The 55,376-nt window shown below is 71.3% G+C and carries 55 protein-coding genes (1 of these 55 running past the window's edge); 31 read left to right on the forward strand and 24 right to left on the reverse strand.

Going from position 1 to position 55,376, the window contains the following annotated elements; translation table 11 throughout:
- Positions 1-490: 490 nt before the first annotated feature.
- Positions 491-2,992: an ATP-dependent Clp protease ATP-binding subunit gene (locus tag ACWEJ6_RS23705; protein WP_387671502.1), complete on the forward strand. Its 2,502-nt coding sequence runs from the start codon at positions 491-493 to the stop codon at positions 2,990-2,992.
- 1,218 nt (positions 2,993-4,210) lie between these two features.
- Entirely contained in the window at positions 4,211-5,149 is a 939-nt protein-coding gene (locus ACWEJ6_RS23710; RefSeq protein WP_357702269.1) for a sugar phosphate isomerase/epimerase family protein, read from the forward strand.
- A 94-nt stretch (positions 5,150-5,243) separates the two neighbouring features.
- Here the strand turns inward: ACWEJ6_RS23710 and ACWEJ6_RS23715 are convergent, their stop codons facing one another.
- Complete coding sequence (locus ACWEJ6_RS23715; protein WP_452426187.1) at positions 5,244-5,714, reverse strand: MarR family winged helix-turn-helix transcriptional regulator; 471 nt, start codon at positions 5,712-5,714, stop codon at positions 5,244-5,246.
- Positions 5,715-5,827: 113 nt separating this feature from the next.
- On the opposite strand from ACWEJ6_RS23715, the gene ACWEJ6_RS23720 reads away from it, so the two are divergent.
- Both ACWEJ6_RS23720 and ACWEJ6_RS23725 read left to right on the forward strand, forming a co-directional pair.
- Positions 5,828-6,151, forward strand: a complete 324-nt coding sequence (locus tag ACWEJ6_RS23720) for a cupin domain-containing protein (RefSeq protein ID WP_452426189.1) — start codon at positions 5,828-5,830, stop codon at positions 6,149-6,151.
- A 61-nt stretch (positions 6,152-6,212) separates the two neighbouring features.
- Positions 6,213-6,629 carry a cupin domain-containing protein gene (locus ACWEJ6_RS23725; protein ID WP_358291599.1) on the forward strand — a complete coding sequence of 139 codons (417 nt, stop codon included), beginning with the start codon at positions 6,213-6,215 and terminating at the stop codon, positions 6,627-6,629.
- Between the two features lie 7 nt (positions 6,630-6,636).
- Here ACWEJ6_RS23725 and ACWEJ6_RS23730 read toward each other — a convergent pair whose 3' ends face one another.
- Complete coding sequence (locus ACWEJ6_RS23730) at positions 6,637-7,512, reverse strand: A/G-specific adenine glycosylase (protein WP_452426191.1); 876 nt, start codon at positions 7,510-7,512, stop codon at positions 6,637-6,639.
- 78 nt (positions 7,513-7,590) lie between these two features.
- On the opposite strand from ACWEJ6_RS23730, the gene ACWEJ6_RS23735 reads away from it, so the two are divergent.
- Positions 7,591-8,262: a hypothetical protein gene (locus tag ACWEJ6_RS23735; RefSeq protein WP_387671494.1), complete on the forward strand. Its 672-nt coding sequence runs from the start codon at positions 7,591-7,593 to the stop codon at positions 8,260-8,262.
- 10 nt (positions 8,263-8,272) lie between these two features.
- Here ACWEJ6_RS23735 and disA read toward each other — a convergent pair whose 3' ends face one another.
- The 5 genes from disA to ACWEJ6_RS23760 form a co-directional block, all read right to left on the reverse strand.
- Entirely contained in the window at positions 8,273-9,349 is a 1,077-nt protein-coding gene (gene disA, locus ACWEJ6_RS23740) for a DNA integrity scanning diadenylate cyclase DisA (RefSeq protein WP_352358608.1), read from the reverse strand.
- A gap of 40 nt (positions 9,350-9,389) precedes the next feature.
- Positions 9,390-10,796 carry a DNA repair protein RadA gene (radA, locus tag ACWEJ6_RS23745; RefSeq protein WP_358291604.1) on the reverse strand — a complete coding sequence of 469 codons (1,407 nt, stop codon included), beginning with the start codon at positions 10,794-10,796 and terminating at the stop codon, positions 9,390-9,392.
- A gap of 37 nt (positions 10,797-10,833) precedes the next feature.
- Positions 10,834-11,142 (reverse strand): thioredoxin, encoded by a 309-nt coding sequence (gene trxA / locus ACWEJ6_RS23750; RefSeq protein WP_387671491.1) that lies wholly within the window; start codon positions 11,140-11,142, stop codon positions 10,834-10,836.
- Positions 11,139-11,513 (reverse strand): MerR family transcriptional regulator, encoded by a 375-nt coding sequence (locus ACWEJ6_RS23755; protein ID WP_352358614.1) that lies wholly within the window; start codon positions 11,511-11,513, stop codon positions 11,139-11,141. The genes trxA and ACWEJ6_RS23755 overlap by 4 nt, the downstream gene beginning before the upstream one ends.
- Positions 11,514-11,579: 66 nt before the next feature.
- Positions 11,580-12,278 carry a class I SAM-dependent methyltransferase gene (locus ACWEJ6_RS23760; protein WP_452426195.1) on the reverse strand — a complete coding sequence of 233 codons (699 nt, stop codon included), beginning with the start codon at positions 12,276-12,278 and terminating at the stop codon, positions 11,580-11,582.
- 115 nt (positions 12,279-12,393) lie between these two features.
- Between ACWEJ6_RS23760 and ACWEJ6_RS23765 the strand changes: the two genes are divergently transcribed.
- The 7 genes from ACWEJ6_RS23765 to ACWEJ6_RS23795 all read left to right on the forward strand — a co-directional run bounded on the left by ACWEJ6_RS23765 (position 12,394) and on the right by ACWEJ6_RS23795 (position 19,132).
- On the forward strand, positions 12,394-13,203 hold the full coding sequence (locus tag ACWEJ6_RS23765; RefSeq protein WP_358291607.1) for a sugar phosphate isomerase/epimerase family protein: 810 nt from the start codon (positions 12,394-12,396) through the stop codon (positions 13,201-13,203).
- Positions 13,200-13,988 (forward strand): class I SAM-dependent methyltransferase, encoded by a 789-nt coding sequence (locus ACWEJ6_RS23770; RefSeq protein ID WP_387671488.1) that lies wholly within the window; start codon positions 13,200-13,202, stop codon positions 13,986-13,988. Before ACWEJ6_RS23765 ends, ACWEJ6_RS23770 begins: the two co-directional genes overlap by 4 nt.
- 16 nt (positions 13,989-14,004) lie before the next feature.
- Complete coding sequence (locus ACWEJ6_RS23775; RefSeq protein ID WP_387671486.1) at positions 14,005-14,589, forward strand: TetR/AcrR family transcriptional regulator; 585 nt, start codon at positions 14,005-14,007, stop codon at positions 14,587-14,589.
- A gap of 126 nt (positions 14,590-14,715) precedes the next feature.
- Positions 14,716-16,815 carry a (Fe-S)-binding protein gene (locus tag ACWEJ6_RS23780; protein ID WP_452426198.1) on the forward strand — a complete coding sequence of 700 codons (2,100 nt, stop codon included), beginning with the start codon at positions 14,716-14,718 and terminating at the stop codon, positions 16,813-16,815.
- Positions 16,816-16,962: 147 nt separating this feature from the next.
- Positions 16,963-17,757: a hypothetical protein gene (locus tag ACWEJ6_RS23785; RefSeq protein ID WP_452426200.1), complete on the forward strand. Its 795-nt coding sequence runs from the start codon at positions 16,963-16,965 to the stop codon at positions 17,755-17,757.
- A complete protein-coding gene (locus ACWEJ6_RS23790; protein WP_357975264.1) occupies positions 17,754-18,821 on the forward strand; it encodes a glycosyltransferase in 1,068 nt (355 codons plus the stop codon). Before ACWEJ6_RS23785 ends, ACWEJ6_RS23790 begins: the two co-directional genes overlap by 4 nt.
- A 29-nt stretch (positions 18,822-18,850) precedes the next feature.
- Positions 18,851-19,132 (forward strand): metal-sensitive transcriptional regulator, encoded by a 282-nt coding sequence (locus ACWEJ6_RS23795; RefSeq protein ID WP_352327377.1) that lies wholly within the window; start codon positions 18,851-18,853, stop codon positions 19,130-19,132.
- Between the two features lie 119 nt (positions 19,133-19,251).
- Here the strand turns inward: ACWEJ6_RS23795 and ACWEJ6_RS23800 are convergent, their stop codons facing one another.
- Both ACWEJ6_RS23800 and ACWEJ6_RS23805 read right to left on the reverse strand, forming a co-directional pair.
- Positions 19,252-19,413, reverse strand: a complete 162-nt coding sequence (locus ACWEJ6_RS23800) for a hypothetical protein (RefSeq protein ID WP_020540796.1) — start codon at positions 19,411-19,413, stop codon at positions 19,252-19,254.
- A gap of 213 nt (positions 19,414-19,626) precedes the next feature.
- On the reverse strand, positions 19,627-20,955 hold the full coding sequence (locus ACWEJ6_RS23805; protein ID WP_387672189.1) for a hypothetical protein: 1,329 nt from the start codon (positions 20,953-20,955) through the stop codon (positions 19,627-19,629).
- A gap of 74 nt (positions 20,956-21,029) precedes the next feature.
- Here ACWEJ6_RS23805 and ACWEJ6_RS23810 point away from each other — a divergent pair, with 74 nt between their 5' ends.
- The gene (locus ACWEJ6_RS23810) at positions 21,030-21,908 is read left to right on the forward strand and encodes a hypothetical protein (RefSeq protein WP_452426202.1); all 879 of its coding nucleotides are present in this window, start codon (positions 21,030-21,032) and stop codon (positions 21,906-21,908) included.
- On the opposite strand, the gene ACWEJ6_RS23815 is transcribed toward ACWEJ6_RS23810, so the two are convergent.
- Positions 21,880-22,401, reverse strand: a complete 522-nt coding sequence (locus tag ACWEJ6_RS23815; RefSeq protein ID WP_352358632.1) for a gamma carbonic anhydrase family protein — start codon at positions 22,399-22,401, stop codon at positions 21,880-21,882. The two genes, ACWEJ6_RS23810 and ACWEJ6_RS23815, sit on opposite strands and share 29 nt — an antisense overlap.
- 147 nt (positions 22,402-22,548) lie before the next feature.
- Between ACWEJ6_RS23815 and ACWEJ6_RS23820 the strand changes: the two genes are divergently transcribed.
- Positions 22,549-23,610 carry a hypothetical protein gene (locus tag ACWEJ6_RS23820; RefSeq protein WP_452426204.1) on the forward strand — a complete coding sequence of 354 codons (1,062 nt, stop codon included), beginning with the start codon at positions 22,549-22,551 and terminating at the stop codon, positions 23,608-23,610.
- A 157-nt stretch (positions 23,611-23,767) separates the two neighbouring features.
- Here the strand turns inward: ACWEJ6_RS23820 and ACWEJ6_RS23825 are convergent, their stop codons facing one another.
- From ACWEJ6_RS23825 to ACWEJ6_RS23835, 3 genes are all read right to left on the reverse strand, one after another.
- Positions 23,768-24,010, reverse strand: a complete 243-nt coding sequence (locus ACWEJ6_RS23825) for a hypothetical protein (protein WP_352322973.1) — start codon at positions 24,008-24,010, stop codon at positions 23,768-23,770.
- 138 nt (positions 24,011-24,148) lie between these two features.
- Positions 24,149-24,901 (reverse strand): GntR family transcriptional regulator, encoded by a 753-nt coding sequence (locus tag ACWEJ6_RS23830; protein WP_358291615.1) that lies wholly within the window; start codon positions 24,899-24,901, stop codon positions 24,149-24,151.
- A gap of 153 nt (positions 24,902-25,054) precedes the next feature.
- Complete coding sequence (locus tag ACWEJ6_RS23835; protein ID WP_452426207.1) at positions 25,055-25,537, reverse strand: VanZ family protein; 483 nt, start codon at positions 25,535-25,537, stop codon at positions 25,055-25,057.
- A 258-nt stretch (positions 25,538-25,795) separates the two neighbouring features.
- On the opposite strand from ACWEJ6_RS23835, the gene ACWEJ6_RS23840 reads away from it, so the two are divergent.
- The 8 genes from ACWEJ6_RS23840 (at position 25,796) to ACWEJ6_RS23875 (ending at position 33,429) form a co-directional block, all read left to right on the forward strand.
- On the forward strand, positions 25,796-27,205 hold the full coding sequence (locus ACWEJ6_RS23840; RefSeq protein ID WP_452426209.1) for an aldehyde dehydrogenase family protein: 1,410 nt from the start codon (positions 25,796-25,798) through the stop codon (positions 27,203-27,205).
- Positions 27,198-27,995 (forward strand): 2-keto-4-pentenoate hydratase, encoded by a 798-nt coding sequence (locus tag ACWEJ6_RS23845; RefSeq protein WP_387671474.1) that lies wholly within the window; start codon positions 27,198-27,200, stop codon positions 27,993-27,995. Before ACWEJ6_RS23840 ends, ACWEJ6_RS23845 begins: the two co-directional genes overlap by 8 nt.
- A complete protein-coding gene (locus ACWEJ6_RS23850; protein ID WP_452426212.1) occupies positions 27,992-28,417 on the forward strand; it encodes a RidA family protein in 426 nt (141 codons plus the stop codon). Before ACWEJ6_RS23845 ends, ACWEJ6_RS23850 begins: the two co-directional genes overlap by 4 nt.
- Positions 28,414-28,929 carry a 3-hydroxyanthranilate 3,4-dioxygenase gene (locus tag ACWEJ6_RS23855; protein ID WP_352358647.1) on the forward strand — a complete coding sequence of 172 codons (516 nt, stop codon included), beginning with the start codon at positions 28,414-28,416 and terminating at the stop codon, positions 28,927-28,929. Before ACWEJ6_RS23850 ends, ACWEJ6_RS23855 begins: the two co-directional genes overlap by 4 nt.
- 65 nt (positions 28,930-28,994) lie before the next feature.
- The gene (locus ACWEJ6_RS23860; protein WP_452426214.1) at positions 28,995-30,089 is read left to right on the forward strand and encodes an ABC transporter substrate-binding protein; all 1,095 of its coding nucleotides are present in this window, start codon (positions 28,995-28,997) and stop codon (positions 30,087-30,089) included.
- Positions 30,090-30,101: 12 nt separating this feature from the next.
- Positions 30,102-31,298 (forward strand): kynureninase, encoded by a 1,197-nt coding sequence (gene kynU, locus ACWEJ6_RS23865; RefSeq protein ID WP_452426216.1) that lies wholly within the window; start codon positions 30,102-30,104, stop codon positions 31,296-31,298.
- A 122-nt stretch (positions 31,299-31,420) separates the two neighbouring features.
- Entirely contained in the window at positions 31,421-32,608 is a 1,188-nt protein-coding gene (locus ACWEJ6_RS23870; protein WP_452426218.1) for a serine hydrolase domain-containing protein, read from the forward strand.
- Positions 32,609-32,820: 212 nt separating this feature from the next.
- Positions 32,821-33,429: a LysE family translocator gene (locus tag ACWEJ6_RS23875; protein WP_352322983.1), complete on the forward strand. Its 609-nt coding sequence runs from the start codon at positions 32,821-32,823 to the stop codon at positions 33,427-33,429.
- Here the strand turns inward: ACWEJ6_RS23875 and ACWEJ6_RS23880 are convergent.
- Positions 33,409-33,783 (reverse strand): MmcQ/YjbR family DNA-binding protein, encoded by a 375-nt coding sequence (locus tag ACWEJ6_RS23880; protein ID WP_352322984.1) that lies wholly within the window; start codon positions 33,781-33,783, stop codon positions 33,409-33,411. The genes ACWEJ6_RS23875 and ACWEJ6_RS23880 overlap by 21 nt on opposite strands.
- 32 nt (positions 33,784-33,815) lie before the next feature.
- Complete coding sequence (locus ACWEJ6_RS23885) at positions 33,816-34,862, reverse strand: DUF2293 domain-containing protein (protein ID WP_452426221.1); 1,047 nt, start codon at positions 34,860-34,862, stop codon at positions 33,816-33,818.
- A gap of 107 nt (positions 34,863-34,969) precedes the next feature.
- Between ACWEJ6_RS23885 and ACWEJ6_RS23890 the strand changes: the two genes are divergently transcribed.
- Positions 34,970-35,773 (forward strand): FKBP-type peptidyl-prolyl cis-trans isomerase, encoded by an 804-nt coding sequence (locus tag ACWEJ6_RS23890; protein ID WP_452426223.1) that lies wholly within the window; start codon positions 34,970-34,972, stop codon positions 35,771-35,773.
- Positions 35,774-35,779: 6 nt separating this feature from the next.
- Here ACWEJ6_RS23890 and ACWEJ6_RS23895 read toward each other — a convergent pair whose 3' ends face one another.
- Complete coding sequence (locus tag ACWEJ6_RS23895) at positions 35,780-36,688, reverse strand: M23 family metallopeptidase (protein WP_397155489.1); 909 nt, start codon at positions 36,686-36,688, stop codon at positions 35,780-35,782.
- Between the two features lie 115 nt (positions 36,689-36,803).
- Here ACWEJ6_RS23895 and ACWEJ6_RS23900 point away from each other — a divergent pair, with 115 nt between their 5' ends.
- Complete coding sequence (locus ACWEJ6_RS23900) at positions 36,804-39,485, forward strand: BTAD domain-containing putative transcriptional regulator (RefSeq protein ID WP_452426225.1); 2,682 nt, start codon at positions 36,804-36,806, stop codon at positions 39,483-39,485.
- Positions 39,486-39,493: 8 nt separating this feature from the next.
- Here ACWEJ6_RS23900 and mads6 read toward each other — a convergent pair whose 3' ends face one another.
- Positions 39,494-40,840 carry a methylation-associated defense system protein kinase MAD6 gene (gene mads6, locus ACWEJ6_RS23905; protein WP_387671456.1) on the reverse strand — a complete coding sequence of 449 codons (1,347 nt, stop codon included), beginning with the start codon at positions 40,838-40,840 and terminating at the stop codon, positions 39,494-39,496.
- Positions 40,841-40,901: 61 nt separating this feature from the next.
- Here mads6 and ACWEJ6_RS23910 point away from each other — a divergent pair, with 61 nt between their 5' ends.
- The 3 genes from ACWEJ6_RS23910 to ACWEJ6_RS23920 all read left to right on the forward strand — a co-directional run bounded on the left by ACWEJ6_RS23910 (position 40,902) and on the right by ACWEJ6_RS23920 (position 42,821).
- Complete coding sequence (locus tag ACWEJ6_RS23910; protein ID WP_452426228.1) at positions 40,902-41,519, forward strand: DJ-1/PfpI family protein; 618 nt, start codon at positions 40,902-40,904, stop codon at positions 41,517-41,519.
- 92 nt (positions 41,520-41,611) lie between these two features.
- The gene (locus tag ACWEJ6_RS23915) at positions 41,612-42,049 is read left to right on the forward strand and encodes a MarR family winged helix-turn-helix transcriptional regulator (RefSeq protein ID WP_387671453.1); all 438 of its coding nucleotides are present in this window, start codon (positions 41,612-41,614) and stop codon (positions 42,047-42,049) included.
- 505 nt (positions 42,050-42,554) lie between these two features.
- The gene (locus ACWEJ6_RS23920; protein ID WP_352322992.1) at positions 42,555-42,821 is read left to right on the forward strand and encodes a hypothetical protein; all 267 of its coding nucleotides are present in this window, start codon (positions 42,555-42,557) and stop codon (positions 42,819-42,821) included.
- A 307-nt stretch (positions 42,822-43,128) separates the two neighbouring features.
- Here ACWEJ6_RS23920 and ACWEJ6_RS23925 read toward each other — a convergent pair whose 3' ends face one another.
- Positions 43,129-43,617, reverse strand: coding sequence for a C40 family peptidase (locus ACWEJ6_RS23925; RefSeq protein WP_452426230.1), 489 nt, complete (start codon positions 43,615-43,617; stop codon positions 43,129-43,131).
- A 398-nt stretch (positions 43,618-44,015) separates the two neighbouring features.
- Between ACWEJ6_RS23925 and ACWEJ6_RS23930 the strand changes: the two genes are divergently transcribed.
- Both ACWEJ6_RS23930 and ACWEJ6_RS23935 read left to right on the forward strand, forming a co-directional pair.
- On the forward strand, positions 44,016-44,282 hold the full coding sequence (locus ACWEJ6_RS23930; RefSeq protein WP_352322994.1) for a hypothetical protein: 267 nt from the start codon (positions 44,016-44,018) through the stop codon (positions 44,280-44,282).
- A 413-nt stretch (positions 44,283-44,695) separates the two neighbouring features.
- Positions 44,696-45,043, forward strand: coding sequence for an STAS domain-containing protein (locus tag ACWEJ6_RS23935; RefSeq protein WP_358291638.1), 348 nt, complete (start codon positions 44,696-44,698; stop codon positions 45,041-45,043).
- Here the strand turns inward: ACWEJ6_RS23935 and ACWEJ6_RS23940 are convergent.
- Genes ACWEJ6_RS23940 through ACWEJ6_RS23960 form a run of 5 tightly spaced genes read right to left on the reverse strand, consistent with a single transcriptional unit; the run spans position 45,010 to position 52,052 of the window.
- Entirely contained in the window at positions 45,010-47,205 is a 2,196-nt protein-coding gene (locus tag ACWEJ6_RS23940; RefSeq protein ID WP_452426233.1) for a terpene synthase family protein, read from the reverse strand. The two genes, ACWEJ6_RS23935 and ACWEJ6_RS23940, sit on opposite strands and share 34 nt — an antisense overlap.
- On the reverse strand, positions 47,205-48,575 hold the full coding sequence (locus ACWEJ6_RS23945; RefSeq protein ID WP_387671447.1) for a family 2B encapsulin nanocompartment shell protein: 1,371 nt from the start codon (positions 48,573-48,575) through the stop codon (positions 47,205-47,207). Before ACWEJ6_RS23945 ends, ACWEJ6_RS23940 begins: the two co-directional genes overlap by 1 nt.
- Before the next feature lie 43 nt (positions 48,576-48,618).
- Positions 48,619-50,028 carry a family 2B encapsulin nanocompartment shell protein gene (locus ACWEJ6_RS23950; protein WP_452426235.1) on the reverse strand — a complete coding sequence of 470 codons (1,410 nt, stop codon included), beginning with the start codon at positions 50,026-50,028 and terminating at the stop codon, positions 48,619-48,621.
- Positions 50,029-50,055: 27 nt separating this feature from the next.
- Positions 50,056-50,997 carry a 4-hydroxy-3-methylbut-2-enyl diphosphate reductase gene (locus ACWEJ6_RS23955; protein WP_358291646.1) on the reverse strand — a complete coding sequence of 314 codons (942 nt, stop codon included), beginning with the start codon at positions 50,995-50,997 and terminating at the stop codon, positions 50,056-50,058.
- 11 nt (positions 50,998-51,008) lie between these two features.
- A complete protein-coding gene (locus tag ACWEJ6_RS23960) occupies positions 51,009-52,052 on the reverse strand; it encodes a polyprenyl synthetase family protein (protein ID WP_452426237.1) in 1,044 nt (347 codons plus the stop codon).
- A gap of 130 nt (positions 52,053-52,182) precedes the next feature.
- Between ACWEJ6_RS23960 and ACWEJ6_RS23965 the strand changes: the two genes are divergently transcribed.
- Together ACWEJ6_RS23965 and ispG are read left to right on the forward strand one after the other, a co-directional pair.
- The gene (locus ACWEJ6_RS23965) at positions 52,183-53,931 is read left to right on the forward strand and encodes a 1-deoxy-D-xylulose-5-phosphate synthase (RefSeq protein ID WP_387671441.1); all 1,749 of its coding nucleotides are present in this window, start codon (positions 52,183-52,185) and stop codon (positions 53,929-53,931) included.
- Positions 53,919-55,022 (forward strand): flavodoxin-dependent (E)-4-hydroxy-3-methylbut-2-enyl-diphosphate synthase, encoded by a 1,104-nt coding sequence (ispG, locus tag ACWEJ6_RS23970; RefSeq protein ID WP_387671439.1) that lies wholly within the window; start codon positions 53,919-53,921, stop codon positions 55,020-55,022. The genes ACWEJ6_RS23965 and ispG overlap by 13 nt, the downstream gene beginning before the upstream one ends.
- A 112-nt stretch (positions 55,023-55,134) precedes the next feature.
- Here ispG and ACWEJ6_RS23975 read toward each other — a convergent pair whose 3' ends face one another.
- Positions 55,135-55,376: the final stretch of a carbohydrate-binding protein gene (locus ACWEJ6_RS23975; protein WP_387671437.1), read on the reverse strand. The gene runs 1,135 nt beyond the window's last position; 242 of the gene's 1,377 nt are visible here — the last part of the coding sequence; its start codon lies beyond the right edge, outside the window; the stop codon is at positions 55,135-55,137.

A 55,376-nucleotide genomic window follows, 5' to 3' on the forward strand; every position in this document is an offset into this window, starting at 1 on the left:
CGCGGGACCCCCGTGCGCACCGGCGATCGGTAACCCGGCTGACCCGATGGGGAATACGTGTGACGTGCGTTGCGTGCCGAGTTGTGCTCAGGGCGTAGCGCCCGCGCTTGGACGCGGTTTGGAGCAGCACATACGATGATTACGTAACAGATACGGGCGCGGGCATCGGAGATGCGTGGCCGGCGGGCACCCCAAGGCCGGCTTCGCCCCGGCGTCCGACGGCCGATCCGTGTTGGTCCGCCCTGGGCCGCGGGCGTCGAATTCCAGGCGCTTCCGGGAAGCGCCTAAACATCGTTCGCTTGCGGCGTATCGGGAACACGTCACCCCCGAACAGTAGTTGGATAGAGGGTGAACGCCCTGCTCTCGGGGAACGTCTCTGCTATAGAGCGTGTCAGCGGCAGTGGGCACGGTTCGCCGAGCCAGGGCTAGCATGCGGGATGACGGGACCGGATTTACCGGCCTGACTGACCGCTCTGTGAGGAGCGACGAGATGTTCGAGAGGTTCACCGACCGAGCGAGGCGTGTTGTCGTCTTGGCCCAAGAAGAGGCCAGGATGCTCAACCACAACTACATCGGCACTGAGCACATTCTTCTTGGTTTGATCCATGAAGGTGAGGGCGTAGCCGCCAAGGCTCTGGAGAGCCTCGGCATCAGCCTTGAGGGTGTGCGCCAGCAGGTCGAGGAGATCATCGGCCAGGGCCAGTCGGCTCCGTCGGGGCACATTCCGTTCACCCCGCGGGCCAAGAAGGTCCTCGAGCTGTCGCTCCGTGAGGCTTTGCAGCTGGGTCACAACTACATCGGCACCGAGCACATCCTGCTCGGGCTCATCCGCGAGGGTGAGGGTGTGGCCGCCCAGGTGCTGGTCAAGCTTGGAGCTGATCTCAACCGTGTCCGGCAGCAGGTCATCCAGTTGCTCCACGGTTACCAGGGCAAGGAGCCGGCCGCCGCGGGCGGTCCCCAGGAGTCGGCGCCGTCCACGTCCCTGGTGCTCGACCAGTTCGGCCGCAACCTGACCCAGGCGGCCCGTGAGGGCAAGCTCGACCCGGTCATCGGCCGTGAGAAGGAGATCGAGCGGGTCATGCAGGTCCTCTCCCGGAGGACCAAGAACAACCCGGTGCTGATCGGCGAGCCCGGCGTCGGCAAGACCGCCGTCGTCGAGGGCCTGTCGCAGAAGATCGTCAGGGGCGAGGTGCCCGAGACGCTGAAGGACAAGCAGCTCTACACGCTTGACCTCGGCGCCCTGGTCGCCGGCTCCCGCTACCGCGGTGACTTCGAAGAGCGCCTGAAGAAGGTGCTCAAGGAGATCCGCACGCGCGGCGACATCATCCTGTTCATCGACGAGCTGCACACGCTCGTCGGCGCGGGCGCCGCCGAGGGCGCGATCGACGCCGCCAGCATCCTCAAGCCGATGCTGGCCCGTGGCGAGCTGCAGACGATCGGCGCCACCACCCTCGACGAGTACCGCAAGTACCTTGAGAAGGACGCCGCGCTGGAGCGCCGCTTCCAGCCGATCCAGGTGGCCGAGCCCTCTCTCAGCCACACGATCGAGATCCTCAAGGGTCTGCGCGACCGCTACGAGGCCCACCACCGCGTCTCCATCACCGACGACGCCCTGGTGGCCGCCGCGCAGCTGGCCGACCGCTACATCAGCGACCGCTACCTGCCCGACAAGGCGATCGACCTCATCGACGAGGCCGGTTCCCGGATGCGCATCCGCCGGATGACCGCTCCGCCGGACCTGCGCGAGTACGACGAGAAGATCGCCAACGTCCGCCGCGACAAGGAGTCCGCGATCGACGCGCAGGACTTCGAGAAGGCCGCTGCGCTCCGCGACCAGGAGAAGCAGCTCCAGCTCAAGCGCGAGCGGCGGGAGAAGGAGTGGAAGGCCGGCGACATGGACGTCGTGGCCGAGGTCACCCAGGAGCTCATCGCCGAGGTCCTGGCGACCGCCACCGGCATCCCGGTCTTCAAGCTGACCGAGGAGGAGTCCCAGCGCCTGCTCCGCATGGAGGACGAGCTCCACAAGCGGATCATCGGCCAGGACGACGCCATCAAGGGTCTGTCGCGGTCCATCCGGCGTACCCGCGCCGGTCTGAAGGACCCGCGCCGTCCCGGTGGCTCGTTCATCTTCGCGGGCCCGTCCGGTGTCGGTAAGACCGAGCTGTCCAAGGCTCTGGCGGAGTTCCTCTTCGGCGACGAAGACGCTCTGATCAGCCTGGACATGTCGGAGTTCATGGAGAAGCACACCGTCTCCAGGCTGTTCGGCTCGCCTCCCGGCTACGTCGGCTACGAGGAGGGCGGTCAGCTCACCGAGAAGGTGCGGCGCAAGCCGTTCTCCGTGGTCCTGTTCGACGAGATCGAGAAGGCCCACCCCGACATCTTCAACTCGCTGCTGCAGATCCTGGAAGACGGTCGCCTGACCGACGCCCAGGGCCGCGTGGTCGACTTCAAGAACACGGTCATCATCATGACCACCAACCTCGGCACCCGTGACATCTCCAAGGGCATCGGGGTCGGGTTCGCGAAGTCCAACGACACCGAGTCCAACTACGAGCGGATGAAGGCGAAGGTCCAGGAGGAGCTCAAGCAGCACTTCCGGCCCGAGTTCCTCAACCGTGTCGACGACATCGTGGTCTTCCACCAGCTGACGCCGAACGAGATCATCAAGATCGTCGATCTGATGCTCGCCCAGGTCGACGCCAGGCTGAAGGACCGCGACATGGGTCTCGAGGTCTCGCCGGAGGCCAAGCAGCTGCTCGCCGACCGCGGTTACGACCCGGTCATGGGCGCCCGGCCGCTGCGCCGTACGATCCAGCGCGAGCTGGAGGACTCCCTGTCCGAGAAGATCCTCTACGGCGAGCTCCGTCCGGGGCAGGTCGTGAAGGTGACGATCGAGGGCGAAGGCGACAACGCCAAGTTCGTCTTCAAGGGCGAGTCCGCCTCGACGGTCCCGGACTCGGCGGCGGCGATCGCCGCGCCGATCCAGCACTGACCGACCACCACCGAAAACCCCCGCCCCGGCGGGGGTTTTCGCGTTCCATCCCCCGACGCCCGACGCCCGACGCCTGACGCCTGACGCCTGACGCCTGACGCCTGACGCCCGACGCCCGACGCCCGACGCCCGTCGCCCGTCGCCCGACGCCCGTCGCCCGTCGCCCGTGGTCCGGCCCCCGGCCCCCGATGCCCGACGTCCGGCCCCCGGCGTCCGGCTCCCGGCGTCTGGCCCCCGGCGTCCGGCTCCCGGCGTCCGGCTCCCGGCGTCCGGCTCCCGGCGTCCGGCTCCCGGCCCCCGGCCCCTGACGCCTGACGCCCGATGCCCGATGCCCGGCGTCCGGCCCCCGACGTCCGGCCCCCGACGTCCGGCCCCCGACGTCCGGCCCCCGATGCCCGATGCCCGATGCCCGTGGTCCGGCCCCCGGCCCCCGGCCCCCGGCCCCCGGCCCCCGGCGCCTGACGGCCGACCGCGGATCGTCGACCCCTGACCGCGGATCGCCGACGGCCGACTCCCGGGCCCCGACGGCCGATCGCCGTCCACTCACAGCCGACCGCCGGTGCCTGACCGCCAGCTAGCGACCAGCGACCGCCGTCCGCCAGCGCCCGGCCACTGACCCGTCCACTGACCCCCGTCCACTGACGACCGGCCCCGGCCTCCGACCGGGCGCTGGTGTTGCAGCGCCGCACGTCTTCGGGGTGCCAGCATTCTGCGGCGCCCTTCTCCTGGGCGCTGGGTCTCTGCGGCGCCGTTGTTGGCTCCGGTTTACGGCGGGCCTGGTGGGTCCTGGCGCCGTACGCGGCTGAGGACCCTGCAGGGGCGGGAACTGAGGCCGTACGTGGCTAGTTCCGGTGCGCGGCGCGTGTCCCTGGTCCGGGGCACGTTTGGACGTCGATGAAGGGGCTGGGCCTCTCGTTCGGCCCTCAGGGCGAGCTGCCTCTGTGGTGGCTTCGAGGGGCGTGGGGTGGGTTGTTGCTTAATTGTTGGATGGGTGGGTACGCCGCCACCGGTAGTAGTACTACACTGCGTAGAGCATCGCCAAGTCTCATCCAAGTGATCCGCAAGAGCGTGTTCCTAGAGTCGGAGCTGCTCCCTGGGGAGTAGTAAGGAATCGACTCAGGGCGGACGCGTGCGCCACCCGGAAGCAGGCATGCTCACATAGGGTTCGCGCGTCTGAGGCGGGCGACGGGAACACTCAAGCAAGCCGTGGAGGAACCGATGCGCCTGCGTCACAACGACGGAACGCTCGTTCACCTCGCCTACAACGCAGGTATCCACCCTGCCGAGGACCTGGAGAACCTGATCGCGCACCTGACCCGCTACGCGGTGCCGGTGCGTAAGAGGCTGGGCGTGGAGCGGATGGGCATCGGGCTGTGGTTGTCGCCCGGCGTCGCCGACCACCTCACGGCCGACCGCATCGAGCTCGTACGGCTGCGCCGCTCCCTGGAGGAGCGCGGCCTGGAGGTCGTCAGCCTCAACGGCACCGGCGGACGCAACCAGGAGGTCCCCGGCCCCGACTGGGCCAAGCCCGAGCGCTACCGCTACACCATGGCGCTGGCCAAGATCCTGGCCTTCCTGCTGCCCGACGACGTACGGTTCGGCAGCATCTCGACGATCCCGATCGGCTGGCGCCGCGACTGGCCCGCCGACCTGCACGCCATCGCCACGCGCCGCCTGGAGCGGCTGGCCCGCGAACTGCGCGGCATCTACAGCGTGACCGGGAAGACCATCAGGGTCGGCTTCGAGCCGTGGCCGGGGTGCGTCCTGGAGACGACCGAGCAGGCGCTGGAGCGGGTGGGCGGCATCGACTCCGAGCACCTGGGCGTGTGCCTGGACGCCTGTCACCTCGCCTGCGGGGCCGAGGAGCCCGGCGCGGCGCTGAAGGGCCTGGCGGAGGCCGGTGCGCCCGTCGTCAAGCTGGGGCACGTGCACAACCACACGGGCGAGACGCCGAGCACCGGCGCGGTGCTGCACGACACGCTGACCGCGATGTTGTCCGGCGCGGTCAGCGGGAGCGCGCACATCGAGGTCGAGACGCACAACCTGTTCGTGCCGGGGCGCGCGAAGGGGCCGGGCGCGCTGGTGTCGCTGCTGGCCGAGGAGCTGGCCTGGGCCCGTACGAACCTGACCAGCCTCGGCCTGCAACTGGCCGCCTGATCAAGAGGCCGGGGCCGGTGGAGCATGCGTACCGGTTCCGGCTCGGCTGATCCAGTCAGAGGCCGGGGCACCGGTTCCGGCTCGGCTGATCCACTCAGAGGCCGGCGAACCAGCCTGGCGTGTCCAGCCGCCACATGTTCGCCGGCGTCATCCTGCGCAGGTCCGACTCCAGGGCCCGCAGGCGCTCCTCGCCCAGCTCCGCGGCCCATCGGGCGCGCAGCTCGTCGAAGATGCGGGCCGAGCGGTCGAGCGCGTCGACGCCGCGGGGCGTGAGGCGCACGATCTTGCGCCGGGTGTCGAAGTCGTCCCTGGTGCGCTCGACGTAGCCGGCGCGTTCGAGGGTCTCGATCGTCTTGCCCGCGGCCTGCTTCGACACGCCCAGGGTACGGCCCAGGTCGACGGCGGTCGTGCCGCGCGTGCCGATCGCCTGCATGACGAACCCGTGGTTCGGACGGAGTTCCGGATGGCCCTGGCGGGCCAGCTCGGCGTGCAGCTCGTCGATGAGCGTGCGGAAGGCCAGCAGAAGTCGTAGAGGCAGTTCGAAGCCTGGGGTGTCGCTTGACAAGATAGACAACCTGGTTAACTATATAGACAACGTGGTTGCCTATCTTAAGGGGTTTGAACGTGTCTGTCATTCGTGCCGCGGATTCCCGGCGTTCCGAGACGCCGAGCGGGGTCATGACCACTTTCGCCTCGCCGACGCAGGGCGGTGCCTCGTGCGCGCTCTGGCGGGTCGACGCGAAGCCGGGTGTGGCGGGGCCCCAGCACGACATCGACACCGAGCAGGTGTGGAGCTGGCTCGCCGGCGGTGCCACCGTCGAGCTGGGCGACGAACGGTTCGCGGTGGGCGCGGGCGACACCGTCGTCATGCCCGCTCATGTCCTGCGCAGGGTGGTGGCCGACGAGCACGCCGGCTTCACGGCCGTCGTCACCGCCGCCGGCGGCGCCAGGGCCCTCATGCCCGACGGCACCGACGTCGGCACGCCGCCGTGGATCGCGTGATCGTCATCAGGAACGGGCGCGGCGCGGGGCTGTGCCCAGCCGAGAAGAAGGAGCTTGTGTGATGCCTGTCGTCATGTCCGCCGACGCGCGTGCGGTCCGTACGCCCAACGCCCTGATGACCACGCTCGCCTCGCCCACCCAGGGCGGGGCCGGGCAGGTCATGTGGCGGGTGGACGCCAACCCCGGCATGGAGGGCCCGGTGCACGCCGCCGACCGCGAGCTGGTGTGGACCTGGCTGGCCGGCGGCGCGGTCGTCGAGCTGGGCGGCGAGCGGTTCGAGGTCGGGGCGGGCGACACCATGGTCCTGCCGGCCGACGTGAGCCGGCAGATGTTCGCCGACCCCGAGCACGGGTTCGTCTCGATCGTGGTCGCGCCGCCGGGCGTGGAGGTCTACAACCCCGGCGGCGAGTCCGCGCCGGACGCCTGCGACCTGGCCCCGAAGGGCACGGACCGCACCGTGCCCCCGTGGATGGCCTAGCGGGCGCTCAGGAGTGCGGCAGCCGGTACGTGCCGTCGTCGAGCACCTCGGCCAAGCCGTCGGCGACCAGGCCGTCGAGGGCGCGTTCGCGCTGGGTCGCGTCGTCCCACACCACGTCGAGGGCCGCCTTCGGCACCGGGCCGTGGGCCGCGCGGAGCACCGCGAGCAGGCGGCCGCGACACTGGCGGTCGGTGCCGGCGTACGTCTGGCCCTTGCGGGCGGGACCGGTGTGGGGTGGTTTGCCGGCCAGCCGCCACGCGCACAGGTCGGCGATCGGGCAGTCGGCGCAGCGCGGCGCGCGGGCCGTGCAGACCAGCGCGCCCAGTTCCATCACGGCCACGCCCCAGCGGGCCGCGCCCAGCTCGGGCAGCAGCGCCTCGGCCAGCCGCCGCTCGGCCGCCGAGGTGGCCGTGGGCGGGTACTCCTCGGCCCGTACGGCCCTCGCGAACACCCGGCGCACGTTGGTGTCCAGGACGGCGTGCCGGCCGCCGTACGCGAAGCTGGCGACCGCGGCGGCGGTGTACTCCCCGATGCCCGGCAGGGCCAGCAGCGTCGCGTGGTCGGTGGGCACCTCGCCGCCGTGCTCGTCGGCGATGGCGCGGGCGCAGGCGTGCAGGCGCAGCGCCCGGCGCGGATAACCGAGCCGGCCCCAATGCCGTACGGCCTCGCCCGGCGGCTCGGCGGCCAGCGACTTGGGCGTGGGCCAGCGGGCCATCCACTCCAGCCACACCGGCAGGACGCGGACCACCGGGGTCTGCTGCAGCATGATCTCGCTGACCAGCACTCCCCACGGGGTCGCGTCGTCGGCGCGCCAGGGGAGGTCTCGGGCGTTGTCCTCGTACCACTCCAGAACGGGGGCGTGCAGGAGGTTCGGCTCAACCACGCGGTCAAGCGTATTCGTAGACGGGCTCGTTCGGCGTGTCGTCACTGTTGGTAGCCGATCAATTACCATGCTGTGCCTATGGATCCGGATTCGATGGGTGGCGACGGCGGTGACGTCTACTGGCGGCGTCGCATGAGCGTGCTGGTGGCCGTGCTCGTCGTGGTGGCCGTGGTGGCGTGGGCGTGCTCCAGCGGGGGCTCCGGGCCGGAACGCTCGTCCAGCGCGCAGAGCTCACCGAGCGCGACGCCCGCCACCGATCCGCTGCTCGCGGGCCTGCGCACGCTCGCCATGGGGACGGCCAGCCCGTCGCCCACCCCCGCGCCCAAGGAGAGCCCGGCCGTCAAGCCGAGGCGGCCGGGGGAGCCGTGCCCGCAGGACAGCCTGGTGCTGAGCCTCCAGGGCGGCAAGGAGCCGATCTACACCGGCGCGGCGCGTCCGACCTTCATCGTCACGCTGGTCAACACCGGGCCGGTGATGTGCACGGCCGACGTCGGGCCGCGGGCCATGGAGATCCGCATCACCTCGGGCGCCGACCGCATCTGGTCCACCGCCGACTGCGTCAGCGGGGTGGGCACCGAGGTCAGGGAGCTGCAGCGCGGGATCCCGTACGTGCGCACCCTGGAGTGGGACCGGCGCCGGTCGAGCACCGACTGCCGCTCGTCCCCGGCCTCCGCCCTGCCCGGCACGTACGTGGCCACCGCCCGCATGGGCGCGCTGCGCAGCGGCAAGGGCGTCTTCCACCTGCGGTGAGCGGCCGGCCTCAGACGTAACGTTCGAGGATCGACGACTCCGCCAGGCGGGACAGGCCCTCGCGGACGCTGCGGGCGCGCGACTCCCCGACGCCGCCCACCTCCTGCAGGTCGTCGATGCTGGCGGCCAGCAGCTTCTGCAGGCCGCCGAAGTGGTTGACCAGGCGGTCGACCACCGTGGCGGGCAGCCGGGGCACCTTGGCCAGCAGCCGGAAGCCGCGCGGGCTCACCGGGCTGTCGAGCCGCTCGGCGCCGCCGTGGCCCAGCACGTGCGCCACGGCCGACAGGTCGAGCAGCTCGGCGCCCGACAGGTGGTCGAGGTCGTGCAGGGCCTCGACCAGGCGCTTCTGGCGGCGGCTCGCGGGGGCCGGCAGGTAGTCGCGCACGACCAGCTCGCGCTCGGAGTCGACGCCCGCCACCAGCTCGTCGAGCTGCAGCGACAGCAGCCGGCCGTCGGTGCCGAGCTCGACCACGTAGCCCTTGATCTCGTCGGAGATGCGCCGGACCATCTCCAGGCGCTGGGCCACCGCCGACACGTCGCGCACGGTGACGAGGTCTTCGATCTCCAGCGCCGACAGGGTGCCGGAGACCTCGTCGAGCCGGTGCTTGTAGCGCTCAAGGGTGGCCAGGGCCTGGTTGGCCTTGGACAGAATGGCCGCGGACTCCTCCAGCACGTAGCGGATGCCGTCGAGGTAGAGGGCGATGATCCGCATGGACTTGCTGATCGCGATGATGGGCAGGCCCGTCTGCCTGGCCACGCGCTGGGCGGTGCGGTGGCGGGTGCCCGACTCGTCGGTGGGGATCGCGGGATCGGGGACGAGGTGCACGGCCGCGCGCACGATCTTCTGGTCGTTGCTCACCACGATCGCGCCGTCCATCTTGGCCAGCTCGCGCAGGCGGGTGGCCGAGAACTCGACGTCGAGCTCGAAGCCGCCGCTGCAGACCTCTTCGACGGTCCTGTTGTGGCCGAGCACGATCAGGCCGCCGGTCTGCCCGCGCAGGATGCGCTCCAGGCCGTCGCGCAGCGGAGTGCCCGGCGCCACGGCGGCCAAAGCGTCGCGACGGCGGTCGTCAAGACTCCTGTCCACCTGACCCCCGTGTCGATTGGTCACGCCCAGCTTAGCCGTGCTATGTGACGTGCGTGAGTGCGTCCCAGACGTTCTCGGCCTGGACGACCTCGAACCCGGGGGCGAACGCCACGGGCCCGACGGGCACCAGAGCCCGCTGCCCGTTGCGCTTCCCGGCGCCCGTCTCCAGGGATCCGGCGGGCACGAGCGCCCGCTTGAAACCCAGCCTGGACGCCTCGGTCAGCCGCCGGCGCACGTCTTTGACCGGGCGCAACTCGCCCGCCAGGCCCACCTCGCCGAGGGCCACCAGACCGGGCGGCAGCGGCTTGTCGCCCGCGGCGCTCGCGACGGCGAGCATGACCGCCAGGTCGACGGCCGGATCGGCCAGCTTGATGCCGCCCACGGTGGCGGTGAACACGTCGCAGCCGCCGAGCCGGGCGTTGAGCCGGCGCTCCAGCACGGCGAGGATCATCTGGACGCGGTAGGTGTCGAGCCCCGAGGACGTGCGCCGCGGCTGCTGGGCCTCGGTGCGGGCCACGAGCGCCTGCACCTCGGCGGGCAGCGGGCGGGTGCCCTCGACGGTGACGGTGACGCAGGTGCCGGCGACCGGCTCGCTGCGCCGCGAGACGAACAGCCCGCTCGGGTCGGTGATGCCCTCGATGCCGCGCTCGTGCAGGTCGAAGCAGCCGACCTCGTCGGTGGGGCCGAACCTGTTCTTGATCGCGCGGACCATGCGCAGCCTGGAGTGGCGGTCGCCCTCGAAGTTGAGCACGACGTCGACCAGGTGTTCGAGGGTGCGGGGGCCGGCGATCGAGCCCTCTTTGGTGACGTGGCCCACGAGGACCGTGGCGAGGTTGCGCTCCTTGGCCATGCGCACCAGGTTGGCGGCCACCTCGCGCACCTGGGTCACGCCGCCCGGCACGCCGGTGGTCTGGGCCGAGCCGACCGTCTGGACCGAGTCGACCACCAGCAGGCTGGGCTCGACCTTGTCGACGTGGGTGATCAGCGCCGACAGCTCGGTCTCGGCGGCGAGGTAGAGGTTGTCCTGGATGGCGCCGATGCGGTCGGCCCGCAGGCGCACCTGGGCCGCCGACTCCTCGCCCGTCACGTAGAGGACGGTGGTGCGCTCGGCGATGCGGGCCGCGGCCTCCAGCAGCAGCGTGGACTTGCCGATGCCGGGCTCGCCGGCCAGCAGCACCACCGCGCCGGGCACCAGGCCGCCGCCGAGCACCCGGTCGAGCTCGCTCACCCCGGTGGTGCGGGCCGCGGCCACCTCGGCCTTGACCTGGCCGATGGGCAGCGCGGGCCCGGTGGTCGCGCCGCCCTGGACGACGTTGACCCCGGCGCGCGCGCCCTCTTCGTCGACAGTGCCCCACGCCTGGCACTCGCCGCACCTGCCGACCCACTTGCTGGTGCGCCAGCCGCACTCGGCACAGCGGTAACCGGGCTTCTGCGCTGTCTTGGCCATGTCGAGCAGGCTAGCGGCCCCTGCCGACAATCCTCGACTACCGCGTGAGGCCCAGTTCCTGCACCAGCAGGCGCTTGGGCCGGGCGCCGACGATCTGCCTGACGGGCTCGCCGTTCTCGAACAGCAGCAGCGTGGGCAGGCCCATCACGCCGTAGCGGGACATGATCTCGGGGTTCTCGTCGGTGTTGAGCTTGCCGATGGCCAGGCCGTGCTCGGCCTCGATCTCGTCCAGGACCGGGGCCACCATGCGGCACGGCGGGCACCACTCGGCCCAGAAGTCGACCAGCACCGGCTTGTCGCTCTTGAGCACCTGCTCCTCGAAGTTGTCGGTGGTCAACTTGATCATTTGTCTCCCCTAACGAAACAGCCGGGACACGACTGGGCGAGCTGGGCGGCGACCTCGGCGCGGCGGGCGAGCAGCACCCGGATCTCCTCGTCGATCTGCATGATCTTGCGCTGGTAGACCTCGACGGACTCCCGGCAGGAACCGCCCGAGCTGTGGCCCGAGCGCAGGCAGTCGACGAAGGGACGGGTGTCCTCCAGCGTGAATCCGACCGAGAGCAGCGACCGGATCTCGGCCACCAGCTTGACGTCCTCCTCGGCGTACTCGCGGTAGCCGTTGGGGCCGCGTCTGGCCGAGAGCAGGCCGTGCTGCTCGTAGTAGCGGAGTGAACGGGTGCTCACCCCGGTGCGTTCCGCCAGCTCCCCGATGCGCATGCCACCACGGTAAACGTTGACGCCGACGTCAATGTCAAGCCCGCCGAACGGAGTGAGGCCATGAGTTCAGAAGTGGCGCCAGCGCAGCACGTTCGGGTAGAAGATCTCCAGGCCGGGGGTCTCCGCGACGGCCTGCTCGGCCACCTCGGGGGCGAACTCGATGCGCAGCACGGCCTCCAGGTCGGCCCGGCGCTCGAAGGTCATCGTGAGGTCGAGCGGCCGCCGCTGCCACCCCTGACGGACCCAGAACGCCTCCACCTCGCGCGCCGAGTACGTCGGCACCGTGCGGGAGAACCAGCGGCCGAACGAGCCGCGGGTGGCGTCGAGGTCGATGACGAACGCCGCGCCGCCGCGGCGTACGACGCGGGACAGCTCGCGCAGGCCGGGCTCGCAGCCGGGGCCGAAGAAGTAGGCCCAGCGGGCCATGGCCACGTCGACGCTGGCGTCGGGCAGCGGGAGGTCCTGGGCGGCGGCGGCGTGCACCGAGACGTTGGGCAGGTTCGCGCAGCGGCGGCGGGCCAGGCCGGCCAGGTCGCCGTGCGGCTCGACGCCGATCACGGCGGCCGCGTCGGCGGCCAGGACGGGCAGGTGGAAGCCGGTGCCGCAGCCGATGTCGAGCACGGTGGCGCCCGCCCAGGGGCGCAGCTCGCGCATCGCGGCGTCGGCCGCGCCTTCGGGGTCCACGGCGCGGTTCTCCAGCTCGTAGACCTGGGGAGCGTTCCAGATGTTCGGGCTGGGGATCGCGCCTCTGGCTATCCGTGGCATGGGCCCAACCGTAGCGGGGTTCGAGGGAGTGTCTTTGAGGTGGGATGGGGGGTTGGGTAGGGCTATCTGGTGGGGCTCACGCGCCAGAGGCGCTTCTCCGGCTTAGGCTGGCAACGTGGCTGATGTCATCCGCGTGCCCAATGCGAAGATCGCATTGTCCACCGCCTCGGTATATCCAGAACGCACTCCCGACGCGTTCGAACTGGCCGCGCGCCTGGGCTACGACGGTGTCGAGATCATGGTCGGCGCCGATCCGGTGAGCCAGGACATCGACGTGATCGAGCGGCTGTCCGAGCACTACCAGGTGCCCGTCCTGGCGATCCACGCGCCCTGCCTGCTCGTGACGCAGCGGGTGTGGGGCAGAGACCCCTGGGCCAAGCTGGTCAGGGCGCAGAAGGCGGCTGAGCGCCTCGGCGCCTCGACCGTCGTGGTGCACCCGCCGTTCCGCTGGCAGCGCGACTACGCCCGCGACTTCGAGAACGGCCTGGCCCGCATGCGTGACGAGACCGATGTCACGTTCGCGGTCGAGAACATGTTCCCGCTGCGCGCCAGGGGCAACGACGTGGTGCCGTACTCGCCCGACTGGAACCCGATCGACTACGACTTCCCGCAGGTCACCCTCGACCTGTCGCACACCGCGGTGTCCGGCTCCGACGCCATGGAGATGGCCACCAAGCTCGGCGACCGGCTCGCCCACCTCCACCTGGCCGACGGCATGGGCGTGACCAACAAGGACGAGCACCTGGTCCCCGGCAGGGGCAACCAGCCGTGCGCCCAGATGCTGGAACGCCTGGCGAACTCGGGCTACGGCGGCCTGGTGGTGCTGGAGATCAACACCCGCAAGGCGGCCAGCCGCACCGAGCGCGTCGACGACCTGGCCGAGGCGCTGGCCTTCGCCCGCCTGCACCTGGCGGCGTCCCGATGAACGTGGGGCCGACCAGGAACGTGGGGCCGACCAGAGACCTCGCGCGGGTCTTCGACAGCGTGGCCGACGCCTACGACGCGGGCCGCCCGTCCTATCCCGACGAGATGTACCGCGCGCTCACCGAGGTGACCGGCATCGAGCTCGACGGCGCCACCGCGATCGACGTGGGCGCGGGCACCGGCATCCTGACGCACGCGCTGCGGGCCCGCGGCTCCCAGGTGATCGCGGTGGATCCGGGGGCGGAGATGCTGGCCCGGCTGGTCACGCGGATCGACGGCGAGCCGCCGGCGGTCGCCGCGGTGATCGCCGACGGCAACGCGCTGCCGCTGGCCGACGGGGTGGCCGATCTGGTGACGTACGCCCAGTCGTGGCACTGGCTCGACCCCGTCGTCTCGATCGCCGAGGCCAGGCGGGTGCTGCGGCCCGGCGGCGCGATCGTGGGCTGCTGGAACCTGCACCACGCGGCGCAGGCCGAGTGGCTGGCCGCCTACGAGGCGCGGCTGGCCGAGGCGGTGCCCACGTACTGGGGGCCGGCGGTCGAGGAGTGGTCGGTGCCGCCGATCGCCGCGGCCTTCGAGGTGGTCCAGGAGCGCTGGATCCCGTGGACGAGACTGGTCGGCATCGAGGACTTCCTGCTCGACCTGCGCTCCCACTCGTACATGGCGGCGCTGTCGCCGGACGCGGCCGACGAGCTGGTCGGGCGGCAGCGCGGGGAGCTCAGGAAGGCCTTCCCCGAGGGCGTGCTGTCGGTGCCGATGCGGGTGTACCTGGCGGTGGGCCGGTGACCGGCGGGACGCGGCCATGAGCAACGTACGACGCCGTCCCGGCCGCAGGCCCGGGTCGGCCGACACGCGCGGCGAGATCCTGACGGCGGCGCGGCGGGTGTTCGCCGAGAAGGGCTTCGACAAGGCCACGGTGCGCGGGATCGCGCGGGAGGCCAAGGTCGACCCGGCTCTGGTCCACCACTACTTCGAGACCAAGGAGGGCATGTTCGCGGCGGCCATGCAGCTGCCGATCACCCCCGACGAGGTCGTCCCGCTGTTGCTGGACGGCCCGCGCGAGGAGATCGGCGAGCGGTTGGTGCGGATGATCCTGCGGGTGACCGCCGAGCCGGAGACCCGCGAGCCGATGATCGCCCTGATGCGCTCGGCGCTCACGAACGAGCAGGCGGCGGCGATGTTCCGCGAGTTCATCACGAACGCGCTGCTCTTCCAGGTGGCCGACCGCCTTGGTGTTCCGCACCTACGCATCGAGGCAGCTTTTGGCCAGATGTACGGCGTGATCATGGGCCGTCACGTGATCAAATTGGAGCCGATGGCCAGCGCCGATCCGGAGGAGCTCGTCGAACTGATCGCCCCGACCATACAGAGGTACTTCACGGCGTAGAGCATTGTTCTGTATAGGGCACTGACCATAGGGTATGGATGTCATCCCGGGAAGTTACTGGCCGGTAAGCTTCCTGGAAACACGTGTCCGTATGCTGGCAGCCATCGTCGTCTGTGGGAGGACCCCGTGCTCTGGGTAGCGATCATCGGGCTGGTCATGACCGTCCTGGCGGTGGCCGTCGCCGGCCGCAGGGTGTTGTTCCTGTTCAGGCTGGCGACCTCCGGGCCGCCCGCGCCCGAACGCGTCGAGTACGCCAAGGAGCACGCCGCCGACGAGCTCAAGGCCCAGCTCGTCGAGGTCTTCGGCCAGAAGAAGCTGCTGAAGTGGACGCCGTCCGGCACGGCCCACTTCTTCGTCATGTGGGCGTTCTTCATCCTGCTGACCGTCTACATCGAGGCGTACGGCGCGATCATCCAGGGCGCGATCACCGGTGAGCCCGACTTCCACATCCCGCTCATCGGCACCTGGGGCGTGCTCGGCTTCCTCCAGGACTTCATCGCCGTCGCGTGTCTGCTCGGCCTGGTCGCCTTCGCGATCATCCGGGTCAAGAACTCGCCCAAGACGCTGGGCCGCAAGTCGCGCTTCTCCGGCTCGCACCTCGGCGGCGCGTGGCTCGTCCTGTTCATGATCTTCAACATCATCTGGACGCTGTTCCTGGCCCGCGGCGCCTCGGCGGCCAACGGCAACTTCCCCTACTCCTCCGGCGCGTTCGTCTCGCTCGCGCTCGGCGACGCGCTGCCGGTCAGCCCGCTGCTGGAGGAGATCGCGCTGCTCCTGCACATCGGCTTCATGCTGGTGTTCCTGGTCATCGTGGTGAACTCCAAGCACCTGCACATCTTCACCGCGCCGCTCAACGTGCTGTTCTCCCGGCGTCCCAACGGGCTCGGCGCCGCGTCCGAGCTGCGCGTCGACGGCAAGCTCGTCGACTTCGAGGACGAGGAGCTCGACGCCGAGCGCCTGGGCCGCGGCAAGATCGGCGACACCACCTGGAAGGGCTTCCTCGACTTCTACTCCTGCACCGAGTGCGGCCGCTGCCAGTCGCAGTGCCCGGCCTGGAACACCGACAAGCCGCTCTCGCCGAAGATGCTCATCCTCGACCAGCGCGACCACGCCTTCAAGGTGGCCCCTTACCTGATGGCCGCCAGCACCGAGCACGCCGACACCGACGTGCTGGCGCTGCTGGAGAAGCCGCTCGTCGGCGAGGACGGCGTCATCCACCCCGACGTGCTGTGGTCGTGCACCAACTGCGGCGCCTGCGTCGAGCAGTGCCCGGTGGACATCGAGCACATCGACCACATCCTCGACATGCGCCGCTACCAGGTCATGGTGGAGTCGTCGTTCCCGTCCGAGGCGGGGGTGATGGTGAAGAACCTGGAGAACAAGGGCAACCCGTGGGGCATGTCCGAGATGAAGCGGGCCGACTGGATCGAGGAGCTCGACTTCGAGGTCGAGCTGGTCGAGGAGAAGATGCCCGAGGACGCCGAGTACCTGTTCTGGGTGGGCTGCGCGGGCGCCCTGGAGGACCGCGCCAAGAAGACCACCAAGGCGGTCGCCGAGCTGCTGCACATCGCGGGCGTGAAGTTCGCGGTGCTCGGCCCGATGGAGGCGTGCACCGGTGACCCGGCCCGCCGCCTGGGCATGGAGTACCTGTTCAACATGCTCGCCCAGCAGAACATCGAGACGCTGAACGAGGCCGGCGTCAAGAAGATCGTCGCGACCTGCCCCCACTGCTTCAACACCCTGGCCAACGAATACCCGCAGCTCGGCGGCACCTACGAGGTCGTGCACCACACGCAGCTGCTGTCGAAGCTGGTGGACGAGGGCCTGCTCACCCCGGTCACGCCGATCGAGGAGAAGATCACCTACCACGACCCGTGCTTCCTCGGCCGCCACAACAAGGTCTACTCCCAGCCCCGCGACATCATGTCGAAGGTGCCCGGCGTGCAGACCCAGGAGATGCACCGCCACAAGGACCGCGGCTTCTGCTGCGGCGCGGGCGGCGCGCGCATGTGGATGGAGGAGCGCATCGGCAAGCGCATCAACACCGAGCGGGTCGACGAGGCGCTCACCACGAATCCCGACACCGTCTCGACCGCGTGCCCGTTCTGCATGGTGATGCTCGGCGACGCGATCAACGAGAAGAAGAACAACGGCGAGGCCAAGGAATCGCTGGAAGTCGTGGACGTCGCGCAGCTGTTGATCAAATCGGTCAAGGGCGCTTCCTGACCACGGAAAGTCGGACTCCTCTACAGGCTCTGTAGAGGAGTTCCGCACGTCACGGGCCTCCTCGCTGGAAATCTCCCATCCACATAACGGGAAAATCACGGTAACCTCAACGTCGCATGGCCTTATTCGACGGGGAGGGGGCTAGTGATGCGCGTCGTGGTCACGGACGCCGAAGTCACCCTGGCCGACGTGCTCTCCCTGCGACTCGCCATCGATGAGCCCCTGCGTGACGGCACCGAGCTCGTGCTGCGCCATCGCGCCACGGGGGTCGAGCGCGACGTGCGCCTGGGCCGCACGGGAAGCCGGACGCGGGAGGCCACGCTGGCCGTCTCGCTGGCGCCGCTGGAGCTGACCGCCGGCCGCTGGGACGCCTACCTGCGGCACGAGGGCAGCCGCAGCAGGCTGCGCAGCGTCGACCCGGGGTTCTCCCTCGACCACCTCGACGCGTACGCGCTGTGCCGGCGGACGCTGGCCTACCGGTCGTACCGGACGCGGAACGGGTTTCTGGCCCTGAAGATAGCCGACGCCGCGCCGGTGGCCGAGGTGCGGGCGATCTGGTTCAGGGAGGGCCGGTTCGAGGTGACGGGGCTGCTGGCGTACACCGGGCTGGAGGACGACGACGCGCGCCGTGAGGCCACGCTCACCCTCGACCGCAGGCCGACCAGGGAACGGGTGTCGGCCAACGCCACCGTCCAGGGGGTGCGCTTCCACGCGGCGGTGTCGCTGGTGAACGTGGTCGAGGCCGACCCCGACACGGCCGGCACCTGGGAGCCCGCATTGCAGGTCGAGGGCGTGCCCACGCCGCTGCGGCTGGGCGCCTGGCTCGACGACGTCGACGGCAAACGAAGACGGCTGCACTATCCGTCGGCCGAGATCGACGGCGTGCCCGTCCGGCCCTGTTACACCGCCGACGACGAGCTGCGCATCGAGGTGGGCGGATGAAGGTCAGCCTGGTGCTCGCCTCGGCGTACGGCATGCGCGGCGACGTGCGCGCGACGCTCAACCTCGCCACCGCCCTGTCCGAGCGGCACGAGGTCGAGGTCATCAGCGTCCGGCGGCAGAAGGAGAAGCCGTTCTTCCCCATCGGCTCCAAGGTGGCCATGCGCAGCCTGGTCGACGCCCGTCCGGGGGTGCGCCACCTGCTGCCGCGCGGCCAGATGCGCACCGAGATGGCGCTCTGGCGGCTGCTGCGCGGGCTCAGGTCCGACGTGCTGATCACCACCAGGCCGGGCATCGGCGTCCAGGTGGCGCGGCATGCTCCACGTGAAACCCTCAAGATCGCCAGGGAGTGGGGGCGGCCCGCCGTCCCCGGGCCGGTGCAGCGGCTCTACCCGCGCCTCGACGCGGTCGTGACGGCCACGGAGTCGGCCCAGGAGGAGTGGGGCAGGCTGCTCGGCGACGGGTCCGCCGTCCACTCCGTGCCGGACGCGCTGCCGGGCGGCCCGTGGCCGCGCTCGCGGATGGACAACCGGATCGTGGCGGCCGGGGGCCGGTGGGTGTCGGTCAAGGCGTACGACCGGCTGATCAGGGCGTTCGCGATCGTGGCGGACAAACGTCCCGACTGGCGGCTGCGGCTCTACGGCGGCGGCCCCGAGGAGCGGCGGCTGCGGTCGCTGGTGAACGAGCTCAATCTGCACAACCACGTCTACTTCATGGGCGTCACGCCCGACCTGGCGGGGGAGTTCGCCAAGGCGTCGATCGTGGCCAACCCCTCCCGCAGCGAAGACCTGGGCATGACCGTGCTGGAGGCCATGGGGTGCGGGGTGCCGGTGGTGGCCTTCGAGGGCGCCAGGGGCCCCAGGGAGTTCGTCGCGACCGGCTACAACGGCGTGCTGGTGCCCGAGAGCGAGAGCGAGGCGCAGCACTTCGCGGGCGCGCTGCTCGCGCTCATCGACGACGAACGTCGCCGGCGCTCGCTCGCGGCGGGCGCCCTCGACACCGCCGTCCGCCATTCGGCCGAGGAAGTCGCCGAACAGTGGGAGAAGCTGCTGTCAGATCTCCGCTAGCTCATACGGGTTACGGGTACCGTAGAAGCATGCATGGGTACAGCGGAGACAAGCAGGCATATCTGACGCGCCTCCGGCGAATCGAGGGCCAGATCAGGGGCCTGCAGCGCATGGTCGACGACGATGCCTACTGCATCGACGTGCTCACCCAGGTCTCCGCGGCCACGCGGGCCCTCCAGGCCGTGGCGCTCGGGCTGCTGGAGGAGCACATCTCCCACTGCGTCGCCGACGCGATCAACACGGGCGGCCCGGAGGCCGAGGCGAAGGTGAAGGAGGCGTCGGCCGCCATCGCCCGCCTGGTCAAGTCGTAGGGGGTCGCCTCCTCCATACGTAGGAGAGGCACACCCTCGATTGACTAGTTACCTGTAATAGCCGGGAACCACTGTCCCGGACCCCACAGGAGCCCGGGACAGGTAATTTTCGATGGTCTTCAGCGACTCGCCGAAGTCCGCAATCCGAGCGCGTCGTCGAGTTCGTCCAAGGTCAGCCGCCGTTCGCTGACAGCCACGGCAGTGAGCACCTCGGCGTAGAGCGCAATCTCGTCCAACGCGACACGGTCGTGGACCCGAGAGTCCAGGTCGTCGTGCCCCACCGCGTCGTCCTTCCTTCCGCAGCCCACACCCTCTACGAGGTTACGGCGGGGGACCTTCTCGCGACATGGCCCATCGGAGTCATTCCTTTCGGCGTCACGGGGGCCCCACAGGGATCATTTCCCGAAGTCGAGATCACAATTCAGCGAATTGCCCGGTGACTGAAGTGATAGCGGGATATAGGCGGAGTAAGGGTGAATAACGGTAATAGTGCGTTAGGGGTGACCGATGTGGTGGTCGTCCCGTTCGTGGATCAGCTCACGGACCAGCGCGCTCTGGCCGGCCAGGCCGTGTTGCGGCACCTTGGCGCCGGTCAGCCGGCCCCACGCCAGGCACGTGGCGTACGCCGCGCCCAGCACGGCCGCCTTGCTCTCCCGGTCGGGCGGCGTCACCACCGCCGCCTGCGGCACGGGCGCACCGCCCGGACGCACGGCGAAGCCCTCCGGCTCGGTGCGCTCGGCCGCCGACGTGCCCGTCAGCCCGGCACGCTCCAACTCCACGTACGCCCGCCGCAACCGGTGGTTCAGCCGCTCGGGCAACATCCTCCTGGAGTCCGACAGATCGGCCAGGTACGCCGCCGCCGCCCCTGACGCGTCCTGCACGAAGCCCAGCGCCTCGACCAGGTCGTACACCGAGTGGGCGAAGTACGCGTCGGGATCGGTCTCCGGCAGCAGGGCCAGCGCCAGCCGCGGCGGGCAGCGGTCGAGCCAGGCCCGGCGCACGGCGTCGTCGCCCCGCGCGGCCGTGGCGTCGTCGCGGCCGGGCCGGCGCAGCACCGGCTCCACCATCGTGAGCAGCGCCAGCGCCCGCGGCCTGAACCGGATGTCGGACAGCAGCACCTGGGCGGTGTCGGCGATCAGCGCGGCCAGCCGGAGCGCGGCCCGCGGACGGCCGGCGCGGGTGCGCTCGGACACCAGCGTGACCAGGTCGAGCAGCGGCGGCGCGGGCAGCCAGCGCACCCATTCGTCGCCGGGCAGCGAGCGGCGCAGGTACTCGCCGAACAGGGTGATCAGGCGCTCGTTGCCGTCGAAGGCCGGCGCGTACGCGCACCACATGATCGTCCCCCAGACGGCGGCGACCGTGCTCGGCACGTCGGCGGCGAAGATCTCCCCGAAGGCGGTCAGCGGGTAGTCCAGCTCCGACTTGCGCCCGGCGCCGCGGACCATCTCCGCGATCTGCCCGGTCACCACCGGCAGCACGTCGGGGCCGATGAACGCCTGGGTCGAGCCGGGCTCGGCGGCGAAGTCGGGCCCGGTGGGCACCACCTGGTCCGGCAGCGCGGCCGTGGCGTGCCCCACCTTGCGCGCCCGTTCGCCCCTGGGCGGCGGCGCGGGGTGCCAGCGGCCGTCGCCGGGGTCGTGCAGGTGCCAGCGCGCGTACGCGCCGTAGAGCCAGCGGTCGCCGTCCTGGGTCACCAGGACCCTGGCCGCCAGGACGTGCGCGCGGTCGGGCACGGACAGGCCCTGCCAGCGCGGGTCCGCGACCATCGCGCGGACCTCCGCCTCTGCCGAGGTGAACGCATCCCAGGGGCGCACGGCCGTCATCGTACTGGGCCGCCCGACGTCACCCGTCGGCATTTCACGGCAGAATGTCCGCTATGAGGGCAAAGGTGGCAGGGGTGTTGGCAGTGGCGGGTGTGGTGAGCGGCTGCGGGACCGCCGCGGCGCCGCCCACTCCCACCGGTCCCGGCGTGCTCACCGTCCAGAACGCCCAGGCGCCCGCGCCCGGCGGCGAGGTCGGATCGGCCTCCAGCGAGTTCGCCGACGCCGCGGAGCTGGCCGTGTGGAGCAAGCTGAGCGACACCGAGAAGGACGTCGACAGGATCGCCAAGCTCGACGTGAACAAGACCGCCAAGGGCGCCCTCTACCTGGAGCCGAAGACCTCCACCTGGTACGACGGCTTCCGCGGCCCCTTCGTCTACCAGGAGCTGGCCGGGGACATCGTCATGCACGCCCGGGTCAAGGTCACCGGCAAGAAGGGCGGCAGGCCGGCGCGCAAGTTCTCGCTCGGCGGGCTCATGGCCCGCCAGCCCGGCACGTACGACAAGCCCGTGTGGATGTCCGTCACCACCGGCACCGCCGACGCGGCCGGGCAGGTCGAGGCCAAGTTCACCCAGGACGGCAGCTCCAAGCCGCTGGAGGTGGCGGTCAAGGACGGCTGGGTGGACCTCGTCCTGGCCAGGCTGGGCCGGGTCGCCGTCGCGCTCTACAAGGAGGACGGCGGCGCCTGGAAGGTCGCCAGACGCTGGCCCTCGAACCTCCCCGAGGTGCTGCAATGGGGTGTCACCGCCTACACCGACTGGGACAGCTACGGCGCGCTGAAGAAGGACGCCGCCAAGGCCAACGCCAAGCAGATCAAGGGCGCCCCCGATCTCAAGCTGACCGTCGACTTCGTCCGCTTCCTCCGCCCCGAGCTGCCGGACTACGCCGACCCGCTCAACACCGCCTCGGTGTCGGACCAGGTCCTGATCAAACTGCTGACGCCTGCCGGTGCCTGACCGCCTTGGCCATGTAGTTGTCCGGCGTGCGGGCGAAGGAGGCCCGGTCGTCGTCGGTGAGCTCGCGCACGATCCTGCCGGGCACGCCGGCGACCAGCACCCCGGACGGGATCTTCTTGCCCGGCCCGACCAGCGCTCCCGCGGCGACCAGCGTGCCCGCGCCCACCCGGGCGCCGCCGAGCACGATCGCGCCGATGCCGACCAGCGCGCCGGTCTCGACGTGCGCGCCGTGGACCATGGCCTTGTGGCCCAGGCTGACCCGGTCCTCCAGGATCGCGGGCTGGCCGGCGTCGGCGTGCAGGCAGCACAGATCCTGTACGTTGCACTCCTCGCCGATCTCGATCCGCTCGTCGTCCCCTCGGAGAACGGAGCCGTACCAGATGCTGGACATCCGGCCCACCCGCACACTCCCGACCACGACGGCGCCCGGCGCGATGTACGCCTCCGGGTGGATGTCCGGCACTGCCCCGTCGTCCAACGCTGCTATGTACATTCGTCCAATCGTAATTCCCGCCCCAGGTGTGGCGTTCCGGTTGCGGACGTGGGCAGATGGCAGGAAAGTCGTTTCCTGACGTCTCGTCGTCAGACCCTCACAACCCGCAGTTTTCCCCCGCCTCACGCAAACCCTTAGGTAACCCCCATGACAAACCAGCACGAGAGCATTCCCGATCTGATGCAAGAGGACACCTTCGAAGTCGTGATGCGCGGCTACAACCGCCGGCAGGTGCACGACTACATGATCCGTACCCGGAACCAGGTCCGGGATCTGGAAGAGCGGCTGGCACGGGCGATCGACCAGGCGGAGCAGGGCCGGGTCGAGCTGGCGGAGGCCAGGCGGCGGATGGTCGAGGCGCCCCAGAGCTACGAGGACCTCAGCCCGAGGCTCGCGCAGATCCTCAAGCTGGGCGAGGAGGAGGCCGCGGCCAAGCGCGCCGACGCGGAGGCCGAGGCGACCGCCGTGCGGGAGAGCGCCAGGGCCGAGGCGGAGCGGCTGGTGACGACGTCGCGCGAGACGTCCGACAAGATGCTGACCTCGGCGCAGGCGGAGGCCGAGCGGCGGGTGGCCGAGGCCACGCAGGCGGCCGAGCGCATGCTGGCCCAGGCGGGCGCGGACGCCGAGGAGCAGCTCGGGTCGGCCCGCAGCGAGGCCGAGGGCCTGCTGCGCGACGCGCACGCCGAGGCCGAGCGGGTGCTCGGCGGGGCGCAGGCCGAGGCGGAGCGCATGATGGCGGCCGCCCACGCGCAGGCCGAGCAGCTGGTGGCGGGGGCGCACGCGGAGGCCGAGTCGATGCTGGCGGCGGCGCGTCAGCGCACGGCCTCGCTCGACGAGCACGCCGGGCGCCGGGTGGAGTACCTGACCAACACCCACACCGAGGTCGTGCGGCGGCTGACCGAGATCGGCTCGGTGCTCGGCGACCTCATGCGCACCGAGGCGGCGGCCGGGCAGCTCGTGCCGGAGTCGGCGCTGCCGCCCGCGCCGGTCGCCGCCCAGCAGCCGGTGGCGGCTCAGCAGCCGGTGGCCGTCCCGGCGCCCGCGCCGGAGCCCGCCATCGAGGCCGCGCCGGCTCCGCAGCCGGCCCCGCAGCAGTCCGTGCAGGACGACGTGCGGGTCATCGTCGAGGAGGACGAGGAGAAGCCGAGGGAGAGCGTCTCCGACGACACCGACGTGCACATCCTGCGGCTGGGCGAGTACCACACCTAGAGGATGAAGGGGCGGGGAGCGGAAGCCCCCGCCCCCGATAGGGTCGGAGACTTCCGCGTTCGTGGCCCCGTTGGGGGCCCGGTGCCGGGGCCGCCGAGACGCTGGACCCGGCACCGGGCTGCTCGCGTGCGAGCCGCGGAACGCTCCACGGCCCGCGTCAGGGAGGAGCGGGGCCGGCCCACCAGCGGGGCTGCCGGCCGGTCCGTTCCTCCTGGTCCCGGAGCTGGTCGCGCAGGCCGTCCGGGTCGTCCGCGTCGATGGTCATCGCACATCCGGCCGCACGCTGCGCCGCGTCGAGCGGATGGTGCCGCGTGGCCCACCAGCGGCCCGCGTCGCTCCGCCAGATGGTCCACCTGGGGTACTCCCGGGCGATCTCGGCAAGATGCCGGTCAACGGACATCCGCGCACCTCTCCCGGGCCCCAGGCGAAGGTTCCATCTCCTGTACGGTTCCATCTCCTTAGAAGATGAGGGACCTCTCTAGAGAAATCAATGATCGTGACGGACAGGTCAACCTATCGCTTGACAGATCGGGTTGAACTAGGCGTCGAAGTCGTACTGGAGTACGTATGCCGCCGAGTCCAGGACCATCTCGTTGAGCTCGACGGGTCTGCCGCCCGCCGTGTACGCGGTGCGGGCGATGACGATGACGGGGGTTCCGCCGGGCAGGTCGAGCAGCCCGGTCTCGCGGGGGCCGGGCATGCGGGCCCGCACCTCCTCGGTGAAGTGGGCCGGGGGCAGGCCCAGGTCGCCGAGTCTGGCGTAGACGCCGCCCGGCCCGGTGTCGGGCAGGGTGATGGCGCTGCCCTGGACCAGGCGGGCGGGGAAGGAGGAGGTCGCCAGTTGCACGGGCCGGCCGTCCACGGAGTAGCGGCGCCGACGCACCCATACCTCGCCGCTCTCCAGGACGCCCGCCACCTCCTCCGACGCGCGCTCCAGCACCACCTCCACCTGGTCCACGGTGAAGGGACGGCCCCGGGTGTCGGCGTCCCAGATGGCACGCCCCTGACCCCACTGCTCTCGTGACAGGCGGCGCGAGCCGTGTCTGCGGATCGGTTTGAACAGGCGCACGTAGACCCCCGAACCTCGTTTGGGCACCGCCAGCCCTTCGTTGATCAGTACGGCAAGCGCCTGCCTGGCGGTGGCGCGTGCGATTGCGTAGTCGGCCATGAGCGCGTTCTCGCCCGGTAGGCGGTCCCCGTCGCGCAGTTCGCCGGACAGGATCCGGGCGCGGAGGCCGTCGGCGATGCGGCGATAAATAGGGGGCTCGTGGGGTACCGGGGATTCAGACACGTTTCGATCACCCTCTGTCACCAACCAGGTTGTGGCGTCTCCAGAGAACTTGCCCCGTCTTGTCCACGATCGCACAGATACAGAGGTTGGTCCCGAGCTTCTTTTGAGCTGATCGTGCCTGTGTGATGAATGCGAGGACGTTTATGCAGACCGTTATCGTGGAACGGTCCCGGCCGCTATTCGCGGGGCCCACCAGCGGCGAGTAACCGCCGCGGCGAGCACCGCGCCCGCGGTGTTCATGATCACGTCGTCCACGGAGGAGAACCGGCCCAGTCGCAGGGCGTACTGGAGGAACTCGACCGTGACCGAAAAGGCCGCCGCGACGGCCGCAACCCGGCCGTAGGAGGCCATCGCGGCGGTCCGTACGGGCAGCAGGGCGCCCAGCGCGGCGAACACCAGCAGATTGCCCCCGACCTGCACCGTCACCGTCTCCCACGAGGCTCCGGCGAGATCGGCGAGGTCCGTGAACGGGACGAGGCCGACCCCCGACCGGCCGGTGGACGGCGTGAGGATCATCCAGATCCACGGCGCGGTCCCCACGACGACGCCGACGTCGGCGAGCGAGGTGCGCAGGGGCGCCGGATGCCCGGCGCGGGCCCGGCGGCGGGCGAGCAGGGTGATCACCAGGAAGGCCACTGGAAGCGCAAAAACCCCAGCGATAATGATATTTCCCCACAATTCCCATGTGCGCGCCATTTGGTCATCATCCCGGGCCGCCGAGGGGTACCGGAAGATGTCTGTATGGACAGGTCCGCCAGGGGCCGGCCGAGGGGTGGCTCAGTGTCACCGGCGCCACCGAGCCCTGACGGGCCCGCGCGGTTCCCGCCCCCGCCGGACTGTTGTCTCACCGTCGCCCGACGATCTATACCGGGAGTGAGGCTAGAGGAGGCTGCTGTGCTGACCCATTTCATCGGCGGGCTGCCGGTGGCGGCGGGCAATGCGTTCCCGGTCCACGACCCGGTGACGGGCGGGGTGATCAGGCAGGTGCACGAGGCCGATCCGGAGGTGGTCGACCGGGCGGTGCGCGCGGCCAGGGAGGCGGCGCGCGACTGGGCGGGGCTGCCGGTGGCCGAGCGGGCCGGATGGCTGCGCCGCCTCGCCGAGGGCATCGAGGTCCGCTTCGACGACCTGGTCACGGCCGAGATCGCCGACACCGGCAAGCCGCTCGGCCAGACCCGCACGCTCGACGTGCCGCGCGGCATCGCGAACTTCCGCGCGTTCGCCGAGATCGCCTCCCAGCGCCCCGACGACGCCTTCCACCTCGCCGGCGTGCTCAGCTACACCGTGCGCAGGCCGCTCGGCGTGGTCGCCGTGATCGTGCCGTGGAACCTGCCGTTCCTGCTCATGACGTGGAAGCTGGCCCCCGCCCTCGTCGCCGGCAACACCGTGGTCGTCAAGCCGTCGGAGCACACGCCCGGCTCGGCCGCGGTCTTCGCCGAGATCTGCGCCGAGGCCGGCCTGCCCCCGGGCGTGGTCAACATCATCTTCGGGCACGGCCCGGCGGGCCAGCTCCTCGTCGAGCACCCGGGCGTGGACGGCGTGACGTTCACCGGCTCGACCGCGACCGGGACGCAGATCATGAAGACCGCCGCCGACCGGGTCAAGCCGATCTCGTTCGAGCTGGGCGGCAAGAACGCCGGCCTGATCTTCGAGGACTGCGACCTGGGCCGGGCCGTCGAGGGCACGGTGAAGTCGGTCTTCACCAACGGCGGCCAGGTGTGCCTGTGCACCGAGCGGCTCTACGTCGAGCGGCCGATCTTCGAGGACTTCTGCGGCCTGCTGGCCTCGCGCGCCCAGGAGGTCGAGCCGCAGCCGATGATCTCGGCGGGGCATCGGGAGAAGGTGTTGTCCTACTACGCCCTGGCCCGCTCGGAGGGGGCCAAGGTGCTCACGGGGGGCGGCGTCCCGACGTTCGGCGACCACCGCGATTCCGGATATTTCGTGGAACCAACGGTAATGACAGGGTTGTCAGAGTGGTCCCGTTTCAATCGAGAGGAGATCTTCGGTCCCGTGTGCCACGTGGCTCCTTTCGACAGCGAGGCCGAGGCGATCGACCTGGCCAACAGCAGCGAGTACGGCTTGGCCGCCACCGTCTGGACCACCAACCTCGATCGCGCCCATCGCGTGGCCCAGCGCCTGGAGGCGGGGCTGGTCTGGGTCAACACCTGGTACCTGCGCGACCTGCGCACCCCGTTCGGCGGCGTGAAGCTGTCGGGCATCGGCAGGGAGGGCGGCACGCAGTCGCTCGACTTCTACTCCGAGCCCACCACGATCACCATCAAACTGGAGCAACCCGATGCATGACGAATGGTCCCTGGCCGTCGACACCCGGGGTCAGGCCGCCGAGCGGCTCGTCGAGGCCGCGCGTACCGGCAAGCCCTGCGCGCCGCTCAGGGATCTCATCACCACGGTCACCGACGCCTACGCGGTGCAGGACATCAACACGCGGCGGGCGCTGGCGGAGGGCCGGCGGCCGGTCGGCCGGAAGATCGGCGCCACCAACCCGCTGCTGCAGCGGAAGTTCGGCATCGACCAGCCCGACCACGGCATGCTCTTCGCCGACATGGCCGAGCTCGACGGCCGGCCCATCAAGGTGCAGCGGTTCCTGCAGCCGCGCGCCGAGGCCGAGGTCGCGCTCGTGTTCGGCAAGGACCTGACCGAGGGGCCGTTCACGCTGGTGGACGTGATCAGGGCGGTGGAGTTCGCGCTGCCCGCCATCGAGATCGCCGACTCGCGCATCGCCGACTGGGACATCACGATCACCGACACGGTCGCCGACAACGCCTCCTCCGGCGCGTACGTCCTGGGCGCCACGCCGAAGCGGCTGACCGACCTCGACCTCGGCGCGGCCGCGATGACGATGACCCGCGACGGCGAGGAGGTCTCGGCCGGGTCCGGAGCCGCGTGCATGGGCAACCCGCTGAACGCGGCCCTCTGGCTGGCCGGCGCGCTGGCCGCCACCGGCCACCCGCTGCGCGCCGGGGACGTCGTCCTGACCGGCGCGCTCGGCCCGGTCGTGCCGGTCGAGGCGGGGAACGTGTTCGAGGCCAGGATCGAGGGGCTCGGATCGGTGCGGGCGGTGTTCGGCACGTGAGCCGCGAGGCCATCCGCGTCCCCGGCAAGGCCGTGCCCCGGGGACGGTTCCCGCACGTCAAGCGCGCGGGCGACTTCCTGTACGTCTCCGGCACCAGCTCCCGCAGGCCCGACGGCACCTTCGCGGGCGCCCGCGCCGACCGGTTCGGCGTCACCGACCTGGACATCCGCGCCCAGACGCGGGCGGTCATCGAGAACATCGGTGACCTGCTCACGGCCGCCGGAAGCTCGCTCGCGGATCTCGTACAGATCACCACGTACCTGGTAAACATGAACGACTTCAAGGGCTACAACGAGGTGTACGCCGAATTCTTCGACGAGGAGGGTCCGACCAGGACCACGGTGGCGGTGCACCAGCTCCCGCACCCGCACCTGCTCATCGAGATGCAGGCCGTCGCCCACCATCCACAGGAGCGACCATGATTCCCCCCATTGACTTCACCAAGTGGATCGACGAGCACGCCCACCTGCTCAAGCCGCCGGTCGGCAACAAGGTGGTCTTCGAGGGGGCCGGCGACTTCATCGTGATGGTGGTCGGCGGGCCCAACTCCAGGACCGACTTCCACGTCGATCCGTACGAGGAGCTGTTCTACCAGGTGCGCGGCAACATGCACGTCAACGTGGTGACCGAGAACGGCCCCGAGACCGTGCACGTCCGGGAGGGGCAGATGTGGCTGCTGCCGGCGCGCATGCCGCACTCGCCGCAGCGCCCGGAGGCCGGGTCCGTCGGGCTGGTGGTGGAGCGCGTCCGGCCCGAGGGGGAACTGGAGAAGTTCCAGTGGTACTGCGCGGAATGCGGCGCCAAGGTCCACGAGGTCGAGCTCCAGGTGCGCGACATCGTCAAGGACCTGCCGCCGGTCTTCGAGGCGTTCTACGGCGACGAGAAGGCCCGCACGTGTGACCGGTGCGGCGCGCTGCACCCCGGCAAGGGCTAGCTGGCCACCGACGCCCGCGCGCCGCGCGTGCCCGGGGCGTCGGGCGAGGGCTGAAGGGGGCTCCCATGCGCGTTGCCGTGCTGGGGCTGGTCGCGCTGATGGTCGCCGGCTGCGGCGGCTCGGTGCCCCTCGCCGCGGACGACGAGCCCGTACGGGTCGGCGCGATCATCTCGCAGACCGGCGTGTACGCCGCCCTCGGCGACGACATGGAGACCGCCATGCGGCTCTACCTGGACGACCACCACGGCCTGCTCGGCGGCCGGCCGGCCCGGCTGGTCGTGGCCGACGACGCCGGCAGCCCGGAGATCGGCGCGGAGCAGGCCAGGAAGCTGATCGACGGCGGGGCCGACGTGCTCACCGGCCTGCTCGCCTCCCCGGTCGCCGTCTCGGTGGTCAAGGAGGCGGCCGGCACCCCGGTGGTGATCGCGAACGCGGGCGCCGACCAGCTCGGCGGGCCCGGCGTCTTCCGGGTGTCCTACACCAACCGCGCCCACGGCTACGCGGCCGGCCGGTACGCCGCCGAGCACTACGCCGGCCAGGACGTGGTGCTCATGGCCTCCGACTACTCCGCGGGCGCCGAGACCCTGACCGGCTTCGCCGAGGGATACGGCGCCGGGCCGCTCAAGCGCATCCTGACGCCGTTCGGCGGGCAGGCCGACCTGGAGCCGTACCTGGCGCGCATACCGCGCGAGGCGCGGCTTCTGTACGCCTTCTACGCGGGCGGGGAGGCGGTCGCGTTCGTCAAGGCGTTCAAGCGGTTCGGCTACGATGCCAGGATCAAGCTGCTGGCCTGCCAGAACCTGGCCGACGAGGACGTCCTGCGCGCGGTCGGCCGGGACGCCGAGGGCATGGTCAGCGTCGGGCTCTGGTCGCCCGCGCTGCGGAACCCGGCCAACGCCGCGTTCGTGGCGGGGTGGCGGGCGCGCACCGGGCGGAACCCGTCCGCGGTCGCGCTGCAGAGCTGGGACGCGATGCGGCTGATCGACCGGGCGGCGGCCGCCGGCGGCGACCTGACGAGGGCGCTGGCCGGGGTGGAAGAGCTGGGCGGCCCACGAGGATCGCTCCGCCTGGACGCGGCCCACAATCCGGTGCAGAACTGGTACGTCCGCGAGTACCAGAATGGTGTAAACCGGATAATCGCCACCATCTCGCCCCCGTAAGGAGCACAACCGGTGCTGGACCGCGACGCCTGCCTCGCCCTCGACGCCGAAGATCCGCTGCGGCCGTTCAAGGACGAGTTCGTCCTGCCCGAAGGGGTCGTCTACCTCGTGGGCAACTCGCTCGGCGCGATGCCCCGCCGCGCCGCGGAACGGGTGCGCCGCACGGTCGAGGACGAGTGGGGCGGCCAGCTGGTCGGCGGCTGGAACGCGGCCGGCTGGTACGACCAGCCGCTGACCGCCGGCGACCGGCTCGCGCCGCTGATCGGGGCCGGCCCCGGCCAGGTCGTCGTGGGCAACACCACCACGATCGCCGCCTACCAGGCGCTGGCCGCCGCCGTACGGCTGTGCCCCGGCCGCAAGGTGATCGTCTCCGACCCGCGGAACTTCCCCACCGACCACTACATCGCCCAGGGCCTGGCCCGGCTGCTCGGCGACTACGAGGTGCGCGACTACGCCGAGGGCCGGTTCGACGACGCGGCCGTCGTGCTGCTGTCGGAGGTGGACTACCGCACCGGCGCCCGGCGGCCCGTGCCCTCGGTGACCGCCCAGGTCCAGGCGGCCGGGGCGCTCATGGTCTGGGACGTGTGCCACAGCGTGGGCGCCATGGAGGTGGACGTGTCGCAGGCCGACTTCGCGGTCGGGTGCACGTACAAGTACCTCAACGCCGGACCCGGCGCGCCCGCCTTCCTCTACGTCAACCCGCGCCACCACGCCACCGCCGAGAACGTGCTGTCCGGCTGGCACGGCCACGCCGAGCCGTTCGCCTTCGAGACCGGCTACCGCCCGGCCGAGGGCATCCGGCGCTTCGCGGTCAGCACGCCGCACGTGGTGTCCTTCGCCGCGCTGGAGGCGGCCCTGGACATCTGGGAGCGGGTGCCGATGGCGCAGGTGCGGGCCAAGAGCGTCGCCCTGACCTCGCTCTTCGTCGACCTGGTCGGCGACGCGCTCAAGCTGGTCTCGCCCGCCGAGCCGGACTCGCGCGGCAGCCAGGTCTGCTTCCACCACCCCGACGGCTACCCGGTCATGCGGGCCCTCATCGACCGGGGGGTGCACGGCGACTTCCGCGCGCCGGACGTCCTGAGGTTCGGCTTCGCGCCGCTCTACATCGGCTACGCCGACGTCCACGACGCGGCCACCACGCTGCTGGAGGTGCTGGACAAGGAGCTGTGGCGGGACGAGCGGTACGCCCGGCGGCTCGCGGTCACCTGATCGGGCGAGTCCCCTCCCTCCTGAGAGCGAGCCGGAAGATCGCCGTCGTCGGCGATCCGCCGCCAGGGGGTCCCCGGCCAGGATTGTCCCATCGAAAGCCGATGTGACCTGGAGAGATCCCCATGAAGCGCACCCGTCTCGCCGCCGCCGTCCTGGCCCTGTCCGCCCTGTCCGCCGTGACCGTGAGCGCCCCCGCCCATGCGGAGGTGGTCTCCCACAGCGCCGCCGTCCAGGTGCCGCCGATCAACGAGACCGCGCTGCGCAAGAGCATCGCCGGGCTGCCCGCGGCGGACGCCACCGCGGCCGAGGTCAGGGTCAGCGGCTCGGCCGGCTCCTGGCACGGCGTCTCCGGCGTGACCGATCTGCGCGGGAAGCACCCGGCCAGGGAGGGGGCCAGGTTCCGGGCGGGCAGCGTGACCAAGGTGCTCACCACGGCGGTCGTGCTCCAGCTGGTGGCCGAGGGCAAGGTCTCCCTCGACCGCACGGTCCAGGACTACCTGCCGGGGCTGCTGCCCGCCGACTACCCGCCGGTCAAGCTGGCCCAGGTGCTCAACCACACCAGCGGCCTGCCCGCGCCGAAGTCGGAGGGCGGCTTCGAGCGGGTCTACGCCGACCGCTTCAAGACGATCACCCCGCGCGAGTACGTCCGCCAGGCCGTGCTCAACCCGATCGAGTTCACCCCCGGGACCAAGCAGCACTACCTCAACATCAACACCTTCGTCGAGGGCCTGGTGATCGAGAAGGTCACCGGCAGGTCGTACGAGCAGGAGGTCGGCGCCCGGATCCTGCGTCCGGCCGGCATGAACCAGAGCTACTTCCCCGGCAGGTCCGTCAAGATCCACGGCCGGCACAACCAGGGCTACCAGGTCGTCCCCAAGGGCTTCCCCGACTCCTTCCCCTACGGCGGCGCGTACGTCGTGGACGTCACCGAGATGGAGGTCACCTCCACCTGGGCCTCGGGCGACCTCATCACCACCGCCGCCGACCTGGAGAAGTTCACCAAGGCGCTGTTCGGCGGCCGGCTCGTGCCCGCCGAGCAGCTGAAGCCGATGTTCGCCGTGCCGAAGGTGACCATGTACGGCACCGACGACGAGCCGGCCCACTACACCTCGGGCCTGACCGAGCTGGTGCTGCCCGGCGGCATCGTCGCGTACGGCAAGACCGGCGCCCGCTACGGCAGCTCCACCGGCATCGGCGCCACCCAGGACCTGAGCCGCGTCGTGGTCTACTCGCTCAACTCCACCGACGCCAAGGCCCAGGGCCAGAACGAACGCGGCCTCGGCATCGCACTGGCGGCCTTCGCCGAATAGAGGCGGGCCGCGCCGGGCAGATCAGGGACCTCGCGGTGGCTTTCGTCACAGAGGTCCCTTATCGCCTTTCCTGGCGTGTTTCGGCAAACTGATCCAGATATCATGGCCGGTGCCCACAAGGCACTGACGATGTTCGCCCGCGTGACCGTGCGACCTCCGCACACCCGGCGGGTCGGGCGGGAGCGCGCCCCCAGCTCCGGGAGACCCCCGCCATGCTGCTGACCTTCGCGGTCACGACGCTGATCATGATCATGATCCCCGGCCCCGACGCGGCCCTGATCATGCGCAACTCCCTCGCCCACGGCCGCGTGGCCGGCCTGCTGACCATGCTCGGCGGCCTGCTGGGCCTGTCCGTGCACGCCGCGGCCGCCGCGGTCGGCCTGTCGGCGCTGCTGGCCGCCTCGCCCACCGCCTTCACCGTGGTGCGCGCCCTCGGCATCTGCTACCTGCTCTGGCTCGGGGTGCACGCCCTGCTGTCGAGCCGGAACCGGGCCAAGGCCGTGGAGGGCGCCGCGCCCCCGACCGGCTCGCCGCTCGTGCACGTGCGCAGGGGGCTGCTGTCGAACCTGCTCAACCCCAAGGTGCTGCTGCTCTTCGTGACCTGGCTGCCGCAGTTCCTGCCCGGCCACGGCGACACCCTGGGACGGGCCCTGCTGCTGTCGGGGATCATCGCCGTGCTGTACGTGCTCTGGTTCAGCCTCTACAACGTGATCATCGACCGGGTGAGCGCGCTGCTGCGCAGGCCGCGGGTGCGGGCCAGGGTCGAGCGGGTGACCGGCGTGCTGCTGGTCGCCTTCGCGCTACGGCTGGCCGTCCAGTAGCTTGACCGCCCGCTTCGGGGCGATGGTCCGGTAGCTCTCCTCGACCCAGTCGAGCAGCACGTCGGTCTCGGGCAGCGCCGACAGGAACGGCACGGTCACCCAGCCGGCCCTGCCCAGGCCGTACCCGCTGGGGGCCGCGCCCTCGACGGTCAGCGCGTGGCCGTGCGCCTCCGACAGCAGCTTCACGCCGAACGTCGGGGCCCACTTCTCCGTCTGCTCGTCCAGGCCGAGGAACAGGAAGACCTTCTTGTTGACCTTGATGACCGTCTCGCCCCACGGATGGTCCTCGTGGGTCTCGGGCAGCCCCAGCGCGAAGGCCCGCAGTTCCGCACGTACGGTGTGCCAGTCGTCCATGCATGGACGGTACCGAAGGCGGGCCCGCGCGGTCATCGGGGCGGTCGCCGGAACTCCGTGAGCCTGGCCTCGATGGCGTCCCTGATCCGGTCCCTGGCCTCCATCCGGGGGACGCCGGACATGAGCAGGCGGTCGTAGTCGGTGTCGAGATGCCGGACCGACGCGATCACCGCCAGCGTGATGGCGTTCTCGTCGAGGGCCCTGGCCGCCGCCGTCCTGCCCACCCGGCCGCTGCCGCGCCGGCCGGCGTGCTCGGCGATCTCGCGGGCCCGCTCGGCCGGGCAGCCCGGGAACAGCCGGGCGATCTCGGCCGCCATCGCCGTCTGGAAGGCGACGTCCTGCTCGGCTCTGCGCACCTGGTCGCGCTCGCGGCGGCGCAGCCGCGCCTCCTCGTCGGCCAGGCAGCGCTCCTCGGCCGCGGCCAGCGCGGCCTCCTCGACCAGCACGCCCTGGCGCTGGTAGACCTTGCGCCGCCGGTTGTACCGGACGACCACCGCCGACAGCCCGCTCTCCTGCTTGGCCCGCCGGCTGAGCGCCGCGTTCCCCGCCGGCAGGAACACCAGGTGGTCCAGGTCGGCGCAGCTCAGGCAGTGGGGCCGGTCGTCCTCCATGATTAGGTACGGCCCGGTGTCGCCGCAGGACGCGCACGTCCACGGGTCCTCGGAGACCACGGCCACCAGGTCGGGGGCCTTGCTCTGCCGCTCGGTGAGCCGCCGCACCCGGGCCTCGCTCAGATCGGGCGAGAGCCAGTGGACGCGGAAGGCGTCCTGCCCGTGGCCGGAGGTGAAGCGCAGGTCGCGCCGGTCGCGGGTGCCGGCCACGTACGGCGTCTCCACCGGCCGCAGCCCCTTGGCCAGCGCCCATTCCCGCAGCAGCCCGGCCGTGACGAGCAGCCGCTCCTCGTCGACCGCGGCCAGTTCGGCCAGCGTGCCGGCGCGGCCCTGCCGCCAGAGGTCCACGTGCCGGGACCGCAGCCAGCGCAACCCCGTGACGACGTCGATGAACGTCACGTAGTGGCGGGTGGTCAACGCGATCTCGGCTGCTTCTGCGACCCTGCGGGCCAGGTTGGGCTTGCTCACGCGGTCCAGTCTCCCGCGCCCTTTGTCGTGAGATGGCGAGACCCGCAGCTTTCCTTTTGGCGATCGCGGCAAGTAACCCCTTCGGATCTGGCATCTTGGGGGAAATCGTGCGCCTGCTCTGGCCTGCCGTACTCATGCTGGCCACCTCGTGTGGCGTCGCCGAGGACGGCTCGCAGCCCGTCGTGACGGGCGCGTTCGGCAGCAAGCCCGTCGTCGCCATACCTCGGGGGAAGCCGGGGCGCACGCCGCGGATCACGGTGCTCTCCGTGGGCAACGGCCGGCGTACGGTCCCGGGGGACGTCGTGCTCGCCGACGTGGACATCCGGCGATGGTCGGGAAACCAGCCGTATCTCAGCACCTACGACGGCAACCAGCCCACCACGGTCGTCTTCGACGGCAGGCAGGTCTCCGAGACCTGGCGGGCCTCGCTCATCGGCAGGCCGGCCGGCAGCCGGGTGATGCTGGTCAGCCCGGCCTCCGAGGCTCTGGGCCCGAACGTGCCGCTGACCGGCGTCTCGCCGGCCGACACGCTGGTGGTGGTCTTCGACATCCTCGGCGGCTACCCGCCCGACGCGCGGCTCGTCGGGCGGGCGTTGCCGGCGATCCCGTCCGACCTGCGGCCGGACTCCCCGCCCCGGACCCTCATCGACGGTTCGGGACGGGACGTCACGGCCGGTTCCAAGGTGGTCATCCAGTACGTGGCCGCGTCCTGGCCGTCCCGCACGGTGGTGGACTCGTCCTACCGGAAGGGCGGTCCCAGCGCCTTCACGCTCAGGCCCGGCTCGGTGCCGCCCGCCTGGCTGGAGGCGCTGGTCGGCAGCCAGGTCGGCAGCCGGCTGGCCGTGGGCTCCCCGGGGGACAGGCCCATGCTGTACGTGATCGACGTCCTCGACACGATCACGCCTGCCTGAGCCGCCTCAGCCGCAGTGCTCGAACGGGCTGTCGTAGGCCGAGGCGCCGGCCTTGCCGCCCCACTTGACGCACGTGTTCGCGGCGGCGGCGTAGACCGGACCGGCGTAGTACCCGTAGTTGCCGGAGTCGGTCTTCCTGGTACTGCCCTGCACCTCCAGGTAGGCGGTCGTCGCGGTCGCCGTGCCGAGCGACTTCGCCTTCATGGTGACCACGCAGTTGTTGCCGTTGGAGCCGTTGTAGAGCAGGTAGACGGTCCCGTCGGTGCCGAGCCCGGCCGAGTCGATCACGTCGTAGCCGGCGCCGCACGCCTCCTGCGGCGTGTACGGGTTGCTGGACCCGCCGCAGTTCTTCGAGCTCAGCGTCTGCACCGGGTAGCCGAAGGTGACGCCGTTGAAGACGGCCTTCTGGATGTTCGACGGGTAGCTGGTGCCCAGGCGCACCTCGTAGTGCAGGTGGGGGCTGATGTTGTTGCCCGGCTTGCTGGTGTTGCCGACCGTGCCGACCTGCTGGCCCTGCGAGACGGACTGGCCGGCGCTGACCAGCCGGGTGTTCAGGTGGGCGTAGTAGGTGGACCAGCCGCCGCCGTGGTCGATCTTGACGAGGTTGCCGTAGCCGTTGGTCGAGCCCTGGTGCGCCGAGATCACCACCGTTCCCGAGGCGGCGGCCACGACCGGGTCGCCGAGGTCGGCGTCGGCGGTGCTGCCCCTGTTGAAGTCGATCTCCCACGACTGGTGGGCGCTGCTCGCGCTGGAGTTGCCGGTCCAGGTCTGGCCGCAGGGGAACGGCATCTGGAAGTTCGTCGCGAGGAGCTGCGCCTGCGCGGACTCCGGCTCCGGGTCGGCGAAGGCGGGGGTCGTCGTGCCGAGGCCGAATAACAATGCCAGGCCGGCGACCATTGATCGGCTGAGCTTCATGGGGTGATCCTTTCCAGTGGGATCTGTGACACCAGAGTCCGCATTGGCCGCACAAGAATCATCCAGAACCGATACAAAGAGCTGTCAGATCTCCCGTAAAGGGGCTGATGCTGTCATGACGGTCACCTTCCACGTCCTCGGCCCGCTGGAGATCCGCTCCGCCGGCCGTCCCCTACGGATCTCCGGCGGCAAACCCCGCATGCTGCTGGCCACGTTGCTGCTGGAGGCGGGGCAGGTGGTCGGCGCCGACCGGCTCGCCGAGGTGCTCTGGCCGGGGCGCCCGCCGCGTTCGGCGCTGGCCAACGTGCGCACCTACGTCAGCTCGCTGCGGTCCCAGCTCGGCCCGGTCGGCCTGCGCGCCGCCGGGGCCGGCTACACCATCGACGTCGCCGACGGCGCGCTCGACCTGCGCCTGTTCGAGGAGCTGGCCCGTCGCGGCGAGTACGGCGCGGCCCTCGCGCTCTGGCGCGGCGCGCCGCTGAGCGACCTGCCGGGCAGCCCGGTCTGGGACCGCCGGATCGAGCACCTCCACCGGCTGCGGCTGCGGGCCGCCGAGTCGCTGATCGAGCGGCGTCTCAAGGCCGGCGACCACGACGGCGCCGCCGACGAGCTGCGCGGCCTGCTGGTCGAGCATCCCTACCGGGAGGACCTGTGGGGCCGGCTGCTGCTCGCCCTGCACCGCGGGGGCCGCAAGGCCGAGGCGCTGCGCACGTACGCGGCGGTCCGCGACCAGCTCGTGGACGAGCTCGGCGTCGAGCCGGGGGCCGAGCTGCGCGGCGCGTACGAGCTGATCCTGGCCGACGAGGGCCGGGCGGCGCCGGCCGTGCCCCGGCAGCTCCCGCCCGATCTGCCGGACTTCATCGGCCGGGCCGCCCCCCTGGCCGCGCTGGCCGGGACGTTCTCGGTCGCGGTGATCTCCGGCCCGCCCGGCGTGGGGAAGTCGGCCCTGGCCGTGCACGCCGCCCACCGCCTGCGCCCGGCCTTCCCCGCCGGGCAGCTCTACCTGGAGCTCGGCGGCAGGGCGCCGGGCGAGCTGCTGGCCGAGGCGCTGCGGGCGCTCGGCGTGACCGGCGCGCCCCCGACGCCCGGCGAGCGGTCGGCGCTGCTGCGGTCGCTGCTGGCCGAACGCCCGATGCTGGTCCTGCTGGACGACGCCCGCGACGCCGCCCAGGTACGCCCGCTGCTCCCCGGCAACGACAGCGCCGTGATCGTGACCACCAGGCGGCGGATCACCGAGCTGCCCGGCGCGCTGCGCGTCGAGCTCGGCGAACTGTCGCCGGAGGAGTCGCTGGCGCTGCTCGGCGGCGTCGCCGGGGCCGGGCGGGTGGCCCGCGAACCGGCCGACGCCCTGGCCGTCGTCACGCTGTGCGGCGGGTCGCCCCTGGCGGTCAGGGCCGCCGGAGCCCGGCTGGCGGCCCGGCCCGGCTGGTCGCTGTCGGTGCTGCGCGAGCGGCTTGAGGAGGACTGGCTGGCCGAGCTGAAGGAGGTGCGGGCCTGCCTCGACGCCGGGTACCGCAGGCTGCCCGCGGAGGCGGCCCGTACCCTGAGCGCGCTCGGCGTCCTCGGGCCCGCCGCCGGGGCGCAGCCGGGCTGGGTGGTGGACGCGGCACTCGGCCGCCACGGCGCCCACGACGTCACCGACCTGCTCGTGGACGCCCACCTGCTGGACCCGGTCGGCACCGACGACGTGGGCCAGCCGCGCTACCGCGTGCCCGACCTCGTCGGCAGGCACGCCCGCGACCGCGGCCACGACCGCGGCGCGCTGGCCAGGGTGCTGGCGGCCTGGACGGCCACCACCGAGCACGCCATGGCCCGCCTGCCCACCACCGTCTTCAGCCTCACCGCGGCCAGGGCGGCCAGGTGGCGGCTGCCCGCGCGCACGCTCGACCGGCTCACCGCCGACCCGATCACCTGGTTCGAGTCGGAGCACGAGGCGCTGGCCGGAGCCGTGGACCTGGCCGCCGAGCTGGGCCTGGCCGAGTCTGCCTGGGGGCTGGCCGCCGCCATGGTGCCCTACCTCGACCTGCACTGCCACCTCGGCACCTGGCGCCGTACGCACACCGCCGCCCTGGCCGCCGCCCGCGCCGCCGGCGACCGGTACGGCGAGGCCGCCATGCTCAGGGGCCTGGCCCAGGTCAGCCTCTACCAGGACCGGTACGACGAGTCCGCCGAGGGCTTCACCCTCTCCCGCCAGATATTTCACGAAATAGGAGACGTCAGGGCCGAGGCGACCTCGGTCTGCGGGCTCGGCGCCGTGAACCAGTTCCGCGGCCGGCACCTCCAGTCGCTCGGGTACCTGCGCCGGGCGCTGGCCATGTTCGTCGCCTCCGAGGACCGGCACGGCGAGGCGTTCGCCCGGCAGGCCATCGGCCGGGCCTGCCTGACCTCCGGCGACCTCGTCCAGGCGGCGGAGTCGCTGGGCGAGGCCATGCGGCTGGCCCAGGAGCTGGGGGACGCCCACCGCGAGGGCTGCGTGTGCCTCCAGATGGGCCGGCTGCACCAGGCGATGTCGTTCCACCGGCACGCCCTGGAGATCTTCGAGTCGCTCGGCGACCGCCACTGCGGGGCGTACGCGCTGCAGAGCCTCGCGGGCCTCCAGGCGGCGCGCGGCGACCTGACCCGCGCCTCGACCGGCCTCGAACGCTCGCTGGAGGTCTTCCAGGAGCTCGGCGACCGCAGCGGCGAGGCGTCGGCCACCCAGCTGCTCGGCGAGCTGCACCGCTCGGCCGGGCGCACCGGCCTGGCCCTCGACTACCTCAGGCACGCCAGCGCCCTGCGCCGCAGCCTCCCGGCCTGAGGAGGACGTCAGGGACCGGAGACCAGGCGGCGGACCAGCCGCCGCAGCCGCGACTGCTGCAACGGCACGCCCTGCAGCGCGTCGAGCGCCTCGGCGGCGCTCGGCCGCTTGGCCGGGGAGTGGTCGAGCATCCGGCGCACGACCTCGGGGACGTCGGGGCCGTGGGCGTCGGAGCTGGTCGGGAGCTGCCCGGTGAGCAGCTGGTAGGCGATGGCCCCGGCCGCGTAGACGTCGGACGCGGTGGTCATCCGGTCGGGACGCTCCTGGCACTCGGGCGCCACGTAATGGGCGTCGAGCACGTTGCCCAGCTCGTGGGCGACCGTGTAGTTGCGCGGCCCCGGCTTGGCGTAGTCGAAGCCGGTCAGCACCGCGTGCCCGTCGTCGGTGACCAGCACGCACCCGGGCGTGAGCGCCCGGTGGACGACGCCGTTGGCGTGCGCGTGCGCGAGCCCGCGCAGCAGGTCCTGGATCACGCCCAGCCGGGCCCCCTTGCCCAGCGACAGGTGCAGCGCCTCGCCGTGGACGTCGTCGAGCACCAGCACGAACCGGCTCTCGTCGTCGATGGCGAAGAAGTCGCGCGAGCGCACGACGCACGGATGGGGCGGGATGCGGGCCAGCGACTGGTAGGCGTTGGCGATGCGCTGGCGCTCGGCGGCCCGCGCCTCGTGGTCGGCCAGCGGGTCGGCCTGGTAGACCCGCAGCAGCACGGTCTCGCTGCCCGGCAGCGTGGCGTTGAACGCGCGGTATTCGGTGACCTTGGCGTCGCCGCCGAGCTGCTCCTCGACCTCCCAGTTGCCGAACCTGGGCGGCGCGGTGCTGCGGCGCACGGTGTGGTTGAGCGCGTCGAGCACCGCCGTCAGGTAGGGGCGCACGTCGGGGCTGCACCCCCGTCTGACCCGCGAGACGTCGCCCAGCGTGGCCACCAGGCCGGGCAGGTCGGTGACGTTGGGGGCGTCGCGGCCGGCCTGGTCGACCAGCTCGGCGTCGGGCGAGGTGAGCACGACCAGGCTGTCGACGTAGACGCGTTCGAGCTGGGTGGCCCTGGACACCAGCAGACCCTTGAGCGCCTTGGCGGTGCCCCGCAGCTTGGTCACCGGAGAGCCGAACGCCTCCCGGCGCGGCGGGTACCAGCGGGTGCCGGACACCTCGATGCGGCCGCGGGTGCCCTTGACGTCGACGACCACGAGCGAGTGGGCGGTCAGCACGAGCAGGTCGACCTCGAACACGTCGTCGCCGCGCGGGACCTCGACGTTGTGCAGCAGCAGCCAGTCGGCGGGGGCGTGGTCGCGCAAGTAGGAGATCACGCGCCGTTCGGCGTCGTTGACCGGCCGTCCTCCGCCGACGATCTGTGCCATGGCGCCTATCCTCGCACGGTTCTCCATTGACAACATGCTGTCGAAATGACAGTATGTTGTCATGAAGGGAATCATTCACCACGCCGTCTACGACACCTTCGCCGACTGGGAGACCGGGCACGCGACCGCCCATCTGCGCAGCGAGCGCTTCCAGCGCGAGCCGGGGGCGTACGAGATCGTCAACGTCGGCCTGACCGGCGAGCCCGTCGTCAGCATGGGCGGCCTGCGGGTCACCCCGGGACTCGCGCTCGACCGGCTCACGCCCGAGGGCAGCTCGCTGCTCATCCTGCCGGGGGCCGACCTGTGGGACGCGGGTGACGAGCTGGCGCCGTTCGCCCGCAAGGCGCGCGAGTTCCTGGAGGCGGGGGTGCCGGTGGCGGCCATCTGCGGCGCCACGGCCGGCCTCGCCCGCGAGGGCCTGCTCGACGACCGCGGCCACACCAGCGCGGCGCTGCCGTACCTGGGGGCCCAGCAGGGCTACGCCGGAGCCGGGCGCTACCAGGAGACGGACGCCGTGCTCGACGGCGACCTCGTCACCGCCGGCCCGACCGAGCCCGTCGCCTTCGCCCGGGAGATCTTCCGCCGGCTCGACGTCTACCGGCCCGACGTCCTCGACGCCTGGTACCGCCTGTTCGGCAAGAGCGACGCCTCGGCGTTCGAGGTGCTGATGGCCGCATGACCCCCGGCGGCAGCCCCGACCCCGGAGACCCCCTTGTCCGCCGCGACGGGAGCGGTGGCGGGCGAGGTGGGAGCGGTGACGGCGGTGAGAGCGTGGCGGCGGAGCTGCTGTCCGGTCTGGCCCTGGCGTCGTTCCGGCTCAACGGCCAGTTCCTGCACGTGGCGGAGGAGCTGGCCAAGCCGGCGGGCATGACGGCGGCCTGGTGGCAGGTGCTGGGCGCCGTCCTGGGGGAGCCGCTGCCGGTGGCGGGGATCGCCCGGGTGATGGGCATGACCCGCCAGGGTGTGCAGCGCATCGCGGACCTGCTGGTGGAGAGGGGCCTGGCCGAATACCGGCCCAACCCCGCCCACCGCCGCGCCAAGCTCCTCCAGCCGACGGAGGCGGGCCGCGAGGCGATCGCCGGGATCGTCCCCGGCCACCGCGAGTTCGCCGACCGCCTGGTGGACGTGCTCGGCCTCGACGCCGCCCGCGAGTCCCTGACCGCCCTCCACCGCCTGACCGCCGCCCTCGACCACCTGATCACCCCCTGACCCGCCTCTCCCCCCTCGCGTCCCGCCCCCTCCCTGTCCTTTGACGGGAGGGGGCGGTTTTGGTTCGGGGGCGTTCTCGCAGGTCAGCGGGACATCTGGCGCGGCCGTCGTCCGGTAATAGCGGAACGGCACCTCCGAGGCGATCACCTGGATAACCACTCACCTGGTCGCCAAATTCGCCGAACTCGGGCCCCGGCGTCGTAGGTCGTTCCTCAAGTTTCGGGTGATCGTTGCCTGAACGGCAGGGCACGAACGCCCCAACATCGCCGCCGGAAGGCCAAAAGAATCCCGTTCACCGGGCAGCCCGGCCGGGATATATGCAGTGCCCCGTCGATGAGCGCGGAAACCGAGTGCCAAGAAATCGAGGCGTCCCCTTGACCTTCGTTAGGGCATTCCGAGTTGCGATTTTCGCTGCCTGCCGCGATGGTTATTTGCGGCACCTCACAGCCCTGCACAAACGACCATGGCGCACAAATTCAGCGCCGATCCATGGAGGAAAGCAAACATGATCCGTCGCATTCTGGCCGGTGCAGCTATCGCGGTCACCGCTCTCGGCTTCTCCGCCTCCGCCGCGTCCGCGGACGTCGGCCCCAACCCGTACAACAACGGGCAGAGCATCCTGAGCCAGCTGAGCATCCTCGACGACCTGACGGCGCTGAACGATGTCGCCAACGACTCCATCAAGTACATCGACATCCTCACCCTGCTGCACCTGAACGACATCGAGGCCAACGTCCTCAACAACCAGGACAAGTACGGCGACAACAACTGAGCCTCCTCGCGTGGCGTAGGCAGGAAGACGATCGGCGACCCGCAGCAGAATTCGCGGATCCGCCCGGCCAAGGTCGCCTTCCTGGTGCCTTGAGGTGGACCGAAAGTACGGGCCGTGGCATTTCGCGAGGCCACGGCACGGGCTTGGTGCGCACCGAGCTCTGAACGCCTCGCGGCCCAGGTCGATCACTGCAGGACGACCTGGGCCGCGGGGCTCACGCGTAGGCGCACCCGGCTCCGCGCGGGCCCGCCCGGCGAAATCGACTCGGCGAAATCGGCTGGGCGAACTCGGCCCGGCGGGCTCGGCCTTAGGCGTCGGAACGGCCCGGGCTCGGGCGTACGACGCCCAGGAAGCGCGGCCGTCCCAGCGCGTCGAGCCGTACGGATTCACCGCTGTAAGGCGCGTGCACGATCTGCGTGCCGTCCACCGCGAGCGCCACGTGCTCGGGGCCGGGGGTGTCGACGTCGCTGTCGTAGAACACCAGGTCCCCGGGCTGGATCTCCTCCCGCGGTATCCGGATCCCGGACCGCCACTGCTCGTACGTCGTCGTCCCGATGGCCACGCCGGCCCGCGCCCACGCGTACTCGGTGAGGCCTGAGCAGTCGAATCCCCAGGTCCTGGCCCCTTTGCCGATGCCGAATCCGGGGCCGCCCGGACCGCCGCCGCCCCACGAGTACGGGACGCCGATCATCTCTATCGCCGCCCGCAGCGCGATCGAGCCCGCCGCCGACCGGACGGCCGGAGCCTGCGCCCGGCACCCGTGCGGATGGCAGCCTGCGGCGCCCTGCGCGGGCATCGAATGGGAAACGCACACAATGGTGTGCGCCAATGCAATCGCCAACAATCGCAGTAGTCCGTTCATGGCATATTCGGCACCCCCGCGTGGCCGGCCGTGCCGCCGTTACGGCACGGCGTTTCAAGCGACTTCTCCCGATTACCTGCTCCGGGAGTATGGGGATAAAACAACCTGCCGTGCCCGACGAGTCACATTATTTCGGGGCATTTCGGGATGTCTTTCGCCCGATCGACGGCCAAGGAATAAGTGCGGGTACTTGACTTTGGCTTAGCATATTTTCCTTGCGGCCTGCCGCAGCCCCACGAGATCGTTATTCGCGAAATTCCTGCCACTCGGGAGGCGGGTAATAAATGATGACGCGCACCGCTGCGCCGATTCCGATGAAAGGGAAGTAAAAAATGATGCGTCGCATTCTCACCGGTGCAGCCATCGCCGGCGCGCTGTTCGGGTTCACCGCCACGAGCGCCTCGGCCGACGTCGGCCCCAACGCCTACAACGGCGGCAAGGCCATCCTGAGCCAGCTGTCCATCCTGGACGACCTGACGCTGGCCAACGACGTCCTCAACGACTCCGTCAAGTACATCGACGTCCTCACCGCCCTGCACCTCCAGGACATCGAGCTCAACGTCCTGGACGCCCAGAGCAACTACGGCGACAACAACTGAGACCGCTGACCGGCGGCGGCCCGTCCGCGCGCCCGTCAGGCTGACCCGAAGGCGTTCCGGCAGCCACGACCCCTCGTGGCGGCACCTTGCCGAACGCCCCCGGATCGGCCGCGGCGGGACGCGTGCGGGCCCCGCCGAGAGGACGGTCCGAAGCCGGCCCAGCCCTGCGTGCTGGGCCGGCTTCGTGCGTCTGCGGGAGACCGGTGCAACCCTTCATTATTCGGCTGCAATTCGGTCATTTTCTCCTGAACATTACATAGCGAAACATACTTCGTGTAATCTGGCTTCGGGTTAATCGTCAGCGCGGCGAAGGAACCGCGACCTCCTCAGGGCGGCCACCACGGCCGGGAGGAAGCTTGACGGTCATCCCGCCGGCAACCCCCTGTCCATAGCTGTTGGGGGGTGCGCACGTCGTGAACGATCTCGAAGAGCGGCTGCTCTATCAGGACGGGCAGCTCAGCATCACGCTGCGGGTCGTCCCCGGAGCCCCGGCCGTCGCCCTGTCCGGCGAGGTCGACGTCACCAACAGCCCCGCGCTCGCCAGCACGCTGTCCGACTCGCGCGGGGGCAGCACGTACATCGTGGTCGACACCGGCGAGCTGACCTTCGTCGACCTGTCCGGGCTGCGGGTGCTGGCGCTGCCCGCGCTGCCCCCGGACGAACGGTGGATCCGGCTGCGCAACGTCACGCCGCACCTGCGACGTCTGCTGCGCATGATGGGCTGGTTCTACGCCCCGCGCCCGTACGACGTGCCGCTGTAGACCAGGGTCGCCGCCGACGTGCCGAGCCCGTGGGGGCCGGACAGCCGGAAGGCCGGCGGCCGGTGGTGCCGGCGCAGGGACGGCTCGTCGTAGCGGAGACAGCCGCGGTGCCAGTTGAGAATGCCGGTCAGCCAGTGGCGGCAGTCGGCCAGGAACGCGTCGAGCGTCTGCCGCGCCGCGCAGTCGAGCCCGAGGTCGTCGCACAGGATCGGCAACTCGTGCGCGGCGATGTGCTGGAACTGCTTCATCCGCGAGGTCAGCAGGTCGTTGACGATGCCGAGCGCGGCCGGGTAGTCGCAGTCGAAGAAGTTCTGGACCACCAGGACGCAGTTGTGCAGCTCGCCCTCGAACTCGATCTCCTTCTGGTACGAGAAGATGTCGTTCAGCAACATCCCGCAGTCCATGACCGCGTTCTCCAGCGCCCGCATCGGGCCGCTCTCGTACAGCGCCTCGGGCAGCGCGTACGCGTGCCGCAGCCGGCACAGGCTCATCGTCAGCTCCGAGCCGAAGGTGAGCCGGCGCATCTCCAGGTAGTCCACCGGGTCGGGGATGTGCCGGGCCGCCTCGTTGCCCAGCTCCCAGAGCCAGCCCTCGCACATCGTCACGACCGACCGCCGCAGCTGCGCGCGGGCGCCGGCCGGCATCGGCCCCGCCGTACGCGCCCACAGGTCGGCCAGGCCGCGTTCGAGCGCGCTCACGGGCGGCGGCGCCGGCGTGCCGTCCAGCGGCATGAACGCCGCGAGCCTGGACACCGTGACCTTGGCCGCCGCCAGGTTGCCCGACCGGCCGAAGACGACGGGGAAGTAGTCGTCGCCGTAGGTGCCCCAGCACAGCCAGTGCGAGGCCAGGTCCAGCTCCTCGGGGGTGGCGTCCGGATGCAGGCCCGCCGCGCACAACGGCAGGTCGTAGTCGGCCAGCTTCTCGGCGTCCCAGACCGCCGAGCCCACGACGCCCGGCTGGGCCTCCAGCAGGCCCATGGACGCGCACCAGGTCACCGCGTTGCGCCGGGCCTGGTCGAGGTGGGGGGACAGGCGCAGCTCGAAGGGCACGTACAGCTCGGGGATCTGCGAGGGGCCGACGCGCTGCCGCCCGGTGTGGGCGAAGTTGCGCAGCCGCTTGGCCCCCGTGCCGGCGACCAGCGACTTCGCGCCGAGCGGCCGGGCCGTCTTCGCGCCCTTGTTCATGTAGCGGCTCGACCGCAGGTGCCACTCGTGCCCGCCGGACTGCCAGTCCTGCAGCCCCTTGACGTAGGCCAGGACGCCCATCGCCGACAGCGGATCGACGGCGTGCTCGACGAAGAGCGGGCCCAGCTCGCCCAGCGCGGTGTGCTCGAACTGCTGCATGCGCGAGGTGAGCAGGTCGTTGACGGCGTCGGCGGCCTCCTGCGTCGTGCACCCGAGGAACGTCTCCAGCACCAGCACGCCGTTGCTCAGCTCGCCCTCGTCCCTGACCTCGCGCTCGTAGGAGAACAGGTCGTTGCGCAGGTGCACGGCGTCGGAAAAGCTGTCCTTCAGCACCCGCAGCGGCCTGGTGCCGGCCAGCCGGGCGGGGATCTCGGCCCGCACCGCGTGCTCGACCAGCCCCGCCGACCAGGGCGCGCCGCCCACCTTGCGGCGCATCTCGATGTACTCGACCGGGTTGGCGATCCGGCCCTCGTTGATGTTGGACAGCTCCCAGATCGACTCGTTGAGCAGGTGGCGGGTGCTCTCGGCGAAGCGCCGCCGCCAGTCGGCCGACATGCCCGGCACCGTGCGCAGCCACAGGTCGGCCAGGCCCGCCTCGACCGGGTTGGCCGGCTCCGGCATGGACAGATCGGCGCCCATCGGCATGAACCGGGGAAGCCGGTCGAGGTGCCGCTTGCCGCCCTGGATGTCGCCGGAGCGCTTGAAGACGTCGAGGAAGTGGTCGTCGAAGAAGAACACCCAGACGTACCAGTCGGTGATCAGGCACAGCTCGGCGCCGTCGCAGTCGGGGTGGGTGTAGGCGCACATCAGGGAGTAGTCGTGGCCGTCGAGGTCGGCCTCCTCCCAGACGCCCGATCCCTCCAGCATGCCCATCTCGCGCGCCCACAGCTTGGAGTGCGTACGGGCCTCCTCCAGATGCGGGTTGAGCCGCGCCGGGTACGGCATGTAGAAGTCGGGCAGCTCGAACGGCTGAGCCATCAGCTCGCGACCTCCACGTCCTCCAGCACCCCGAGCGCGTCGGGCACCAGCACCGCGCACGAGTAGTAGGCGCTGACCAGGTACGACATGACGGCCTTCCGGTCGATGCCGGTGAGCTTCACGCTGAGCCCCGGCTCCCGCTCGTCGGGCACGCCGGTCTGGAACAGGCCCACGACGCCCTGGTCCTTCTCGCCGGTGCGCATGCACAGGATCGAGGTGGTGCCCGCCCGGCTGATCGGGATCTTGTCGCACGGCAGGATGGGCACCCCGCGCCACGACTGCACGGGCACCCCCTCGATCTCGGCGGTGTCGGGATAGACGCCCCGCGCGCTGCACTGCCGGCCGAAGGCCGCGATCGCCCGCGGGTGGGCCAGGAAGAACCGCGACTTCTTGCGCCGGCTCACCAGGTCGTCCAGGTCGTCGGGGGTGGGCGGACCGGTCAGCGTGCGGATGCGCTGGCTCGGGTCGACGTTGTGCAACAGGCCGAAGTCGCGGTTGTTGACCAGCTCGCGCTCCTGCGACTCGCGCACCGCCTGGACGGTGAGCCTGAGCTGCTGCTCGGTCTGGTCCATCGGGTCGCCGAACAGGTCCGCGACCCGGGTGTGCACGCGCAGCACGGTCTGCGAGACGCTGAGCTCGTACTCGCGCGGGCCCGGGTCGTAGTCCACGAACGTGCCCGGCAGCGTGTGCTCGCCCCGGTGGCCGGCCGACAGCTCGATGGCGGCCTCGCCGTGCTTGGTCTGGGGGGCCGCCCGCCGGGCGCGGTGGCGGTCGAGCCGGTCGCGCAGGGCGGGCGTGCTCTCGGCCAGCGCGCGCAGCTCCTCCCACGGCAGGGCCAGCACCGTGCACCTGGTGCCGGCCTCCAGCGTGTCGTGCCGTACGGCCCGCTCGCCCGGCGGCTCGGTCCCGGCGTGGTCGCCCTCGCCGAGGGTGCCGAGCACCAGGCGGTTGCCGTAGTCGCCCGGCTGGAACCGGGTGACCCGGCCGTCGGCGACCAGGATGATCTCGTCAGCCGGCCGTCCGGCCCGCGCGATCGTGTCGCCGCGGGCGTACTCCCGCTGCTCGAACAGCCCGGCGAGGGTGTCGAGCAGGCGGTCGTCGTCGAGCCCGTGCAGCGGCGGCAGCTCGGTCAGGCTCGGCGGCACCACCCGCACCCGGGCGCCGGTGCGCGAGAAGCTCACCCGGCCACCGCCGACCATGTAGGTGAGCCGCCGGTTCACCCGATAGGTGCCGGCGGTGTCCACCCACGGAAGCATCCGCAGCAACCAGCGGGAGGAGATCTCCTGCATCTGCGGAGGCGTCTTGGTCGTCGTGGCGAGTTTCCGCGCCGCGGCGGTATCCAGGCTCAGCCGCTGATCCGACTCCGTCAACACAAACACCACCAATTCTTGGACCGGACGGACGAAGGGGCTGCTAGCCGTTCCTGCCGAGCTCGACGTCCTCCAGGACGCCGAGCGCGTCGGGCACCAGGACGGCGGCCGAGTAGTAGGCGCTGACCAGGTAGGAGATGATCGCCTTCTCGTTGATGTTCATGAAGCGCACCGACAGGCTGGGCTGGTACTCGTCGGGGATGCCGGTCTGGTGCAGGCCGACGACCCCCTGGTTCTCCTGGCCCGTCCGCATGAGCAGGAACGACGTGGTGCGCTTGCCGGTGACCGGGATCTTGCTGCACGGGAAGATCGGCACGCCGCGCCAGGCCGGGATGCGGTGGCCGTTGACCTCGCTGGCCTGCGGGTAGAGGCCGCGCTTGCTGCACTCCCTGCCGAACGCGGCGATGGCCTGCGGGTGCGCGAGGAAGAAGGCCGGCTCCTTCCAGACCACGGCCAGCAGGTCGTCGAGGTCGTCGGGCGTGGGCGGGCCGGAACGGGTGCGGATGCGCTGGCTGAAGTCGGCGTTGTGCAGCAGGCCGAACTCCCGGTTGTTGATCAGCTCGTGCTCCTGGCGCTCGCGCAGGGCCTCGATCGTGAGGCGGAGCTGCTGGTCGAGCTGGCTCATCGGCTGGTTGTACAGGTCGGAGACCCGGCTGTGCACCCGCAGGACCGTCTGGGCGACGCTCAGCTCGTACTCGCGGGGGGACTGCTCGTAGTCCACGAACGTGCCGGGCAGCGCGACCTCGCCGGAGTGGCCGGAGGCCATGTCGATCGCGGCCTCGCCGTAGGCGTTCTGGGCGTGGTCGCCGGCCGCCTGCCGGCTCTGGATGTGCTCGCGCAGCGCCGGGGACTGCTCGGCCAGCTGCTCGAAGGTCTGCCTGGACAGGGTGAGCACGGTGGTGTGCGTCTTGGCCGTGGCGGTGAAGTCGTAGGTGCCGCCGCCGGTCAGCGCCTGCTCGCCGAAGTGGTCGCCGTCGGCCAGGACGCCGAGGTTCTGCTCGTCGCCGTAGGCGCCCTGCCCGACCTTGCCGACCCGGCCGTGGGCGATCAGCACGAGCTGGTCGGCCGGGTCGTCCTCCCTGACGATGGCCTCGCCCGGCTCGACCTCGCGCTGCTGGAAGCGGTCGGCCAGCGCTTCGAGCACCTCCATGTCGTCGAAGCCGCGCAGCATGGGCAGCTCGGTCAGCTCGGCCGGGATGACCCGCACGTCGGAGCCGGTCGTGGAGAACGTGATGCGCCCGTCGCCGAGCGTGTACGTCAGGCGCCTGTTGACCCGGAACACGCCACCGGAGCACTGCACCCACGGCAGCAGCCGCAGCAGCCACCTGGAGGTGATCTCCTGCATCTGCGGGGGCGTCTTGGTGGTGGTCGCGAGCTGTTTGGCGGCCTCGGTACTGAGGCTGAGCTGCCCGTTGCCGTTCAAGGGCGCGCTGGAGTCGGTGGTTTCTGTCATGGTGCACCGCCAATCTCGGTGTGGGGTCTAGCCGGGGTTGCGGGAGGAACGGAGTTCCAGGGGGAGGGAGAAGGTGAGCGTCTCCTCGGTCACGGTCACGGGCTCCACGTCGGTGTAGCCGTGGCCGGCGAGCCAGCCGAGCAGGTCCTCGACCAGCACGTCGGGTACGGACGCGCCGGAGCTGACCCCGACCGTGCCGACGCCGCCGAGCCATCGAGGGTCGGCGTCGGCGGCCCGGTCGACCAGGTGGGCGGCGGGGGCGCCGGCGTGCAGCGCGACCTCGACCAGCCGCCGGGAGTTGGAGGAGTTGGCCGAGCCGACGACGATGACCAGGTCGCAGCGGGGGGCGATGCGGGTGATCGCCTCCTGGCGGTTCTGGCTGGCGTAGCAGATGTCGTCGCTCGGCGGGTCGGCCAGCTGGGGGAACCGGTCGCGCAGCTCGGCGACGGCGCCCATGGTCTCGTCGACCGAGAGGGTGGTCTGCGACAGCCAGGTCATGCGCGCCGCGCCGCTCGCGGTGACCTCGTGGGGCCTGGCCGGATCGACGACGTGGATGCGGCCGGGCGCCTCGCCGAGGGTGCCCTCGACCTCCTCGTGCTCGGCGTGGCCGATGAGCACGATCTCGTGGCCGGCCTCGGCCAGCCGCACCGCCTCCTTGTGCACCTTGGTGACCAGGGGACAGGTGGCGTCGATCGTGCGCAGGCCGCGGCCCCCGGCCTCCTGCCGGACCGCGGGGGAGACGCCGTGGGCCGAGAAGATCACCAGCGCGCCGTCCGGCACCTCGTCGAGCTCGTCGACGAAGACCGCCCCGCGCTCGGTGAGGTCGGCCACCACGAACGTGTTGTGCACGATCTGTTTGCGCACGTAGACCGGTGGCCCGAAGCGCCGCAGCGCCTCCTCCACGGAGAAGATGGCCCGTTCGACGCCCGCGCAGTAACCGCGCGGGGCCGCGAGCAGTACGCGTCCCATCGGAGAGCCCCCTACTTGGTACGGTGCGCGAGCTGGTCGGCCAGGACGGACAGCGCACTGCCGGCCTCGGGCCCGATCGGCGCCCGGGCCAGGGCAGCCGTGGCCTCGCCCACGCGTTCGTCGATCATCGACTCGACCTGGTCGAGCGCGCCGGTGTCGATGAGGATGGTGCGCAGCCCGACGGCCTGCTCCTCGGTGAGCGCCGGGTTGCCGTGCCAGGCGCGCAGGTAGCCGAGCTGCGCGGGCGAGGCGTGCGCCATGGCGTGCGCGATCATCACCGTGTGCTTGCCCTCGCGCAGGTCGTCTAGCGCCGACTTGCCGGTCTCGGCCGCCGACCCGAACGTGCCCAGCACGTCGTCGCGCAGCTGGAACGCCTCGCCGAGCGGCACGCCGAACCGGGAGAAGGCGTCGAGCAGCTCGGGTGAGGCGCCGGCCAGGGCGCCGCCGATCTGCAACGGCCGCTCGACGGTGTACTTGGCCGTCTTGTAGCGGATCACCGTGAGCGCCTCCGGCACGCTCGCGCCGGCGCGGAGCTGGGCGAGGATGTCGAGGTACTGGCCGCTGATGACCTCGGTGCGCATGGCGTCGAAGAGGTGGTGGGCGGCCCGCAGGCGGACGGGCTCGACGCCGCACGACGACAGCAGGGTGTCGGACCAGGCCAGGCTGAGCGTGCCGAGCAGGATGCCGCCCGCGTGCCCGAACGCCTCCGCGGACGGGCCGTCGTGGAGGTCGGCGAGGTTGCGGTGGATGGTCGCCCGGCCCCGGCGCAGCTCGCTGCCGTCCATGATGTCGTCGTGGATGAGCAGCCCGGCGTGGCACAGCTCCAGGGCCGCCGCGGCGCTGACGATCTCGTCGCAGTCGGCGCCGCCCGCGCCCCGCCAGCCCCAGTAGCACAGCAGGGGGCGGATGCGTTTGCCGCCGCCGAGGATGAACTCGGTCAGCAGCCGGTAGGCCGTCTGCACGTCGGGATCGGAGACCGGCGAACGCCACGTCTCAAGGAAGTCGGCGAGGCGTCGCTCGATCCGTGATCCGAGGTAGTGCTGAGTGAAGCTCACCGGCATCCGCTCGGCTCCTTCTGGTCGGGACGCGCACTACCAATAGTTACTACTTGAATACAGAGCGTGTAAAGTGTCTTGGGCCTTTCAACTATTCTTTTGGCTCACCGCAACACCGTCAGGGGATGTCATGACGACCCTGTTGCCGTACGTTTCCACTCCCCAAGACCTGCGCGCCCTGCCCGCCGAGCTGCTGCCCGGCCTCGCCCGCGAGATCCGCGACTTCCTGGTCGAGAAGGTGAGCGCCCGCGGCGGGCACCTCGGCTCCAATCTCGGCGTCGTCGAGCTCACGATCGCCCTCCACCGCGTCTTCGACTCGCCCGGCGACGCCATCGTCTTCGACACCGGGCACCAGGCGTACGTCCACAAGATCCTGACCGGGCGGCGCGACTCCTTCGACGCCCTGCGCTGCCGCGGCGGCCTCAGCGGCTATCCGAGCCGGGAGGAGTCCGTGCACGACCACGTCGACAACTCCCACGCCTCCGCCGCGCTCGCCTACGCCGACGGGCTGGCCAAGGCGCGCCTGCTGACCGGCGACGCCGGCCGGGCGGTGGTCGCCGTGGTCGGCGACGGCGCGCTCACCGGCGGGCCGGCCTGGGAGGCGCTCAACAACCTGGGCGCCGCCCGCCACCGGCCGGTCGTCGTCGTGCTCAACGACAACGGCCGCTCCTACGCCCCCACCCACGGCGGCATCGCCGACCACCTCGCCCGGCTGCGCACGGCCGCCGACGTGACCGTCTTCGAGCAGCTCGGCCTGCGCTACCTGGGCCCGGTCGACGGCCACGACATCGCCGCGCTCGAAGCGGTCCTGCGCGCCGCCCGCGAGCTGCGCGCCCCCGTCGTGGTCCACTGCGTCACCCGCAAGGGCCGCGGCTACGACCCGGCCGAGCGCGACCACGACGAGCACCTGCACGCGATCCCGGCCACCGACCCGGCCACCGGCCGTCCGCTCGCGGCCGGCGCCGCCACCTGGACCGACGCGTTCGCCCGCCACCTGTGCGTGCTCGGCGAGCGCCGCGACGACCTGGTGGCCGTCACCGCCGCGATGCCGGGGCCGACCGGGCTGGCCTGCTTCGGGCGGCGCTTCCCCGGCCGCATGTTCGACGTCGGCATCGCCGAGCAGCACGCGCTGGCCTCGGCGGCGGGCATGGCCATGGCGGGCCTGCACCCCGTGGTCGCCGTCTATGCGACGTTCCTCGGGCGCGCTCTCGACCAGGTGCTGATGGACGTCGCCCTGCACCGGCTGCCGGTGACGCTCGTGCTCGACCGGGCCGGGCTCACCGGCCCCGACGGGCCCAGCCACCACGGCATGTGGGACCTGGCGGCGCTGGCCATGGTGCCCGGCATGCGGGTGGCCGCGCCGCGCGACGCCCGCCGGCTGTGCGAGCTGCTGGAGGAGGCGGTCGAGCACCCCGGGCCCACCGCGCTGCGCTTCCCCAAGGCGGCCGCCGGCCCCGAGCTGCCGCGCGTGGGGCGGCTCGGCGACGTCGACGTGCTCTTCGCGGGCGGTCCCGACGTGCTGCTGGTGGCGGTCGGGCCGATGGCCGGGCCGTGCCTGGGCGCGGCGGCCATGTTGTCGGCCGCCGGGATCGGCGTGACCGTGGTCGACCCCCGCTGGGTGATCCCGGTCCCGGCCGGTCTGCGCGGGCCGGCCGGGGCCGCCCGGCTGGTGGTGACCGTCGAGGACGGCCTGGCCGCCTGCGGGGCCGGCGCCCTGCTTCGGCAGGAGTGCGGGCCCCGGCAGCACATCGTCAACCTCGGCCTGCCGCGCGAGTTCGTCGCGCACGGGAGCCGGGCCGGGTTGCTCGCCGAGGCCGGGCTCACCGGTCGGGGCATCGCGCACACCGTTCGAAGGGAGCTGGACAGGTGGCCGCTGTAGATCTCGGACTGCCGGTGCGACATCGGGCGCGCAGGGCGTCCAGGCAGGTCATGGTGGGATCCGTGCCGGTGGGGGGCGACGCGCCCGTCTCGGTGCAGTCGATGACGACGACGGTGACGGCCGACGTCAACGCCACGTTGCAGCAGATCGCCGAGCTGACGGCGGCGGGCTGCCAGATCGTCCGCGTCGCGGTGCCGACCCAGGACGACGCCGACGCGCTGCCGGAGATCGCGCGCAAGTCGCAGCTCCCGGTCGTCGCCGACGTCCACTTCCAGCCGCGGTACGTCTTCGCCGCCATCGAGGCGGGGTGCGCGGCGGTCCGGGTCAATCCCGGGAACATCAAGAAGTTCGATGACAAGGTGGGCGAGATCGCGCGGGCCGCGTCCGGCGCGGGGGTGTCGATCCGCATCGGGGTGAACGCCGGTTCGCTCGACCCCCGGCTGCTGGCCAAGCACGGCAGGGCCACGCCGGCCGCGCTGGTGGAGTCGGCGTTGTGGGAGTGCTCGTTGTTCGAGGAGCACGGCTTCCGCGACATCAAGCTCTCCGTCAAGCACCACGACCCACAGGTGATGACGGCGGCCTACCGGATGCTGGCCCGCAGCTGCGACTACCCGCTGCACCTCGGCGTCACCGAGGCAGGGCCGCTCATGCAGGGCACGATCAAGTCGGCGGTGGCGTTCGGGATCCTGCTCGACGAGGGCATCGGCGACACGATCCGCGTCTCGCTGTCGGCGCCGCCGGTGGAGGAGGTCAAGGTCGGGATCGGGATCCTGGAGTCGCTGGGGTTGCGGCGGCGCAGGCTGGAGATCGTCTCCTGCCCGTCGTGCGGACGGGCCCAGGTGGACGTGTACGGGCTGGCCGAACGGGTCACCGCGGCGCTCGACGGGTTCCCCCATCCGCTGCGGGTGGCGGTGATGGGCTGCGTGGTCAACGGGCCGGGCGAGGCCAGGGAGGCGGACCTGGGCGTGGCCTCGGGCAACGGCAAGGGGCAGATCTTCGTCAGGGGCGAGGTGGTCCGCACCGTCCCCGAGTCGCGGATCGTGGAGACGCTGGTCGAGGAGGCCCTGCGGCTGGCCGGAGAGGCGTCCTGACGGTCGCTGGAAGCGCATGGGCCGGGCGATGTCCCTGACGGAGGAGTGGGACATCGCCCGGCCGCGCGGTCCAGGTCGTGAGGGGGTATCTCCGCCCTGGACGTCTAGGGGGTCAGACGCGCTGCCAGAGAGCCGGCACGTTCGGCGGCTCCCAGCCGGGCTGGGCGGTGTGCCCCTGGAGGCAGCGGTACGTCGAGCCGCCGTACGTCACCGTCGCGCCGGCCGCGTACGTCGTGCCCGCGGCCCACGTGCCGCCGACGGTCGTCGTGACCGTCGGCGTGCTGGTCGGGCCGGGGCCGCCGCCCTGGGTGGCGAGGGTCAGGCCGTAGGTGGACAGGATCTCGTTGACCGGCT

Source organism: Nonomuraea sp. NPDC004702 (assembly GCF_053601695.1).

Bases quoted from the DNA above. Each gene is read 5' to 3' on its own strand.
- ACWEJ6_RS23805 (WP_387672189.1), bottom strand. From the start codon at position 20,955: ATGACGGCCGTGCGCCCCTGGGATGCGTTCACCTCGGCAGAGGCGGAG.
- ACWEJ6_RS23790 (WP_357975264.1), top strand. From the start codon at position 17,754: ATGAAGGTCAGCCTGGTGCTCGCCTCGGCGTACGGCATGCGCGGCGAC.
- ACWEJ6_RS23815 (WP_352358632.1), bottom strand. From the start codon at position 22,401: ATGTACATAGCAGCGTTGGACGACGGGGCAGTGCCGGACATCCACCCG.
- ACWEJ6_RS23760 (WP_452426195.1), bottom strand. From the start codon at position 12,278: ATGCCACGGATAGCCAGAGGCGCGATCCCCAGCCCGAACATCTGGAAC.
- ACWEJ6_RS23820 (WP_452426204.1), top strand. From the start codon at position 22,549: ATGACAAACCAGCACGAGAGCATTCCCGATCTGATGCAAGAGGACACC.
- ACWEJ6_RS23965 (WP_387671441.1), top strand. From the start codon at position 52,183: ATGACGACCCTGTTGCCGTACGTTTCCACTCCCCAAGACCTGCGCGCC.
- ACWEJ6_RS23705 (WP_387671502.1), top strand. From the start codon at position 491: ATGTTCGAGAGGTTCACCGACCGAGCGAGGCGTGTTGTCGTCTTGGCC.
- ACWEJ6_RS23775 (WP_387671486.1), top strand. From the start codon at position 14,005: ATGAGCAACGTACGACGCCGTCCCGGCCGCAGGCCCGGGTCGGCCGAC.
- ACWEJ6_RS23845 (WP_387671474.1), top strand. From the start codon at position 27,198: ATGCATGACGAATGGTCCCTGGCCGTCGACACCCGGGGTCAGGCCGCC.
- ACWEJ6_RS23710 (WP_357702269.1), top strand. From the start codon at position 4,211: ATGCGCCTGCGTCACAACGACGGAACGCTCGTTCACCTCGCCTACAAC.
- ACWEJ6_RS23940 (WP_452426233.1), bottom strand. From the start codon at position 47,205: ATGGCTCAGCCGTTCGAGCTGCCCGACTTCTACATGCCGTACCCGGCG.
- radA (WP_358291604.1), bottom strand. From the start codon at position 10,796: ATGGCCAAGACAGCGCAGAAGCCCGGTTACCGCTGTGCCGAGTGCGGC.
- ACWEJ6_RS23930 (WP_352322994.1), top strand. From the start codon at position 44,016: ATGATGCGTCGCATTCTCACCGGTGCAGCCATCGCCGGCGCGCTGTTC.
- ACWEJ6_RS23925 (WP_452426230.1), bottom strand. From the start codon at position 43,617: ATGCCCGCGCAGGGCGCCGCAGGCTGCCATCCGCACGGGTGCCGGGCG.
- ACWEJ6_RS23855 (WP_352358647.1), top strand. From the start codon at position 28,414: ATGATTCCCCCCATTGACTTCACCAAGTGGATCGACGAGCACGCCCAC.
- ACWEJ6_RS23875 (WP_352322983.1), top strand. From the start codon at position 32,821: ATGCTGCTGACCTTCGCGGTCACGACGCTGATCATGATCATGATCCCC.
- ACWEJ6_RS23735 (WP_387671494.1), top strand. From the start codon at position 7,591: ATGGATCCGGATTCGATGGGTGGCGACGGCGGTGACGTCTACTGGCGG.
- ACWEJ6_RS23950 (WP_452426235.1), bottom strand. From the start codon at position 50,028: ATGACAGAAACCACCGACTCCAGCGCGCCCTTGAACGGCAACGGGCAG.
- ACWEJ6_RS23825 (WP_352322973.1), bottom strand. From the start codon at position 24,010: ATGTCCGTTGACCGGCATCTTGCCGAGATCGCCCGGGAGTACCCCAGG.
- ACWEJ6_RS23895 (WP_397155489.1), bottom strand. From the start codon at position 36,688: ATGAAGCTCAGCCGATCAATGGTCGCCGGCCTGGCATTGTTATTCGGC.
- ACWEJ6_RS23880 (WP_352322984.1), bottom strand. From the start codon at position 33,783: ATGGACGACTGGCACACCGTACGTGCGGAACTGCGGGCCTTCGCGCTG.
- ACWEJ6_RS23720 (WP_452426189.1), top strand. From the start codon at position 5,828: ATGACCACTTTCGCCTCGCCGACGCAGGGCGGTGCCTCGTGCGCGCTC.
- ACWEJ6_RS23870 (WP_452426218.1), top strand. From the start codon at position 31,421: ATGAAGCGCACCCGTCTCGCCGCCGCCGTCCTGGCCCTGTCCGCCCTG.
- ACWEJ6_RS23920 (WP_352322992.1), top strand. From the start codon at position 42,555: ATGATCCGTCGCATTCTGGCCGGTGCAGCTATCGCGGTCACCGCTCTC.
- mads6 (WP_387671456.1), bottom strand. From the start codon at position 40,840: ATGGCACAGATCGTCGGCGGAGGACGGCCGGTCAACGACGCCGAACGG.
- ACWEJ6_RS23770 (WP_387671488.1), top strand. From the start codon at position 13,200: ATGAACGTGGGGCCGACCAGGAACGTGGGGCCGACCAGAGACCTCGCG.
- ACWEJ6_RS23795 (WP_352327377.1), top strand. From the start codon at position 18,851: ATGCATGGGTACAGCGGAGACAAGCAGGCATATCTGACGCGCCTCCGG.
- ACWEJ6_RS23755 (WP_352358614.1), bottom strand. From the start codon at position 11,513: ATGCGCATCGGGGAGCTGGCGGAACGCACCGGGGTGAGCACCCGTTCA.
- ACWEJ6_RS23785 (WP_452426200.1), top strand. From the start codon at position 16,963: ATGCGCGTCGTGGTCACGGACGCCGAAGTCACCCTGGCCGACGTGCTC.
- ACWEJ6_RS23860 (WP_452426214.1), top strand. From the start codon at position 28,995: ATGCGCGTTGCCGTGCTGGGGCTGGTCGCGCTGATGGTCGCCGGCTGC.
- trxA (WP_387671491.1), bottom strand. From the start codon at position 11,142: ATGATCAAGTTGACCACCGACAACTTCGAGGAGCAGGTGCTCAAGAGC.
- ACWEJ6_RS23725 (WP_358291599.1), top strand. From the start codon at position 6,213: ATGCCTGTCGTCATGTCCGCCGACGCGCGTGCGGTCCGTACGCCCAAC.
- ACWEJ6_RS23955 (WP_358291646.1), bottom strand. From the start codon at position 50,997: ATGGGACGCGTACTGCTCGCGGCCCCGCGCGGTTACTGCGCGGGCGTC.
- ACWEJ6_RS23910 (WP_452426228.1), top strand. From the start codon at position 40,902: ATGAAGGGAATCATTCACCACGCCGTCTACGACACCTTCGCCGACTGG.
- ACWEJ6_RS23900 (WP_452426225.1), top strand. From the start codon at position 36,804: ATGACGGTCACCTTCCACGTCCTCGGCCCGCTGGAGATCCGCTCCGCC.